The sequence below is a fragment of the Acinetobacter sp. AOR41_HL genome, from assembly GCF_027854645.1.
In the GTDB taxonomy this organism is placed as follows: domain Bacteria; phylum Pseudomonadota; class Gammaproteobacteria; order Pseudomonadales; family Moraxellaceae; genus Acinetobacter; species Acinetobacter nosocomialis.
The window spans coordinates 1-56,024 of the sequence record NZ_JAKTHZ010000011.1 but is presented as its reverse complement, the minus strand read 5'-3'; the positions used below and the strand labels follow the sequence as shown (position 1 = coordinate 56,024).

Annotated in this window: 64 protein-coding genes, 3 tRNA genes and 3 pseudogenes (1 of these 70 running past the window's edge); 53 read left to right on the top strand and 17 right to left on the bottom strand. The window is 40.3% G+C overall.

Going from position 1 to position 56,024, the window contains the following annotated elements; translation table 11 throughout:
• The 8 genes from dxs to MKL35_RS03115 form a co-directional block, all read left to right on the top strand.
• A protein-coding gene (dxs, locus tag MKL35_RS03150) for a 1-deoxy-D-xylulose-5-phosphate synthase (protein ID WP_032011495.1) crosses the window boundary here: on the top strand, nt 1-379 show its 3' portion. It extends 1,526 nt beyond the left edge of the window; the window shows 379 of its 1,905 coding nt (coding positions 1,527-1,905); its start codon lies beyond the left edge, outside the window; it ends in the stop codon at nt 377-379.
• A gap of 121 nt (nt 380-500) precedes the next feature.
• Nucleotides 501-1,331, top strand: coding sequence for an inositol monophosphatase family protein (locus tag MKL35_RS03145; RefSeq protein ID WP_002052337.1), 831 nt, complete (start codon nt 501-503; stop codon nt 1,329-1,331).
• A 410-nt stretch (nt 1,332-1,741) separates the two neighbouring features.
• A complete protein-coding gene (locus MKL35_RS03140; RefSeq protein ID WP_016804170.1) occupies nt 1,742-3,595 on the top strand; it encodes a DEAD/DEAH box helicase in 1,854 nt (617 codons plus the stop codon).
• A 403-nt stretch (nt 3,596-3,998) separates the two neighbouring features.
• On the top strand, nt 3,999-4,817 hold the full coding sequence (locus MKL35_RS03135; RefSeq protein ID WP_004711782.1) for an ABC transporter ATP-binding protein: 819 nt from the start codon (nt 3,999-4,001) through the stop codon (nt 4,815-4,817).
• On the top strand, nt 4,814-5,590 hold the full coding sequence (gene mlaE, locus MKL35_RS03130) for a lipid asymmetry maintenance ABC transporter permease subunit MlaE (protein WP_031955924.1): 777 nt from the start codon (nt 4,814-4,816) through the stop codon (nt 5,588-5,590). The genes MKL35_RS03135 and mlaE overlap by 4 nt, the downstream gene beginning before the upstream one ends.
• On the top strand, nt 5,590-6,273 hold the full coding sequence (mlaD, locus tag MKL35_RS03125) for an outer membrane lipid asymmetry maintenance protein MlaD (protein ID WP_002049738.1): 684 nt from the start codon (nt 5,590-5,592) through the stop codon (nt 6,271-6,273). The genes mlaE and mlaD overlap by 1 nt, the downstream gene beginning before the upstream one ends.
• A 26-nt stretch (nt 6,274-6,299) precedes the next feature.
• The gene (locus tag MKL35_RS03120; RefSeq protein ID WP_002049753.1) at nt 6,300-6,941 is read left to right on the top strand and encodes an MlaC/ttg2D family ABC transporter substrate-binding protein; all 642 of its coding nucleotides are present in this window, start codon (nt 6,300-6,302) and stop codon (nt 6,939-6,941) included.
• 11 nt (nt 6,942-6,952) lie between these two features.
• Entirely contained in the window at nt 6,953-7,240 is a 288-nt protein-coding gene (locus MKL35_RS03115) for an STAS domain-containing protein (protein ID WP_000250997.1), read from the top strand.
• A gap of 74 nt (nt 7,241-7,314) precedes the next feature.
• Here MKL35_RS03115 and MKL35_RS03110 read toward each other — a convergent pair whose 3' ends face one another.
• Nucleotides 7,315-8,328, bottom strand: coding sequence for a CorA family divalent cation transporter (locus MKL35_RS03110; protein WP_032011497.1), 1,014 nt, complete (start codon nt 8,326-8,328; stop codon nt 7,315-7,317).
• A gap of 157 nt (nt 8,329-8,485) precedes the next feature.
• Between MKL35_RS03110 and MKL35_RS03105 the strand changes: the two genes are divergently transcribed.
• Together MKL35_RS03105 and MKL35_RS03100 are read left to right on the top strand one after the other, a co-directional pair.
• Nucleotides 8,486-9,067, top strand: a complete 582-nt coding sequence (locus MKL35_RS03105) for a TIGR00730 family Rossman fold protein (RefSeq protein ID WP_001084310.1) — start codon at nt 8,486-8,488, stop codon at nt 9,065-9,067.
• Nucleotides 9,068-9,081: 14 nt separating this feature from the next.
• Nucleotides 9,082-9,483, top strand: coding sequence for an NUDIX hydrolase (locus tag MKL35_RS03100; RefSeq protein WP_032011498.1), 402 nt, complete (start codon nt 9,082-9,084; stop codon nt 9,481-9,483).
• Between the two features lie 2 nt (nt 9,484-9,485).
• On the opposite strand, the gene MKL35_RS03095 is transcribed toward MKL35_RS03100, so the two are convergent.
• Both MKL35_RS03095 and recG read right to left on the bottom strand, forming a co-directional pair.
• Nucleotides 9,486-10,121: a ComF family protein gene (locus MKL35_RS03095; protein WP_032011499.1), complete on the bottom strand. Its 636-nt coding sequence runs from the start codon at nt 10,119-10,121 to the stop codon at nt 9,486-9,488.
• Nucleotides 10,114-12,159: an ATP-dependent DNA helicase RecG gene (gene recG, locus MKL35_RS03090; protein ID WP_032011501.1), complete on the bottom strand. Its 2,046-nt coding sequence runs from the start codon at nt 12,157-12,159 to the stop codon at nt 10,114-10,116. Before recG ends, MKL35_RS03095 begins: the two co-directional genes overlap by 8 nt.
• Nucleotides 12,160-12,179: 20 nt before the next feature.
• Between recG and MKL35_RS03085 the strand changes: the two genes are divergently transcribed.
• Nucleotides 12,180-12,995: an NAD(P)H-binding protein gene (locus MKL35_RS03085; protein ID WP_032011502.1), complete on the top strand. Its 816-nt coding sequence runs from the start codon at nt 12,180-12,182 to the stop codon at nt 12,993-12,995.
• Between the two features lie 78 nt (nt 12,996-13,073).
• Nucleotides 13,074-14,060, top strand: coding sequence for a putative multidrug efflux protein AdeT2 (adeT2, locus tag MKL35_RS03080; protein ID WP_032011503.1), 987 nt, complete (start codon nt 13,074-13,076; stop codon nt 14,058-14,060).
• Between the two features lie 42 nt (nt 14,061-14,102).
• Here the strand turns inward: adeT2 and plsB are convergent, their stop codons facing one another.
• Nucleotides 14,103-16,676 carry a glycerol-3-phosphate 1-O-acyltransferase PlsB gene (plsB, locus tag MKL35_RS03075; RefSeq protein WP_032011504.1) on the bottom strand — a complete coding sequence of 858 codons (2,574 nt, stop codon included), beginning with the start codon at nt 16,674-16,676 and terminating at the stop codon, nt 14,103-14,105.
• A 275-nt stretch (nt 16,677-16,951) separates the two neighbouring features.
• On the opposite strand from plsB, the gene MKL35_RS03070 reads away from it, so the two are divergent.
• Together MKL35_RS03070 and MKL35_RS03065 are read left to right on the top strand one after the other, a co-directional pair.
• Nucleotides 16,952-17,824 carry an acyl-CoA thioesterase gene (locus MKL35_RS03070; RefSeq protein ID WP_002049736.1) on the top strand — a complete coding sequence of 291 codons (873 nt, stop codon included), beginning with the start codon at nt 16,952-16,954 and terminating at the stop codon, nt 17,822-17,824.
• A gap of 108 nt (nt 17,825-17,932) precedes the next feature.
• Nucleotides 17,933-19,198 carry a dicarboxylate/amino acid:cation symporter gene (locus MKL35_RS03065; RefSeq protein WP_032011506.1) on the top strand — a complete coding sequence of 422 codons (1,266 nt, stop codon included), beginning with the start codon at nt 17,933-17,935 and terminating at the stop codon, nt 19,196-19,198.
• Between the two features lie 43 nt (nt 19,199-19,241).
• On the opposite strand, the gene MKL35_RS03060 is transcribed toward MKL35_RS03065, so the two are convergent.
• From MKL35_RS03060 to MKL35_RS03035, 7 genes and pseudogenes are all read right to left on the bottom strand, one after another.
• Nucleotides 19,242-20,192, bottom strand: a complete 951-nt coding sequence (locus MKL35_RS03060) for a metal-dependent hydrolase (protein ID WP_079378128.1) — start codon at nt 20,190-20,192, stop codon at nt 19,242-19,244.
• A gap of 123 nt (nt 20,193-20,315) precedes the next feature.
• Nucleotides 20,316-21,092, bottom strand: a complete 777-nt coding sequence (gene yihA, locus MKL35_RS03055; RefSeq protein WP_004884586.1) for a ribosome biogenesis GTP-binding protein YihA/YsxC — start codon at nt 21,090-21,092, stop codon at nt 20,316-20,318.
• Nucleotides 21,093-21,200: 108 nt separating this feature from the next.
• Nucleotides 21,201-21,638 carry an RrF2 family transcriptional regulator gene (locus tag MKL35_RS03050; RefSeq protein ID WP_032011507.1) on the bottom strand — a complete coding sequence of 146 codons (438 nt, stop codon included), beginning with the start codon at nt 21,636-21,638 and terminating at the stop codon, nt 21,201-21,203.
• A gap of 84 nt (nt 21,639-21,722) precedes the next feature.
• Nucleotides 21,723-22,487, bottom strand: a complete 765-nt coding sequence (locus MKL35_RS03045; protein WP_004711803.1) for a globin domain-containing protein — start codon at nt 22,485-22,487, stop codon at nt 21,723-21,725.
• Between the two features lie 2 nt (nt 22,488-22,489).
• A pseudogene (locus MKL35_RS19410) lies at nt 22,490-22,611 on the bottom strand (hypothetical protein).
• Between the two features lie 19 nt (nt 22,612-22,630).
• Nucleotides 22,631-24,166 carry a helicase HerA-like domain-containing protein gene (locus MKL35_RS03040; RefSeq protein ID WP_032011508.1) on the bottom strand — a complete coding sequence of 512 codons (1,536 nt, stop codon included), beginning with the start codon at nt 24,164-24,166 and terminating at the stop codon, nt 22,631-22,633.
• A gap of 43 nt (nt 24,167-24,209) precedes the next feature.
• A complete protein-coding gene (locus MKL35_RS03035) occupies nt 24,210-25,400 on the bottom strand; it encodes a PLP-dependent transferase (protein WP_270912802.1) in 1,191 nt (396 codons plus the stop codon).
• A gap of 168 nt (nt 25,401-25,568) precedes the next feature.
• Here MKL35_RS03035 and MKL35_RS03030 point away from each other — a divergent pair, with 168 nt between their 5' ends.
• From MKL35_RS03030 to MKL35_RS02885, 30 genes and pseudogenes are all read left to right on the top strand, one after another.
• Nucleotides 25,569-26,297, top strand: a complete 729-nt coding sequence (locus tag MKL35_RS03030; RefSeq protein ID WP_032011509.1) for a type 1 glutamine amidotransferase — start codon at nt 25,569-25,571, stop codon at nt 26,295-26,297.
• Nucleotides 26,298-26,549: 252 nt separating this feature from the next.
• On the top strand, nt 26,550-26,861 hold the full coding sequence (gene rpsJ / locus MKL35_RS03025; protein WP_000070912.1) for a 30S ribosomal protein S10: 312 nt from the start codon (nt 26,550-26,552) through the stop codon (nt 26,859-26,861).
• 57 nt (nt 26,862-26,918) lie between these two features.
• Nucleotides 26,919-27,557 (top strand): 50S ribosomal protein L3, encoded by a 639-nt coding sequence (gene rplC, locus MKL35_RS03020; protein WP_002049740.1) that lies wholly within the window; start codon nt 26,919-26,921, stop codon nt 27,555-27,557.
• Nucleotides 27,558-27,568: 11 nt separating this feature from the next.
• A complete protein-coding gene (rplD, locus tag MKL35_RS03015) occupies nt 27,569-28,171 on the top strand; it encodes a 50S ribosomal protein L4 (protein ID WP_002049755.1) in 603 nt (200 codons plus the stop codon).
• On the top strand, nt 28,168-28,488 hold the full coding sequence (gene rplW, locus MKL35_RS03010) for a 50S ribosomal protein L23 (protein WP_002049693.1): 321 nt from the start codon (nt 28,168-28,170) through the stop codon (nt 28,486-28,488). The genes rplD and rplW overlap by 4 nt, the downstream gene beginning before the upstream one ends.
• Before the next feature lie 11 nt (nt 28,489-28,499).
• A complete protein-coding gene (gene rplB, locus MKL35_RS03005; protein ID WP_002049686.1) occupies nt 28,500-29,324 on the top strand; it encodes a 50S ribosomal protein L2 in 825 nt (274 codons plus the stop codon).
• A 13-nt stretch (nt 29,325-29,337) separates the two neighbouring features.
• Nucleotides 29,338-29,613, top strand: coding sequence for a 30S ribosomal protein S19 (gene rpsS / locus MKL35_RS03000; protein ID WP_001138119.1), 276 nt, complete (start codon nt 29,338-29,340; stop codon nt 29,611-29,613).
• Between the two features lie 11 nt (nt 29,614-29,624).
• Nucleotides 29,625-29,954, top strand: coding sequence for a 50S ribosomal protein L22 (rplV, locus tag MKL35_RS02995; RefSeq protein WP_001982638.1), 330 nt, complete (start codon nt 29,625-29,627; stop codon nt 29,952-29,954).
• A gap of 1 nt (nt 29,955) precedes the next feature.
• Nucleotides 29,956-30,772, top strand: a pseudogene (gene rpsC / locus MKL35_RS02990) (30S ribosomal protein S3).
• On the top strand, nt 30,712-31,125 hold the full coding sequence (rplP, locus tag MKL35_RS02985; RefSeq protein ID WP_002049688.1) for a 50S ribosomal protein L16: 414 nt from the start codon (nt 30,712-30,714) through the stop codon (nt 31,123-31,125). Before rpsC ends, rplP begins: the two are co-directional and overlap by 61 nt.
• Entirely contained in the window at nt 31,125-31,322 is a 198-nt protein-coding gene (gene rpmC, locus MKL35_RS02980; RefSeq protein WP_000849928.1) for a 50S ribosomal protein L29, read from the top strand. The genes rplP and rpmC overlap by 1 nt, the downstream gene beginning before the upstream one ends.
• Entirely contained in the window at nt 31,319-31,576 is a 258-nt protein-coding gene (gene rpsQ, locus MKL35_RS02975) for a 30S ribosomal protein S17 (protein ID WP_001291845.1), read from the top strand. The genes rpmC and rpsQ overlap by 4 nt, the downstream gene beginning before the upstream one ends.
• Before the next feature lie 92 nt (nt 31,577-31,668).
• Entirely contained in the window at nt 31,669-32,037 is a 369-nt protein-coding gene (rplN, locus tag MKL35_RS02970; protein ID WP_001982634.1) for a 50S ribosomal protein L14, read from the top strand.
• 9 nt (nt 32,038-32,046) lie between these two features.
• Nucleotides 32,047-32,364, top strand: coding sequence for a 50S ribosomal protein L24 (gene rplX, locus MKL35_RS02965; protein ID WP_002049703.1), 318 nt, complete (start codon nt 32,047-32,049; stop codon nt 32,362-32,364).
• Nucleotides 32,365-32,379: 15 nt separating this feature from the next.
• Nucleotides 32,380-32,916, top strand: coding sequence for a 50S ribosomal protein L5 (gene rplE, locus MKL35_RS02960; RefSeq protein WP_002049698.1), 537 nt, complete (start codon nt 32,380-32,382; stop codon nt 32,914-32,916).
• Nucleotides 32,917-32,925: 9 nt separating this feature from the next.
• Nucleotides 32,926-33,231 carry a 30S ribosomal protein S14 gene (gene rpsN / locus MKL35_RS02955; RefSeq protein WP_002049689.1) on the top strand — a complete coding sequence of 102 codons (306 nt, stop codon included), beginning with the start codon at nt 32,926-32,928 and terminating at the stop codon, nt 33,229-33,231.
• Nucleotides 33,232-33,242: 11 nt separating this feature from the next.
• Nucleotides 33,243-33,638: a 30S ribosomal protein S8 gene (gene rpsH / locus MKL35_RS02950; RefSeq protein ID WP_002049732.1), complete on the top strand. Its 396-nt coding sequence runs from the start codon at nt 33,243-33,245 to the stop codon at nt 33,636-33,638.
• A 13-nt stretch (nt 33,639-33,651) separates the two neighbouring features.
• A complete protein-coding gene (gene rplF / locus MKL35_RS02945) occupies nt 33,652-34,185 on the top strand; it encodes a 50S ribosomal protein L6 (protein WP_002049709.1) in 534 nt (177 codons plus the stop codon).
• A gap of 14 nt (nt 34,186-34,199) precedes the next feature.
• Nucleotides 34,200-34,550 (top strand): 50S ribosomal protein L18, encoded by a 351-nt coding sequence (gene rplR, locus MKL35_RS02940; protein ID WP_002049741.1) that lies wholly within the window; start codon nt 34,200-34,202, stop codon nt 34,548-34,550.
• Between the two features lie 2 nt (nt 34,551-34,552).
• Nucleotides 34,553-35,050, top strand: a complete 498-nt coding sequence (gene rpsE, locus MKL35_RS02935; protein ID WP_001141025.1) for a 30S ribosomal protein S5 — start codon at nt 34,553-34,555, stop codon at nt 35,048-35,050.
• 6 nt (nt 35,051-35,056) lie between these two features.
• On the top strand, nt 35,057-35,233 hold the full coding sequence (gene rpmD / locus MKL35_RS02930) for a 50S ribosomal protein L30 (RefSeq protein WP_000849088.1): 177 nt from the start codon (nt 35,057-35,059) through the stop codon (nt 35,231-35,233).
• Nucleotides 35,234-35,236: 3 nt separating this feature from the next.
• Nucleotides 35,237-35,677: a 50S ribosomal protein L15 gene (rplO, locus tag MKL35_RS02925; RefSeq protein WP_119689194.1), complete on the top strand. Its 441-nt coding sequence runs from the start codon at nt 35,237-35,239 to the stop codon at nt 35,675-35,677.
• Between the two features lie 45 nt (nt 35,678-35,722).
• Nucleotides 35,723-37,042, top strand: a complete 1,320-nt coding sequence (secY, locus tag MKL35_RS02920) for a preprotein translocase subunit SecY (RefSeq protein ID WP_170318186.1) — start codon at nt 35,723-35,725, stop codon at nt 37,040-37,042.
• Between the two features lie 20 nt (nt 37,043-37,062).
• On the top strand, nt 37,063-37,179 hold the full coding sequence (rpmJ, locus tag MKL35_RS02915; protein WP_000867907.1) for a 50S ribosomal protein L36: 117 nt from the start codon (nt 37,063-37,065) through the stop codon (nt 37,177-37,179).
• 107 nt (nt 37,180-37,286) lie between these two features.
• Nucleotides 37,287-37,643, top strand: a complete 357-nt coding sequence (gene rpsM, locus MKL35_RS02910) for a 30S ribosomal protein S13 (RefSeq protein ID WP_000090816.1) — start codon at nt 37,287-37,289, stop codon at nt 37,641-37,643.
• A gap of 19 nt (nt 37,644-37,662) precedes the next feature.
• Nucleotides 37,663-38,049, top strand: a complete 387-nt coding sequence (gene rpsK / locus MKL35_RS02905) for a 30S ribosomal protein S11 (RefSeq protein ID WP_001040166.1) — start codon at nt 37,663-37,665, stop codon at nt 38,047-38,049.
• Nucleotides 38,050-38,061: 12 nt separating this feature from the next.
• Nucleotides 38,062-38,688: a 30S ribosomal protein S4 gene (gene rpsD, locus MKL35_RS02900; protein WP_002049716.1), complete on the top strand. Its 627-nt coding sequence runs from the start codon at nt 38,062-38,064 to the stop codon at nt 38,686-38,688.
• Nucleotides 38,689-38,705: 17 nt separating this feature from the next.
• On the top strand, nt 38,706-39,713 hold the full coding sequence (locus MKL35_RS02895; protein ID WP_002049752.1) for a DNA-directed RNA polymerase subunit alpha: 1,008 nt from the start codon (nt 38,706-38,708) through the stop codon (nt 39,711-39,713).
• 18 nt (nt 39,714-39,731) lie between these two features.
• Nucleotides 39,732-40,109 carry a 50S ribosomal protein L17 gene (gene rplQ / locus MKL35_RS02890; RefSeq protein ID WP_002049717.1) on the top strand — a complete coding sequence of 126 codons (378 nt, stop codon included), beginning with the start codon at nt 39,732-39,734 and terminating at the stop codon, nt 40,107-40,109.
• Nucleotides 40,110-40,290: 181 nt separating this feature from the next.
• On the top strand, nt 40,291-41,781 hold the full coding sequence (locus MKL35_RS02885) for a flavin-containing monooxygenase (protein ID WP_065286445.1): 1,491 nt from the start codon (nt 40,291-40,293) through the stop codon (nt 41,779-41,781).
• 48 nt (nt 41,782-41,829) lie between these two features.
• Here MKL35_RS02885 and MKL35_RS02880 read toward each other — a convergent pair whose 3' ends face one another.
• Nucleotides 41,830-43,002 carry an acyl-CoA dehydrogenase family protein gene (locus tag MKL35_RS02880; RefSeq protein ID WP_032011511.1) on the bottom strand — a complete coding sequence of 391 codons (1,173 nt, stop codon included), beginning with the start codon at nt 43,000-43,002 and terminating at the stop codon, nt 41,830-41,832.
• A gap of 189 nt (nt 43,003-43,191) precedes the next feature.
• On the opposite strand from MKL35_RS02880, the gene MKL35_RS02875 reads away from it, so the two are divergent.
• From MKL35_RS02875 to MKL35_RS02855, 5 genes are all read left to right on the top strand, one after another.
• Complete coding sequence (locus MKL35_RS02875; protein WP_002049719.1) at nt 43,192-43,449, top strand: FAD assembly factor SdhE; 258 nt, start codon at nt 43,192-43,194, stop codon at nt 43,447-43,449.
• Nucleotides 43,450-43,455: 6 nt separating this feature from the next.
• On the top strand, nt 43,456-43,845 hold the full coding sequence (locus MKL35_RS02870) for a hypothetical protein (RefSeq protein WP_032011514.1): 390 nt from the start codon (nt 43,456-43,458) through the stop codon (nt 43,843-43,845).
• Nucleotides 43,846-44,612: 767 nt separating this feature from the next.
• Nucleotides 44,613-45,698: a hypothetical protein gene (locus MKL35_RS02865; protein ID WP_002049690.1), complete on the top strand. Its 1,086-nt coding sequence runs from the start codon at nt 44,613-44,615 to the stop codon at nt 45,696-45,698.
• A gap of 83 nt (nt 45,699-45,781) precedes the next feature.
• Nucleotides 45,782-46,348, top strand: coding sequence for a rhombosortase (gene rrtA / locus MKL35_RS02860; protein ID WP_004711824.1), 567 nt, complete (start codon nt 45,782-45,784; stop codon nt 46,346-46,348).
• Between the two features lie 187 nt (nt 46,349-46,535).
• On the top strand, nt 46,536-48,731 hold the full coding sequence (locus MKL35_RS02855) for a TRAP transporter large permease subunit (protein WP_006580689.1): 2,196 nt from the start codon (nt 46,536-46,538) through the stop codon (nt 48,729-48,731).
• Between the two features lie 147 nt (nt 48,732-48,878).
• On the opposite strand, the gene MKL35_RS02850 is transcribed toward MKL35_RS02855, so the two are convergent.
• From MKL35_RS02850 to rnr, 4 genes are all read right to left on the bottom strand, one after another.
• Entirely contained in the window at nt 48,879-49,310 is a 432-nt protein-coding gene (locus MKL35_RS02850; RefSeq protein WP_022575950.1) for a hypothetical protein, read from the bottom strand.
• 11 nt (nt 49,311-49,321) lie between these two features.
• A complete protein-coding gene (locus tag MKL35_RS02845; RefSeq protein ID WP_002049754.1) occupies nt 49,322-49,531 on the bottom strand; it encodes a YheV family putative zinc ribbon protein in 210 nt (69 codons plus the stop codon).
• A gap of 40 nt (nt 49,532-49,571) precedes the next feature.
• Complete coding sequence (locus MKL35_RS02840) at nt 49,572-51,626, bottom strand: M3 family metallopeptidase (RefSeq protein ID WP_032011515.1); 2,055 nt, start codon at nt 51,624-51,626, stop codon at nt 49,572-49,574.
• A gap of 133 nt (nt 51,627-51,759) precedes the next feature.
• On the bottom strand, nt 51,760-54,180 hold the full coding sequence (rnr, locus tag MKL35_RS02835) for a ribonuclease R (RefSeq protein WP_004711833.1): 2,421 nt from the start codon (nt 54,178-54,180) through the stop codon (nt 51,760-51,762).
• A 261-nt stretch (nt 54,181-54,441) separates the two neighbouring features.
• Here rnr and MKL35_RS02830 point away from each other — a divergent pair.
• The 4 genes from MKL35_RS02830 (at nt 54,442) to MKL35_RS02815 (ending at nt 55,435) form a co-directional block, all read left to right on the top strand.
• A tRNA-Ser gene (locus tag MKL35_RS02830) sits at nt 54,442-54,532 on the top strand.
• Nucleotides 54,533-54,542: 10 nt separating this feature from the next.
• A tRNA-Arg gene (locus MKL35_RS02825) sits at nt 54,543-54,619 on the top strand.
• Between the two features lie 39 nt (nt 54,620-54,658).
• Nucleotides 54,659-54,735 (top strand) — tRNA-Arg (locus tag MKL35_RS02820).
• A 106-nt stretch (nt 54,736-54,841) separates the two neighbouring features.
• Entirely contained in the window at nt 54,842-55,435 is a 594-nt protein-coding gene (locus MKL35_RS02815; protein ID WP_017392652.1) for an HAD family hydrolase, read from the top strand.
• Nucleotides 55,436-55,504: 69 nt separating this feature from the next.
• Here MKL35_RS02815 and MKL35_RS02810 read toward each other — a convergent pair.
• Nucleotides 55,505-56,024, bottom strand: a pseudogene (locus MKL35_RS02810) (hypothetical protein); the annotation flags it as partial.

The following is a 56,024-nucleotide window of genomic DNA, read 5'->3' as shown; positions in this document are numbered from 1 at the left end:
AGTTCTAGCATTTGGTAGCCGTGTCATGGTTGCTATAGAAGCTGCCGAGCAACTTGCACAAAAACACGATGTTGGTGTGCGTGTTGTAAATATGCGCTTTGTAAAACCGCTTGATGAGCAAATGATTCGAGACTTGGCTGAACATACTCATTTATTCGTGACAGTTGAAGAACATGCGATTATGGGTGGAGCGGGTAGTGCAGTAAATGAGTTTATGGCACAAGAGCAAATTGTTAAACCTATCATTAACTTAGGTTTGCCAGACTCATTCTTGCATCAGGCTTCACATAATCAAATGCTGCAAGATTGTGGTTTAGATGCGAAAGGTATCTTGAACTCAATTGAGAGAGCTTGGCTTAAGCAAAATCAGGTCGTTTAATCCGTTAATAAAATTTTTGAAACATTTTTTCCCATAAAGCGCATTCATTTGCTAAAATGTATGCGCTTTTATGCATTATTCTTTGTCAAAATCTTCAAATTTGTATTGTAGTGGGTGTTCAATGGAACCTATGGTGGTGATGGCTGCGCGTGCGGCTCAAACAGTTGGTCAAGAGCTTTTAAAAGCGCATCAAAATCGTCATAAACTCGATTTGCAAGTTGAAGAAAAAGGCATTGATGGTCCTGTAACACGTGTAGATCGTTATTTAGAACAATTAACGATTGATACATTACGTAAAAGTTATAAAAACCATAGCTTCTTAGGTGAAGAGTTCGGTTTGCAAGAAGGCAAAGGCCACGATGCAGACTGGTGCTGGGTAATTGACCCACTTGATGGCACGCAAAACTTCATTAATGGTTTCCCTCATTTCTGTATTTCTATTGCAGTTCAACACAAAGGCGTTACTCAGCACGGCGTAATTTATGACCCTGTACGTGACGAATTGTTCTCTGCAAGTCGCGGTCGTGGTGCGGTGATGAACCAACGCCGTATTCGTGTAAATGTAAAAGATAGCTTAGAAAATACGTTCTTGGCAGTAGGCCATCCTTATCGTGCTAAACGTGCTGGTGAAATCGTATCTTATGCAGAGCAGCACTTTGCTTCATTATTAGCTGTTACTCAAGCGGGTGCTCAAATCCGTCGTGGTGGTTCAGCTGCTCTAGATTTAGCTTATGTTGCTGCTGGTCGTTTCGATGGTTTCTTTGAACTTGGTTTAAAACCATGGGATATCGCTGCTGGTGAACTTATTATTAAAGAAGCAGGCGGTGTAGTGGTTGATGCTCGTGGTGGAAATGATTCACTTGAAAATGGTCAAGTGCTTGCTTGTTCACTTAAAATGCTAAAACCATTAATGCAAACAGTAGTTCCTGCTTGGGATAAAGCTGCAAAATAATTGAGAAACGCTTTGTGAGTTAAAACCCTCTTTTTATAGAGGGTTTTAATTTTTTAATGATCGGTAAAATAGAAATAATAATAGAAATAACGATAAAGTTGATTAAAACACATGACTTTTAAATTCTTTCTGCTATAATCCGCCCACGCACTTAAATTTCCGTTCATTACCTGAACATTCTGTTCTATTCATTGTAAGCGCACGCTGTCCATAGAGAGGACCATTTCTTGCGCCCCGATCGCTCAGCGATTCTTCAGGTTCGGCCGTAATCAAGCGTGCGTTTAATCCACATCGTCGTTACTCGGATTGCCGCTGAATAATAAGGTTCAGCTAATTTTGCTTTGCCGCTTTGTGCCGATGTCTATTTTGTACTTATTAAAAATGGAGCACCCATTAGGGTGAAACTCTCTATGAGCAAAACTTTTGCCGAATTTTCTTTGCATGAAACCTTACAACAAGCGCTTGAAGGTTTAGGTTTTACTACCCCGACTCCTGTGCAAGAACAATCTATTCCTGCAGCTTTAGAAGGTAAAGACCTTTTAGTTTCTAGCCAGACTGGTTCTGGTAAAACTGCTGCATTCTTGTTGCCGACATTAAATAACTTGGCAGGTCAAGAAACTTTCGTTCCGTTCAAAGAACGCATGAAAGCTGTAACTCAACCAAATATTTTGGTAATTTCTCCTACTCGTGAATTAGCACAACAAGTAAGCCAAGATGCAATCGCATTTGTACGTCATATGAAAGGTGTTCGTATTGCTGCCATTATGGGTGGTATGCCGTTTGCTAAACAAATTCAACAGTTAAAAGGCGCGCAAGTTGTTGTTGCAACTCCAGGTCGTTTACTTGACTTGGTAAACCGTCGTCAAATTAAATTAGACCAAGTAGATGCTTTAATCGTTGATGAAGCGGACCGTATGCTTGATCTAGGTTTCTCTGAAGACTTAGAGGCAATCAGCGAATTAGCGGCTAACCGTAAACAAACATTAATGTTCTCTGCAACATTTGCTGATCGTATTATTCGTCTTGCAGCATGCATGATGAAAGATCCAATGCGTATTGCAATTGAAACAGGTCATTCAACCAATACAGATATTACTCAAACATTGCATTGGACTGATGGTTTTGAGCATAAGAAAAAATTACTTACACATTGGTTAAGTGATGAAAACTTAGATCAAGCTGTAGTTTTTGCAAGCACTCAAGAAGACACTGATATGTTGGCTGAAGAGCTTGCTGAAGCAGGTCATTCAGTTGTTGCACTTCACGGTGCAATGCCACAAACAGTTCGTAACCGTCGTTTACGTAGTATCCGTGAAGGTCGTGCAAAAATCTTAGTTGCAACTGACGTTGCTGCTCGTGGTCTTGACGTTCCAACAATTTCACACGTAATTAACTTCGGCTTACCGATGAAGCATGAAGACTACGTACACCGTATTGGTCGTACAGGCCGTGCGGGTCGTACAGGTCAGGCAATTACTTTAGCGACTTATCGTGAGCGCGGTAAGATTCGTGCACTTGAAGAATATTTAGAAGCACGTTTAAGTGTTTCTGAAATTGAAGGTTTAGAGCCATCTCCACCTCCTGCTCGTTCAGGTCGTGATGGCGGTGGTCGCGGTCGTGGCGGCAACGGTGGTCGTGATGGTCGTCGTGGTGGCGGTTTCGGCGGTGGTCGTCGTTTTGAAGGCGAAAGTAACTTCAAACGCCGTGAAGGTGGTCGTGATGACCGTCCGCGTCGTAGCTTTGATGATAAACCACGTGGTGATCGCCCATTCGGTGGTGAAGATCGTCCGCGTCGCGAGTTCAACTCTGACCGTCCACGTCGTGAAGGTGGTTTTGAAGATCGTCCAAAACGTAGCTTCGGTGGTGAAGATCGTCCGCGTCGTGAGTTCAACTCTGACCGTCCACGTCGTGAAGGTGGTTTTGAAGATCGTCCAAAACGTAGCTTTGGTGGTGAAGATCGTCCACGTCGTGAGTTCAACTCTGATCGCCCTCGTCGTGAAGGTGGTTTTAACGATAAGCCTCGTTTTGATTCAAATGATGACAACCGTGGTAATCGCGTAGATTATAAACCTCGTCGTGAAAACGGTTTTGGTGACCGTCCACAACGTAGTTTTGGTGGCGAAGATCGTCCACGTCGTGAAGGTGGTTTCGGTGATCGTCCAAAACGTAGTTTTGGTGGTGAAGACCGTCCACGTCGCGCAGTTCGTGAAGAACATTTTAATCAAGAATCTCGTGGTGAACGTCGTCGTAAATTCGACCGTTAATCTTAAAAAGATTTAAAAAAAGGCCAGTTAACATACTGGCCTTTTTTATTTTTCAGTTTTGTTATAAAATAACAAAATGTGAAATAGTTCAACATTTATTGTAATAATGCGTAAAAGTAAGCGAAAAGAGACTCCTTTGGCATGGTTGAGTAAATTATTACTTCAACATGGTTTGCCATACCTTTTTATTGCACTCGCTTTGTGTAATGGAATCTATTTTGCCTATGCTTTATTAACTGGCCATTTCGTAGATCAGTTTCAAGTTCTCAATCAGTAAAAATCTTTTCAAAATCTAGCTCATATTGATGAATGAGCTTGTTTCGCTTTTGTCAAAATTACAACAAGATTCTCAAAATTCAGTGTTATAGTATGCGGGCATAAAAGTGCAGGAATGATTGCCATTATGAATAATAAAACTCCTCTCTCGACTCAGTCACTCATTGAAGTGAAAAATTTGAGTTTTAATCGAGGGGAACGCGTCATTTATGACAATATTAGTTTAAATATACGTCGAGGCCAGATTACGGCCATCATGGGACCATCTGGTACAGGTAAAACGACTTTATTACGTCTGATTGGTGGGCAGCTTGTTCCCGATCATGGTGAAGTTTTGCTTGATGGTAAAGATATTGCTCAAATGTCACGTCAGGAATTGTTTGCAGCGCGTGCACGTATGGGAATGCTATTCCAAAGTGGTGCTTTATTTACCGATATGTCGGTGTATGAAAATGTCGCTTTTCCAATTCGTGCGCATACTAAGCTTTCTGAAAATCTGATTGCTGAACTGGTCGCTTTAAAGCTTGAGTCTGTTGGCCTGCGTGGAACAGAACAGCTTATGCCTACTGAGCTATCGGGTGGTATGAATCGACGAGTTGCTTTAGCTCGTGCAATTGCGCTTGATCCAGATTTAATTATGTATGACGAACCTTTTGCAGGGCAGGACCCGATTGTAAAAGGTGTTTTAACACGTCTCATACGCTCATTGCGAGAAGCTTTGGATTTAACCACCATTATTGTTTCGCATGATGTTCCTGAAACCCTATCTATTGCCGATTACATTTATGTTGTGGCAGAAGGAAAAATCCAAGGGGAAGGAACACCAGAAGAATTGCAAAAATATGCTTCTCCATTTGTAAAACAGTTCTTAACCGGTTCTGCAGAAGGTCCGGTTGAGTACCAGTTTAGCCACCAAGCTTATTTAGATAACGAGGTTCGTCCATGAATACGATTGCCTGGTTAGGTAGACTCGTTATTGAGCGGATTCGAGGGATTGGTGTTGCGGCACTGATGCTCTTACAAATTATTTTTTCATTACCTTCAGCAGGCGGTTTTGGACGTTTCGTCTATCAAATGCATCGTGTAGGGGTAATGTCTTTACTTATTATCACGGTATCAGGTTTATTTATTGGTCTGGTACTCGGATTGCAAGGCTACTCAATATTGGTCAATGTTGGTAGTGAATCAATGCTAGGCACTATGGTGTCTTTAACTTTACTGCGTGAGCTTGCACCAGTTGTTGCTGCTTTACTATTTGCTGGACGAGCAGGTTCTGCATTAACTGCTGAAATTGGTTCAATGAAACAAAGTGAACAGCTTGCCAGTATGGAAATGATTGGTGTTGATCCTTTAAAGCAAATCGTATCACCACGTCTTTGGGCTGGCATGGTCAGTTTGCCAATGTTAACTGTTATCTTTGCTGCGATTGGTATCGTTGGCGGTAAATTGGTTGGTGTTGACTTTCTTGGCGTTGATGAAGGCTCCTTCTGGAGTGGTATGCAAAATAATGTTCAATTTGGCCATGACGTTGTAAATGGCATCATTAAGAGCATTGTATTTGCTTTACTTTGTACATGGATTGCTGTTTTCCAAGGGTATGCATGTGATCCAACACCTGAAGGCATTGCAACGGCAATGACCCGGACGGTTGTATATTCTTCATTATGTGTTTTAGGTTTTGATTTCGTGTTGACTGCGGTCATGTTCGGAGGGATTTAATGAAATCACGTACTAGTGAGCTGGCCGTAGGTATCTTTGTCATTATCTTCGGTATTGCTTTATTCTTTTTAGCGATGAAAGTAAGTGGTTTGGTGGGTACAAACTTGAGCGAAGGTTACACCATGAAAGCTCAGTTTGATAATGTTAACGGACTTAAACCACGTGCTAAAGTAACGATGAGCGGTGTAACAATTGGTCGTGTTGATTCAATCACGCTTGATCCGGTTACACGTTTAGCTACAGTAACTTTTGACCTTGATGGAAAACTGACAAGTTTTAATGCTGAACAGTTAAAAGAAGTTCAAAAAAATGCTTTAGACGAATTACGTTATAGTTCTGATTATACGCAAGCGACTCCAGCGCAACAAAAAACAATGGAACAGCAACTGATCAGTAACATGTCATCCATCACCAGTATTGATGAAGATGCTTATATAATGGTTGCAACCAATGGTTTATTGGGTGAGAAATATTTAAAAATCGTACCGGGTGGTGGTCTTAACTACCTTAAACGTGGCGATACAATTTCTAATACCCAAGGAACGATGGATTTAGAAGATTTAATTAGTAAATTTATTACTGGTGGTGGCGCAGGTAAAGTTGCCGCTGGTTCATCATCCTCAGCAGAAGAAAAAGCTCCTGCAAGTACTGACAGCAGCGCACAGCCGTCATTTGTTGAGTAAGAGATTATTTGAAGGAGTGGTTCCAGGTGAATAAGTTGTTTAAACAAACCCTGACAGCAAGTGTTTTGTCTACTATGATTGCTGGTACAGCTTTTGCTGCACCTTCAGAAGCACCACCTGATTTTATTAAGCGTGTTGCTGATGGTTTGATTGCTCGTTTAAAAACAGATCATGCCAAGTTGCAAAACAACCCTGCTTTAGTTAAATCAATCATACGTCAAAATTTAGATCCGTATGTTGACTCACAAGCGTTCACTCGTATTGTGATGGGTACTTATGCGACAAATCAGTATAGTACGGCTGCACAGCGTGCTCAGTTTGAAACAAACTTCCGTAATACATTAATTGAGAATTACGGTAGTGCATTTGCTAAGTATACAAACCAGACTTACACCATGCGTCCTTATAAAGCGACAGCAGGCAAAAACCCTGTTGTAACTTTAGACTTCAACCACAATGGCGATAAAATTCCTGTGTCGTTCCAGTTGGCTGACAAAGGTTCGCAGTGGAAAATCCGTAACATCAATGTTTCTGGTATTGATTTAGGATTACAGTTCCGCAACCAGTTTGCTGCAACTGTTAAGCGTAATGGTGGCGATTTAAATAAAGCAATTGCTACGTTCCAACCTGATGCAGATGCTGCTGTTAATCAGAACAAACAAAAATAAGTAGGTGAAGAGTGGTTCAGTATCTTAACCAAGAGTTAGTTGTTTCAGGCAAAATCGATTTTGAAAATGCTGAACAACAATATCAAGCTGGATTGGCAATTATTAAAAAGCAGACTAGCTTTCCTCTAATTGTTGATTTAAAACAGCTTGAGCATGGTAATACGTTAGCATTGGCGGTGTTAGTTCAATGGTTACGTCAGACGCCACAGAAGTCTGGATTACATTTTAAAAATGTTCCAGAGAAGATGCTGAAAATCATTCAAGCTTGCCATTTGCAAGAAGATCTACATTTGGTCTGATTATGCAAAGATAAAAAAAGCACCTAAATTTAGGTGCTTTTTTTATCTAAAGGATTAGTGAATATGGACAGGCTTTAAATCCACTTTTTCCAGCGGAAATAAATGATAGGGCCAATAAAAAAGCCAATAATGATTAATAAGACTGCGATAAAACTACTTTTACCATGAGCAAAAGGCAATACTTCAGTGTTCATACCATAGATACTCGCGATCAGCATTGGTGGCGCTAACATACTTGGTAAAATCGAGAATCGACGAATCGTATCGTTTTGCTCAGTGTTAATGAACCCAGACGTTGTATCAAGCAAGAATCGTACTTTTTGGAATAAGAAAGCATCATGTTCTACAAGTGAACGAACGTCTTCACTGAGCTCTCGGATATCTGCATCGTAGATATGACTGCCTAAGGCACGTGGACGAGATAAAAACGTTAAGACTCTTCGTAAATCAATTAAACACAGTTGAGCTTTTCCAAGCATATCTTCTTGTTGAGCCAAGCGGGTAATCATGTCATCAAGGTCTAAAATCTTCTCACGTTGATGGTTGTTGAGCACCTCAGTAGAGTATTTTTCTAGATCCTTGTGGATATCTTCTAAGATATCCGCAAGCTCATCCAGTTTTGCTTCAAGCAAGCCCAATAAAATCCAAGTTGGATCTTTGTAATCCATTTCATAGTCATTACGACGAGCTCGCGCACGAAATGCACGAAATGCAACTAGCTTCTCACCACGCAAAGTAAATAAGCGATCTTTATGTAAAATGAATGCTACGGTTTGCACCATGGCAAGCATATGGGATGAATCTTCCGCATCTCCATCAACCTGATAATTTTTATTTTTCGTTAAAAAATAGGTGCTGATATGCAAAATGCCGTCATCATCACGGTAGAATCGAGCAGAAGATGAAATGTCTTCTAACGACTTTAGTGTAGGTAAGTTCTGATTGTAAGCATCTAAGACCCATTGTTGTTCTTCTTGAGAGGGTGCAATAAGATCAAGCCATACTAATTCGGGATGTAGATCAAATCCACCATTGATGGTGGCATCTTCCAGACTTCCGCGTTCTGTGGCATAAAAGGCTTCAAGCATGTGTCTTTTTTCCTTACGCAGTCTGATGGAAATTGATGGGTGTATTTTAGACAAGGATTTGCCGAAAAACACTTGCCAATACGCTATTTTGCAAAAAAAAACTCTGTCGATAGTCTAGTTTGTCAGCATGACAGTTCAATAAAACGGTTTTTATACTATGAATTCAATTTGTATTTTCTGTGGTTCATCTCTTGGTTCAAACCCAATCTTTCAACAAATTGCTCAATTAACCGGTGAAGCTATTGCTAAACAAGGTAAAACACTCGTTTATGGCGGTGGCCGTTCTGGTTTAATGGGTGTTGTTGCTGATAGTGCTTTGCAAGCCGGCGGGCAGGTCATTGGGGTAATTCCTCGTGCTTTAGTTGATCGCGAGTTAGCTCATCCTGGACTGACAAAATTATATGTCGTCGAAAATATGCATGAGCGTAAAACCAAAATGGCAGATCTGTCGGACGGTTTTATTGCTTTACCAGGTGGGGCAGGTACATTGGAAGAAATCTTTGAACAATGGACATGGGCACAATTAGGTATTCATCAAAAGCCGTGTGCTTTTCTAAATGTAGCTGGCTTTTATGAAGATTTGCTTAAAATGATTCAAGGCACTGTAGATAATGGATTTAGCCAAGCACGGTTTGTTGATAAATTGATTGCCTCAGACAAAATTGAAGATATTCTTCAACAATTTGAGCAATATCAGGCTCCTGCTCCGAAATGGACAAATGCCGACGTTCAACCATAAATGAGGTTAAATAGGTGAAAACTATTACGGTCGCCGCTGCGGTGATCTTAAATGAACAAAATGAATTATTGCTTGTTAGAAAGCGTAATACACAAGCTTTTATGCAGGTAGGCGGTAAACTGGAGCCGAATGAGGCTCCGGAAACTGCTATACAGCGTGAAATCTTGGAAGAAATAAGCAGCCCGTGTGTAATAGAGCAGTTTATAGGGCGTTTTGAGACAGCAGCTGCCAATGAACCGGATCATACGCTTATTAGCCATTTATATTTGGTTCGATTAAAACAATCTCCACAAATTGCAGCTGAAATTGCTGAAATGAAGTGGGTGAAATTTAATGATTCCGAGACAAAACTCGCACCATTAACCAAAGAAATTGTAATTCCGTGGTGTGAGCAGAACTTATCTATAACTCTATAATTTTAATATGATGTAGATGAAGCAGCAGCTAGGCAACTGGCATGAATAGATGTACACCCTAGCTGTTTTAGCGCCTGACTTAAAGCGTGAATTGAACTTCCTGTTGTGATTACATCATCAATAATCAGTACACGACGATAACGCCGTTTTTCTTGAGTGAGCGCAACAAATTGCTGTTCAATATTTTCAAATCTTTCGAGTCGAGATAATCCCTTTTGAGAATGCTCATTTAAGCGTTGTACAGGCTGCCAAACTGGTATTTTTAATTGCTTACTCAAAAGATTGGCGAGTAATAAGGATTGATTAAAACCACGTTCAGTTAAACGTTGTTTAGAAATAGGCATGGGTACAACCGCTTGTACCTTAGGAAATTTTAATTGCTGTAAAACTTCAGCGAGTAAGGTTTGGTAATGTAATTTTTGTTCATATTTAAACTGCTGAATAATCCGGTTAATTGGATAGGCGTAGTGACAGGCCACAAGAACAGACTGATCATTGCGCTGAATGGTTTGCTTAAGCCACGGTAGCTGTTCCCAGCATTCTTTACAAAGAGAATATTTTTCTCGTGTTCCTATTTCGCAAAGTAGGCAAGGGGACAGCAACTGAAAAAGATACTGTGGGTTTAAAAACTTAAACATATGCGTATCGAGGAGCTTCGGGAAGCCAGCGCTTCAATAAGGCATCAGCTTGCTCAGGGTAATCTTTTAGAACTTGTTGTGCAACGTAGTGTGCTTGACTCAATAAATGATCATCTCGCTCTAAACGTGCGACACGGAAACCCATATCACCTGTTTGTTTTGTTCCTAATAACTCACCCGGGCCTCTTAGCTCAAGATCTTTTTCAGCAATAACAAAGCCATCATTACTTTCTCTTAAAATTGAAAGCCTTTCTTGCCCATTTTGTGAAAGTGGTGGTTTATAGAGAAGAACACAAAAACTGGCTTTTGCACCTCGTCCTACACGCCCTCGTAATTGGTGTAGCTGTGAAAGCCCTAATCGTTCAGCATTCTCAATGACCATAATTGACGCATTGGGAACATCTACTCCAACCTCAATAACAGTTGTGGCAATTAGCAGTTGTAGTTCATTGTTTTTAAATGCTTGCATGACAGCCTGTTTTTCATCGGCTTTCATTTTGCCATGAACCAAACCAATATTAAGTTCAGGAAAGCGCTCTTTCATTTCTTGATAGGTGGCTTCGGCGGCTTGAGCATCTAAAGTTTCGGACTGTTCAACCAGAGTACATACCCAGTAGGCCTGTTTGCCTTCTCGGCAGTTTGAAGCAATTCGATGCAGTACTTCTTCACGACGATCTAGCGGAATCGTGACGGTCTGAATTGGAGTTCGGCCTGGGGGTAATTCATCAATAATCGATGTATCTAAATCGCCATAAGCACTCATTGCCAGTGTTCTAGGAATTGGCGTTGCAGTCATAACCAGTTGATGTGGGGTGAGCTGTTCGGCGCCTTTATTGCGTAAGGCTAATCGCTGATCGACCCCGAATCGGTGCTGTTCATCAATAATCACGAGTCCTAGTTTTGCAAACTCAACGTTATCTTGAAATAAGGCATGGGTGCCCACGATCAGTTCAGCATGGCCTTCTTTAATTTGTTGCTCAGCGTGTGCCCGCGCTTTCCCTTTTTGTTTACCCGACAACCAAGCTACCGTAATACCTAAAGGTTCAAACCAGCGTTTAAAATTTAAATAATGCTGCTCTGCTAAAATTTCGGTAGGTGCCATTAAAGCAACTTGCCAATCTGCTTCCAATGCGTGACATGCTGCAACCGCTGCAACTAAAGTTTTTCCAGCCCCTACATCACCTTGTACCAAACGTAGCATAGGTTGATTTTGTTTTAAGTCGTTTAAAATTTCTTTTGATACACGTTTTTGTGCGTTGGTCATTTGAAAAGGTAAAGCTTCTAGCAGTTTTTTTGCAAGTACTTTACTACTCGGAAAAGCAGGTGAAGCAATTTGGCGAATATAAGCACGTCGAGTGAGAAGACTAATTTGATGTGCGACCAGCTCTTCAAAAATAAGACGTTGCTGCGCAGGATGAGAGCCTTGAGCCAATTGGATCATATTGGCATCAACTGGTGGCTCATGAATGTAATGTAAAGCTTCTTTGAGTGCGTATCCATTTGTATATTGTTTAGGAAGCAGCTCAGGTAGAGCATCACTATGATGCTTCAACGCTTGTTTAACATATTCACGTAACTTAGGTTGCGTTAAACCATCAGTACTTGGGTAAATTGCCGTGAGCTGCGTTTTGGGTAGAGGCGTATGCTCATTAATGAGCTGAATTTCTGGATGATAAAGCTCAAGTCCTCGTGCACCTACGCGAACTTCACCAAAAATACGTAAACGGTTACCAAGTTTTATTTTGTCGGTTAAATTTTTATAAATATGATAAAAGCGTAAAGTCACCTTACCAAATTCATCTTGTATTAATGCGGCCATAGATTTACGTTTACCTGGAGGGAAATCAACAGATTTGACTTCACCCTCGAGTAAATAACTACGACCAACCACCAATTGATTCATAGGAATAATGGTACTGCGATCTTCATAATCACGGGGCAGATGAAACAGTAAATCATCTGTGGTAAAAATATTTAGTTTTTCGAGTAGGGCTGCTGAAGCCGATCCAACGCCTTGTAACTGATGGACTGAAGTCATGTCCCCTCAACGAGTTCTCTATGCATATATTATTTATCGGTTATGGTAAAACATCTCAGCGTGTTGCTAAACAACTATTTGAGACAGGACATCAAATTACCACAATCAGCCGTAGCGAAAAAACAGATCCTTACGGGAAACACCTCGTACAGGATATTTTTACACTTGATTTAAGTGAAATTGCGCCTGTAGATGTAGTGTATATTTTACTTTCTCCAGACGATAGTACAGTTCAAGGTTATCAACATACTTACGTGGATAGTATTGAACCTATTCGTCAAGCGTTAAAATCACATCCGGTCAAAAGACTCATTGTTGTGTCATCTACACGTGTATATGGTGAAAACTCTGGTGAAACTATTAATGATGATAGTGAGATTCACCCGAATGATGCTCAAGGACATATCCTGCATAATATGGAATTGCTTTGGCAGAAATACTTTCCAGCTCAGTGCGTGATTGTACGTCCTACAGGGATTTATGGTACTTCGATTGACCGATTAAAACGCATGGCTGAAAACACACAGTCCTATCCAAATATTCACTATAGTAATCGTATTCATATCGATGATTTAGCAAGATTTTTAGCATTTTTAGCCGATTTTGAAAAACCGCATAAGAGTTATCTTGTTGCAAATAATGCCCCTGTACCTTTACATGAGGTTTTACTGTGGTTCCAAAGTCAGTTGGATTTACCACTTCTTACTTTAGATTCAGCTCATGTTTCAGGTAAAAAAATATATGCGAAACATTTATTTGAAACAGGTTTTCAGCTTGAACACCCAATTTGCTTTAATGACTATTTATTATATTTAAATGCTCATGGTACAAATTAAAATTTAGACTAAACTTTAAATAACAATAGAAATACCAGAAGAGGCAATCAAATTGCCGATAAAGAAAAAAGGTTGCAAGTGAAGAAATTTTGTTTAGCTCTTATTTTGAGCGTAATGTCAGTTGCGAGTTGGGCTCAAGATCAGGTGTGGTGTACATATGATCCTATGGGTACTCAAGGGGATATAACGCGTCGTTTAAACGACATTCGATTATATGCTCAGCAATATCAAGTCAAGTTCAAGGTCGTCAGTTATCAAAAAGAGCAGCAAGCTATACAAGCTTTTGATGAAGGGAAATGTTCGGGTCTAGCAGCCAGTAACTTTAATACTTATCAGTACAATCATTTTATGGGGAGTAGTTCGGGTATTGGTCTTATACCTAATAACCGAACCGCTCGAAATTTATTGCAGCTTTTAAATCACCCTACAATTGAGAAAAAACTCATTAATCAAGACTATGAAGTGGTCGGTATGATTCCAGTAGGAACAGCTTACATGGTCATGAAAAACAAAAAAATATCAAAAGTTGCACAGCTTAGAGGCCAGCGAGTCGGAGTCTTGGCTAATAATCCGCCACAGCAGGCTTTGGTGAGAAGTGTAGGGGCGCAGCCAGTCTATGTTGATTTATCCAATGCAATTGCCCAGTTCCAGCAAAATAAAATCGATATTATGCCTGCACCGATTTATGGTCTTTTACCTTATAACTTACAGAAAGATTTCGGGCCAGACACTCAAGTGATTAATTTTCCATTGGCTTATTTCGGGGTAAATCTAATTATTAAACCTCAAGCTTATCCTGCCAATTTTGGACGAAAAATTCGGGCTTGGTTTGTGCGAAATAGTCAATTACTAACGAATAGAGCAATGCAGTGGGAAAATCATTTACCTGCCTATTATTGGGTAGATGTTTCTTTTTACGAAAAGCAGAGCTATGACATTATGGTGGCCAAAATACGGAATCAATATGTTCGCTCTGGATATTATGATGCATACTTTGTTGAGCTAATGAAACGCTTACGTTGTATCGATGATCCACGTTACTTTGAATGTTCTATGCGTCGATAAAATAAAAGGCAACCTGAGTTGCCTTTTATTTTGACTAAAAATTTAAGATTTCTTACGTTTTAAACGGCGTTTAGCTTGTTGAGAAGCCATTGCTTCAAGGGCTTCTTTTAACTCTTCATCAGTAAAGGTGGTGATGTGTTGCAACATCTGTAACGTTACTTCATCAAGTACTAACTGTGCGCCTGCTGCCATTTGACGGAAATTATCATCAAACTCGATTTGGCCTTGGTCATTCGTTCGAATGTAATTTTGTTGAGTTAAGACTTTGATAAAGCTTTGGAACAATGCTTTGTCAAAGAACTCTGGAGAATTAAACTCGTAAAGTACAGACAAACGTTGGCCTAACAAATGACTTAGCTCTTCAACTTGTTTTGTTGAAATATTGCCTGAACCACGCTGTGTGATTAAAGCTAACGTCATGTAATAACGCTCAAGACTTTGTTTAACAGGTGTTGCCAATACAACAAGCTGATTGTGCTCTTCAGTATTTGGTGCAGAGCTAATCAAGTTACCTTCATCATCTTGCTCAATAAGTTTTGATTGAACCAATGCATCTGCATATTGTTCAATCTGTTCTTTAAGTTCACTACTTTTCCATTTAAGGAATAGTTCAGCTTTTAAGAACGGGTAAAGTGTATAGATGACATTACTTAAATCAGTACGACTGATTTTTCCGTTATGCTCAACAAGAGATGCAACCAATGAAGGTAAAACGAAAGCATGCAAAATGTTATTACGGAAATAAGTGAGGAGAACGGCTTGGTTATCTTCAATCGCAATAATGTCACCAAGAGCATGCTGTACACGCTTAATGAGTTTAAGTTTTAAGCCGTAAGCAATAATTTCCTTACCAGATAAAGGCGTTACTTCTGTACGTGCATCATAAGGGAAATTTGATGCCAAATTGCGATAAGCTTCAAGCTGTTTAATACAGATTTCTTCATCAAGCGTATGCTTTGGTGTTGCAAGTAAAATAATTGAAAGTAAAGAAACCGGGTTAATCACTACCGCACGGTTAATATTCTCTAAAATTGCATTTGCAGAGCTATTCACTGCTTCTGAAACAGCGGGTGGTACTGGGTCGTCATTCTTTTCAATGTAGACATTTTCTGCATTGTGCTGTTTAAGCAAGTCGTCTAGAAAAACAGGTTCACCAAAGTTAACGTGTACCTTACCGAAAATGCGTTCAATTTTTCGAAGTGTTTTTAAAATACCAAAAATAGACTCAGCTTCTTTTGGCTTACCTTGCATTTCGCCTACATAGGTCGAACCTTCCATAAGACGTTCATAACCAATATAAGTTGGTACAAATACAATTGGCTTGGCACGGCCACGTAAATGGCTATGAACGGTCATTGCAAGCATGCCAGTTTTCGGTGGTAATAAACGACCTGTACGTGAACGTCCACCTTCAATAAAGTATTCAAGTGGTGTGTTGCGAGAAAGAATACTATATAAATATTCTTTAAATACCGAAGTATAAAGGCCATTACCACGGAAAGAGCGGCGAATAAAGAAGGCACCGCCACCACGTAAAAGCTGACCAACGAAAGGTAAGTTTAAGTTGTCACCCGCAGCAATATACGGAACCATCAAACCACGTTTATAGATCACATAAGACAGTAATAAGTAGTCAATATGGCTACGGTGACATGGTGTGTAAACAATTTCATAGTCTTTTGCGAGTTCACGAACAGTGCTGAAGTTATGAACTTCTACCCCGTCATAAAGCTGAGTCCATAAGCGTGTTAATGCTAAATCTGCAAAACGAACTGCTGAGTGAGAATAGTCAGATACGATTTCGTTGACATAACCAATCGCACGGCGCTCTGCTTCAAGCATGCTGATTTTGCCACGAATACTTTCGCGTCGAATAGCTTCTTGAACATCACGAGACTTTAATACCGACTGCATGACATTGCGGCGATCTGATAAGTCAGGGCCTAAAACAACTTCACGTTGGCGGTCAAGGTAGTCATTTAAAGTACTCACAATATAAGTCGCTGGTGAAAGGTTCGGATAATGCTGTTGAGCATATTCAACGAGGTCACGCAAAGACTGTGGTTCATGGAACTCTAAATAAGATTGACGACCATGTAAACCAATATTCACAAGCTGTTTAACGGTACTTGGTGTTGCCCATGTATCTGAGAATAACAACTTAAACCAAGAGTCTTCTTTATCTGGAGAGCGGCCCCATAAAACGGTTACTGGAACCAGTTCTATATCGAGCTCAGGATTTGCTTGTAAAACTTCAATCAGTTTAATTAAACGAGGTGGAAAAGCATGAGGAGGGGGATTTAATAGGTTATTTTCATCATTATGTTGTAAAAATAAAACTGATGCTTTTTCCTGATGAGAACCTATGACTAACGGATCTAATGCAGGTTTTAAATTTAAACGGCGAGTTTCCCCATCCACCACTAACGCATTACTGCGAGAATGATTTTGCAAGACGTAGCATACTACCTTTTGGTGCTCAGTCTTTGCTTCAGTTTCCGATGTTTCTGATACTGGTTCAGTAGGAACTTCCCCAAGAACATGTGGTGTTACCACGAGGTCAAGTAGCTTACTTGAAAGCCGACGATACATTTGACCAAACCCACTCTTGGACATAAGAACTCCTACTTCTTAAAGACAAATCCCAGCACCAAATGCAGAGGGTAATTATTTTGAGGCATTTATTAAAAAAAACAATATGCTACTTTCTTATAAATTATAATGCTTTTGGCATTTTTTATCGTTAAAAATCGTATTTTTAGCTGCTTTAAGGGCAATGTTCGTCAGAAGTTGACTGATTGTTCCATGTACAAATAGTTTTTTATGGCACAATAGATTCTACACATCTGTCCTTTAATACCAATTTTGCCTGCAATATGAAGGTATCTCTCATGAATGCGTTAACCCAAGAACTGGTTGAGCTGCTCACTTTAGAAAAGCTTGAAGAAAATATTTACCGTGGAATTAGCCGTAATTTGGTCGGTAAACGTGTTTTTGGAGGTCAGGTTTTAGGGCAGGCTTTACGTGCAGCTTCTTATACAACTGACCGTCCCGCGCATTCTATGCACGCTTACTTTTTATATGGTGGTGATATTAATGCTCCAATCATTTATGAAGTAGATCGTTTGCGTGATGGAAAAAGCTTTGTCAGTCGTCAGGTTCGGGCAGTCCAACATGGACGAGTGATTTTCTCTGCAATGGTATCTTTCGCCAATCCTGAAGAAGGCTTGAACTACCAACACTCAGAACCAGAATATCCAGCTCCTGAGACCTTAAAGTCGGAAAATGAACTGAAAGAAGGTATTCTTAATTTTGTACCGGAAAATGTTCGTGCAAGTTTCATGCGTGAACGTCATGTTGAAATACGTCCGATTGATCCAGTCAATCCATTTCAACCACAACCGGAAGCGCCATATAATGCGCACTATATCCGTACCCATGACCGTATTCCAAAACAACTCGATGATATCGCTTTACATCAAGCAATTGTGGCGTTTTATTCGGACTTTACTTTGATGACTACGGCTTTAAGACCACATGGTCTAAGCTATATTTCTCCAAGTTTGCAGTGTGCCAGTATTGATCATGCCATTTATTTCCATCGCCCACTTCGCGCTGATGAATGGATGCTCTATGACATGGAAGCAACAGTTAGTGCAGCTTCTCGTGGTTTGAATTTTGGTCGTATGTGGCAAAATGGCCAACTTGTATGTAGTACGGTACAAGAGGGTTTAATTCGTTTGCGGGAAATTGAAACGCAATAAACTTATTTATAAAGCCATCTCATAAGATGGCTTTTTTATTTTAATTGAAAGGATGTGACAAAAAATTGCTCGAATGAAAAGCAAGCTCATGTCATATTTGCAAAAGGATTGCCTACTGAAAAAAATAATGCTGATATGAACTTAAATACACAAATTCTGATTGCTGCCATTTTAGGTTTAGCCTTTGGCTTCGTGCTTACCATGTATCCTGATACTGCCTTTGTAAAGCATAGCTTATACGGGTTAGGCATATTAAGTAGTGTCTTTATTGGGCTGCTTAAAATGTTGTTGGTGCCGTTAATTTTCAGCTCTATTGTTGTGGGAGTTTCAAATTTACAGGCAGGAGGGCACCTAGGTCCTGTTTGGAAAATTACGTTTTTATGTTTTATCACCACCACCACATTGGCCTTAATCTTGGGTATTGGCTGTGCTCATTTATTTGAGGTGGGGCGAGGCGTAGATATTTCAATTTTTCAGGCATCAATGCAAAACTATCAAGCACCAGATAGTTTAAACCCAGCAACTTTCTTTACTAACTTTATTCAAAATACGTTAATTAACCCCTTTAAAGCATTTAGTGATGGAAATGTTTTAGCTGTTGTGGTGTTTGCACTATTTGTGGGTTTTGCGTTGGTTCAAGGTGGTGAACGCTTTAAGAGTATCCGCTTATTGAGTCATCAGTTTTTTGAAATGATGATGATGCTAGTGGGATGGGTTATGAAGTTGGCGCCATTAGGAATTTTTGCATTACTTGCTAAATTAATGGCTACAGAAGATATTTCAGTATTAAGCCGCTTGGCAGAGTTCGCTGTTGTTGTAACTGGAACCACTATTTTCCATGGTGCTGTTGTTTTGCCATTACTGCTCTGGATTGTTGGTCGTATGAGTCCTTGGACTTTTTTCAAAGGTACACGTACAGCCTTAATTACTGCGTTTGCCACAAGTTCGAGCTCTGCAACAATGCCGCTGAGTATGAAATGCACACAGGAAAACTTAGGTGTTCGTCCTCAAACGGCAGGTTTTGTGATTCCATTAGGTTCTCAACTTAACATGGATGGTACAGCTTTATATGAGGCTGCCGCTGCGCTCTTTGTTGCAAATTTAGTGGGACTAGACTTAAATCTGACCCAGCAAATTGTTGTGTGCTTAACAGCGATGATTGCATCACTTGGTGCACCAGGAATTCCAAGTGCGGGTATGGTCACCATGATTATGGTATTGCAATCTGTGGGGTTACCAGCTGAAGCAATTGCTATTTTACTTCCAATCGACCGTTTACTCGATACGGTAAGAACGGTGGTAAATGTACAGGGCGATATGATGATTAGTGTAGTTGTAGATCGATATACTAAAGAGAAAGATATCAGTTTCTAAGCGCTAAATAAAAAGCAGGATTTTAAATCCTGCTTTTTTATTTTTAAGCGGCTTGTAGCTCGGCTCTTTTTGCTGCTGGAGATTGAGATAAATAACTTACCGCATCTTCAGTGCTACCTTCTTTAACTGGATCGTACCAAGGCATGAGATAGTCAATTTGCTGAGCAATAAGCCAAAATGGATTTGGTAATACCTGATTATCTTTACGGCTAATCTTGTACCACTCTACAGCAACCCAAACTGGAAAAAATTTAGATTTGGCCGCATCGGCAAATCGAGGATCTTGCTTCATAATATGCGCAGCGCCGTCTACCCATAATCCAAGGACAAGGGTAATAACAGCAAGGCTTAAATAGTAACGTGGGATGTAACCACCACCAAGATGACGATATAAGTCAAAGGCTACGGTGCGATGTTCAATTTCTTCAGAACCATGCCATTTAACCAGATCTACCATTTCTGGATCTGCGCCTAATTCTTCCCAACGGTTGTTATAAAGCGCATATTTACCGAGTACACAGGTCATATGCTCAACAGTTGCGATAACACCTAAACGAAATAAATCCCATTGTTCCTGCAAGAACTGAGGAACTTCTTTATCAAAAGGTTTATCTGCCAAAGCAGTGGTAAATAGATAATTCATAATGTCCAGATTTCTCTGGATATCAATATTACGTGCGCTTAAATATTCTTTATTGGCAGAAGTGTGTGCATTTGCATGCATTGCTTCTTGGCGAATAAATGCTTGGACATCCTGTTTAAGTTTTTCATCGGTAATACGAGGTAAAACCTTATTATAGAGTCGACAGAACCAGAACTCTCCAGCAGGCAAGATATTATTAATTTCATTAATAAAATAACTTGCAAACGGTTGGTTTGGAATCCAGTCTACAGGGGTATCTTTCCAGTCAAATTTTACCTTGCGTGGAAGAATTTTATAATCAATAGAAGAACCTAAAGCCTTATTCTTCAAAAAAGATAGCAATTTCATCATTTAGTCCTGATTTTTAACTCGATGAAGTTATAACGAGTATAAAAAAAGCCCCTACATTTGTGTTTAGCAATAGGGGCCAATTGAATATAAATTTAATAAAGAAATTGTATCTGTTTTGACGATTTACTCTTCAGCATCCTCATCGCTTGCTTCAGGGATCGCATCGACGTCAAATTCAGGCTGTTGCTCAAGCGTAAAGTGTAGACGTCCAGCCATTACACTTGCGAGTTCTTCTAAGCCTAGTTTATTTAATGAAGAGAAAAGCTGAATTGAGAAATCAAGCTTCATTTTTTTCAATTGTTGTTTAACTTCAAGCAAAACTTTGTTTGCTGGACCACGGTTAAGTTTATCTGCTTTGGTTAAAAGAATATGAACAAATAAATGGCGGGAATAAGCCCACTCTAGCATCATCATGTCAAAGTGCTGTAAAGGATGGCGAATATCCATGAGTAAAACTAATCCTTGTAAACTTTTACGATGGATTAAATAGTTCTCCAATTCTTTTTGCCAAACACGTTTCATATCCTCTGGTACAGCCGCATAACCATAGCCTGGAAGGTCAACTAAACGTTGATCGGGATTACCTAAACTAAAGAAGTTAATCATTTGCGTACGGCCAGGTTTTTTTGAGGCACGCGCGAGTTGTTTTTTGTTGGTTAAAGCATTAATAGCGCTAGACTTACCAGCATTTGAGCGTCCTGCAAAAGCAATCTCGTAGCCACTATCTTCAACACAAAGTGCCAATTTGGGTGCACTCATTAAAAACTCAGCTTGGCGTAACCAGTTCAAAGATTGTACGGCATATTCCGTAATCGCCGGGTCTGGTTTTTTTTCATAACTGATCTTTTGCTTGGGTGCTAGTCTGGCTTTGGTGTCTTTCGATTTTTCACTACGACGCATAAAAAATAACTTTTTAAATGAGAGGGCTCGCGCTTAGTATAAAGGAGCTTGGTTATTCTTGCTAATTTTCAGTAAGCTTGGTTGTAAAGATAAATAGAATTACAAACATTAGATTTGCAAAAAGGAAATAGGGGATGTGCCGGATGCAGATTTAGGCTGTTGTAAAACTTCACCTAATGTATGCTGATCTAAACTTTGATAGAAACTTTCTAAAGCCTGATCAAGAATTCCTTTTAAACCACAATGCGAGCGTAAAACACAAGGAGGAGTATTGCATTCAACAATTTGATGATCACCTTGTAAAATTCGTACAATTGCGCCGAGCTTTAAATCTAAAGCTTTTGGATTTAAACGAATTCCACCGCCTTTCCCTCGAATAGTAATAATCCACTCTTGTTTACCCATAAAATGGACAACCTTCACGAGATGATTTTGTGAAACATATAAATCTTGAGCGATTTCTGCAATTGTATACGGTGCATCACTTGGACGAGCGACATACATTAATATTCTTAAAGCATAATCGGTAAATTTATTAAGTTGCATGATCACCAAAACAAAAGGATAAGAGGTTGATCATCTTAGCCTGAAAGTCTAAAGAATAAAACTTTCAGGCTAAAGCTTTTTCAATTACAGCGTTAAAGGAGCTGAAACTTGTACTTGATCACCAACTCTATAGTGTTCAAGCAAAATGTTCGAAACTGAGAACTCTGTATGGTTTTCTTCAGGCTGAACATCAAAATGATAAGTATTATTTTCTTGAGCCTCTGTGAACTTAAATGCTTTAGGTTGTTCAAGCTGTTGGTCGGGAACTTGAACTTTTACAGAAATAAAGGCATTTGCTGGGCCAGTTAATACATCTTCATGGTCAGTTGCTTTTAAAGTGAAACGTTTGCCAGACTCAAGTGGATCAATTTGTGTGATTTCAAATGAACGCCAACCAGCCCATCCACCTTTTAAGCTCTCAAGTTGCGCATATTTTTGTTTTTCAACACCAATTAATATATCTGCTAACTGTAAATAAGCTTGTTTCCACGCTTCAATGAGTTCTGATTCAAAAGGGACATTTAAAACTTCACTAATTGAATGAAGCAAGTTATCGCCCACAATTGCATATTGATCTGGTTGAATGTCTAAACTCACGTGCTTCGTGGTAATGCGTTCAACTGCTTTGGCAAGTACTGTAGGATTCTCAATATTTTCAGCATATGCGAGTACTGCTGCTGCAAGAGCACGAGGTTGGCGTAGGCTGGTTTGATCATCAAGATTAAAAACATTTTTTAATTCTGGGTTGTTATTCAACATACGTTTATAAAAGTATGTAGTCAGAGTAACACCATGTTCACGCAATACAGGTACAGTAGATTTAACGAGTTCAATTTGTTGTGGAGTCATGGCTAGACCTTAATTATCTGGCTATATAAGATGTATTTAAAATACATTTTTAAGAAAATTGTGGCAATAGCTTTTTTACAAAAACCTTAAAAAAATTAAGGGATATTACATCCCTTAATTTAATTGATTGATTTGATTATTTTTTATTTTCCAAATAATGAACCGAGTAATCCTCGTACTAATTTTTGTCCAGTACTACCCCCTAAACTTCGAGCGGCACTTTTTGCAAAAGTTCCAACAATATCTTGAGTCAATTTTGCTCGTTCTCTTGCCGCACGTTCTTCTTCTTTCTGCTGTTCACGTGCTAGACGTTCTTGTTCTTTAGCTTGCTGTTTCTCTAAAGCTTCTTGCTCTTTGGCAAGCTCCGCATCTTGTTTTTGTTGTTCACGCTCAGCGACTTTATTTTGGAGCATTTCATATGCACTCTCACGGTCTACGACTTGTTCATAGACGCCAGCAATAATACTTTGCTCAATTAAAGTTTTTCGTTCTTCAGGTGTGATAGGGCTAAAAGAAGAGTAAGGAGGCATAACCCAGCCACGTTCAACAATTTGTGGAGTACCTTGCTCATCTAGACAACTAATAAGCGCCTCACCCACGGCTAGCTGTGTAATTGCCTCATCCACTTTAAAATCAGGATTTGAACGGAATGTATCTGCAGCAGTTTTTACTGCTTTTTGATCTTTGGGGGTAAAGGCGCGTAGGGCATGTTGCACACGGTTACCAAGCTGACCCAAAACACTCTCTGGTAAATCAAGTGGGTTTTGAGTGATAAAGTAAATACCGACGCCTTTAGAGCGAATTAAACGTACAACTTGTTCAATTTTTTGTTGTAAAGCTTGACTGGCGTTGTCGAATAACAAGTGAGCTTCATCAAAGAAAAACACGAGTTTTGGTTTATCCATATCACCAACTTCAGGAAGTTGTTCAAATAATTCAGAAAGCATCCATAACAAGAAAGTGGCGTATAGCTTAGGTGTATTCATGAGCTTGTCTGCAGCAAGAATATTGATATAGCCGCGACCATTAGCATCAGTTTGTATAAAGTCTAGAATATTTAAAGCTGGCTCTCCAAAGAACTGGTCTCCACCTTGGTCGGCAAGAGCGAGCAAATTACGCTGAATTGCTCCTAAACTAGCTGGAGATAGATTGCCGTACTCGGCTTTAAATTCTGCCGCATGTTCACTCACAAAGGTGATCATAGCTTTCAGATCTTTAAAGTCGACTAACAGTAATCCTTGATCATCTGCAATGCGGAATACAGCAGATAAAACACCTTCTTGAGTATCATTTAGGTTAAGTATGCGTGCTAATAAAATTGGTCCAATCTCAGAAATAGTAGTCCGAATAGGATGGCCTTGTTGCCCAAATAGATCCCAAAAAATAACGGGATTAGCCGCAAATGGAACACTATCAATTTGTAGAAGCTTTAAGCGTTCATTAAATTTATCCGAGGCCTCGCCAGCTTTTGCAAGACTTGAAACATCACCCTTTGCGTCAGCAAGAAAGACGGGAACACCGATTCGAGAAAAACTTTCTGCAAGAACCTTTAGGGTGACTGTTTTACCTGTACCCGTAGCACCTGCAATCAGGCCATGTCGGTTGGCAAATTGAGAAAGCAAAACAATTTCTTTTGATGTGTCATTAATGTTTTTTGCAATAACAATCGGTGTACCCATATATTTTTATCCCTTGGAGCGAGCCACTATTGATGTTGTCGTTTTACAAATGTTTTAGTGCATTTTCGATATCTTGAATTAAATCTTGAGGATCTTCTAGCCCTATACACAAACGAACCAATAAACCTTGTTGTAAATGTGTATTCTCAAGTTTCCTCATCATTTTTAAATCATAAAGCATAACCAGGCTAACCGGTCCGCCCCAGCTAAAGCCAAGTTTAAATAACTTAAGAGCGTCACAAAAACGGCGTACTGCTGAAATATCATAGTCAGGTTTAAATATGACACTGACTAATCCTGCACTCTTACCTGTAGTGCAAATCTCTTGCCAATATTGATGACCTGGAGAGGCTTTATCGCTTGGATGTAGAACTTGTGCAAATTGAGGTTGTTGCTTCAACCATTCCAATAAGGTTTTTGCATTATCTGATTGCTGTTTATATCGTAGTGACATATGTGCGAGGCTGCGCTGAACTTGTGCTGCATCATCTCCTGAGATAGCAATACCTAGAATGGCATGTGTACGGAACAGGCGGTGATACAGTTTTTCATCACGTGTTACAACACTTCCCATTAAAATATCACCACCACCACTTGGATATTTTGTTAGCGCATGTACGGTTAGATCTACCGACAAGTGCTCATCAGAGAAATCAAAAGCATTAAATGCAAGTCCAGCGCCCCAAGTATTATCTAAAGCAGTTACAACTCCATGTGACTTGGCTTTTTTAACAAGTTCTTTAAGATCGGGAAATTCAAGAGTCACTGAACCTGCTGCTTCTATCCATAAGAGCTTGGTTTTTTCAGTCGGCTTAAAACTTGATACATCAATTGAATTATAAATTTTGACACTAATACCATATTGATCTTTTAAGTGGTTTAGATGCTCTAGATTTGGGCCATATATATTGTCCGGGACCCAAACTTCATCGCCTGTTGCTAAAAAAGCAGAGTTAACTAAGTTAATTGCAGATAAACCGCTGGGTGCAAGTAAACAGTACAAGCCACCTTCAATTTGAGCAATATTGTCGCCTAAGGTAAATGTGGTTGGTGTACCGTGCGTTCCATAACTGTAATCATAAGTGTCGGTCCAGTGACGGTCAAAAAGGTGCGTAGTCGATTTAAAAATAATAGTCGATGCACGAAATAAGGGAGGTTGCACAGTTTCAATAAATTGTGGTGCTTTTCGTGGTGCATGAATGAGTCGGGTTTGGAAATTGTTATGCTTTTTCATGGGGCGCTATGCTTTAAATAATAAGATTAGATTAAGAGAAAACTGATTTATTCGCCAGATTTTTGGTTAATTCTAAGATGTTTCGTTACTACTGTAACATTCACTAAAAACTTGGCTTTATTTTTGCAAAGATCAAACCAACATTCTAACAACAATAGGTTTAAGCGCATGAAGTCGCATTTACGTGTTCACTATTTTCAACATATTGCTGGCGAAGGTTTTGGAAGTTGCTATTCTTTTTTAAAAGCACATCACGCCACTATTAGCTCTACAGAATTCTTTGCACTTCCCGTAGATCGGTCACTTGAAATAGAAGCTTTACCTCGCATTGAAGAAGTTGACTTACTACTAATTATGGGTGGAACCATGAGTGTAAATGACGAGGCAAACTATCCATGGCTTAAAATAGAAAAAAGATGGTTGCGTCGATATTTGGCAGCAGGGAAACCAGCAATAGGTCTTTGCTTGGGTGGGCAGCTAATTGCGAATGCATTGGGTGCAGCAGTAAGCCGTAATCGTTATCAAGAACTAGGATGGTCGACAGTTCAAAGAGTTGCAAACTTACCACAAGAAAGTTTTCCGCTACCTGAAGAAATCAATGTGATGCAGTGGCATAGTGAAACATTTGAAATACCTAAAGGAGCTATACGTTTGGCTGAGAGCATTGCTTGCCGTAATCAAATGTATCAGATTGGGAAAAATGTATTAGGTTTTCAATTTCATCCGGAAATGACACCAGCAGCTTTACAGCTTTTACTGGAAAATGAAGAAGAGCTATCTATTTTTGACGGAGAATATGTTCAATCTGCACATGAACTGCAATCTTCAGAAGCACTGAAATTTGAACAAGGTAATCAACTCTTAAATAAAGCAATTGAGTTTGTAATAAATGCATAGAATGAATTATTAATACGTAGCTAAAGTGGAATTTGAGCAAAAAATAGAAAAAGAGAATTGCATAAGACTTAAACAATCGTTATAATGAGCGACCCTCAAGAAGAGGGCATTTACTGCGAAGAAAGTAGTAAATGTGCATTACAGTCGTGGCATCGATCACGACCTTGGTGATTATCACTGCCTTTGACACTTACCAATAGGTGAGATGCGTCAAAGGTGATTCTTTATATATTTGGCTTGGAGTTTACTGGTATGTCTAACCAGAGAATTCGTATCCGTCTTAAGTCTTTTGATCATCGTCTGATTGATCAATCTGCTCAAGAGATCGTAGAAACCGCTAAGCGTACCGGCGCACAAGTTTGTGGTCCAATTCCGATGCCTACTCGCATCGAACGCTTCAACGTTCTTACTTCACCGCACGTTAACAAAGATGCGCGTGACCAGTACGAAATCCGCACCTACAAACGTTTGATCGACATCGTTCAACCTACAGATAAAACTGTTGATGCATTGATGAAGTTAGATCTTGCAGCTGGTGTTGATGTTCAGATCGCTTTGGGTTAAGGCTTTCGGTTAATTAACGATTAGTTAATTAGGCCGCTTTTTTAGAGGTTTATGCACATGGCTATTGGTTTAGTCGGTCGCAAATGTGGTATGACTCGCATCTTTACAGATGCTGGTGTTTCTGTACCTGTTACAGTCATCGAAGTCGATCCAAACCGCATTACGCAAATCAAAACACTTGAAACTGATGGTTATCAAGCTGTTCAAGTAACTACTGGTGAACGTCGCGAATCTCGCGTAACTAACGCTCAGAAAGGTCACTTCGCGAAAGCTGGTGTTGCTGCTGGTCGCTTGGTTAAAGAATTCCGTGTTACTGAAGCTGAGCTTGAAGGTCGTGAAGTTGGCGGTACTATTGGCGTTGATTTGTTCACAGTTGGTCAAATTGTTGACGTAACTGGTCAATCAAAAGGTAAAGGTTTCCAAGGTGGTGTTAAACGTTGGAACTTCCGTACCCAAGACGCTACTCACGGTAACTCAGTTTCTCACCGTGTATTAGGTTCTACAGGTCAAAACCAAACTCCTGGACGCGTGTTCAAAGGCAAAAAAATGGCTGGTCACTTAGGTGATGAACGCGTAACAGTACAAGGTCTTGAAATCGTATCTATTGACGCTGAACGTTCTGTTTTAGTTGTTAAAGGTGCAATTCCTGGTGCAACTGGCGGTGACGTAATTGTACGTCCTACCATCAAGGCCTGAGGGGAAATACCGTGAATTTGAAAACTGTTTCCGGCTCTGCTGTTGAATTGTCTGAAGTTGCTTTCGGACGTGAATTTAACGAGGCTCTTGTACACCAAGTTGTTACTGCTTATTTAGCAGGTGGTCGTCAAGGTACTCGTGCTCAAAAATCGCGTGCAGACGTTTCTGGCGGTGGTAAAAAACCATTCCGTCAAAAAGGTACTGGTCGTGCTCGTGCGGGTTCTATTCGTAGCCCTATCTGGGTTGGTGGTGGTAAAACTTTTGCTGCTCGTCCACAAGATTGGTCTCAAAAAGTAAACCGTAAGATGTACCGCGGTGCAATGCAATGTATCTTAGCTGAACTTGTTCGCCAAGATCGCCTTGTATTAGTTGAAGAGTTTGCTGTTGCAGCTCCAAAAACTAAAGAATTGCTTGCAAAACTTAACGACTTAAATGCTGCTCGTGCATTAATCGTTACTGACGCTGTAGATGAGAACTTATATCTTGCAGCACGTAACCTTCCACATGTAGATGTGGTAGATGCAACTGCAATCGATCCTGTAAGCTTGATCGCGTTTGATAAAGTTGTGATGTCTGTAGCTGCTGCTAAGAAAATTGAGGTAGAACTCGGATGAACAACGAACGTATCTATCAAGTCCTTAAAGGACCAGTCTTCTCAGAAAAGGCACAAGTTTTAGGTGATACTGTTGGTGTTCAAGTATTTAAAGTAGACATCAATGCTACTAAACTTGAAATCAAAAAAGCAGTTGAAAAACTTTTTGGTGTAGAAGTTGTTAAAGTTAACACAACTATTACTAAAGGTAAGACTAAGCGCTTTGGTCGTACATTAGGACGTCGTTCTGATGTTAAAAAAGCATACGTCACCCTGAAAGCCGGCCAAGATGTTGAAATGGCTGACTTGGGCGATACCGCTGAAAGCGCAGCGGAATAAGGACGAAAATTATGCCGATTCAAAAATGTAAGCCAACGTCTCCAGGACGTCGCTTTGTAGAGAAAGTGGTTCATGACCATCTTCACAAAGGCGCTCCTTACGCACCGTTGGTTGAAGCTAAAAAACGTACTGGTGGTCGTAATAACAACGGTCACATTACTACTCGTCACGTTGGTGGTGGTCATAAACAACACTACCGTATCGTTGACTTCAAGCGTAACAAAGACAGCATCCCAGCTGTTGTAGAGCGTATTGAATACGATCCAAACCGTACAGCACATATTGCTTTATTGAAATATGCTGACGGTGAGCGTCGTTATATCATTGCACCTAAAGGTTTACGTGCTGGCGATAAAGTACAATCTGGTAACGATGCTCCAATTCGTCCAGGCAACTGCTTGCCACTTCGTAATATGCCGATCGGTTCTACACTTCATAACGTTGAACTTAAAATTGGTAAGGGTGCACAATTAGCGCGTTCTGCTGGTGCTTCTGTTCAGTTGTTGGGTCGTGATGGTTCTTACGCGATTATTCGTCTTCGTTCAGGCGAAATGCGTAAAGTGCATGTTGAATGCCGCGCTGTAATTGGTGAAGTTTCTAACCAAGAAAACAACCTTCGTTCATTGGGTAAAGCTGGTGCTTCACGCTGGCGTGGTGTTCGTCCTACCGTACGTGGTATGGCGATGAACCCGATTGACCACCCACACGGTGGTGGTGAAGGGCGTAACAAAGGTATTCAACCTGTAAGCCCATGGGGTCAAAAAGCTAAAGGGTACAAGACACGTACCAATAAGCGTACGACTAAGATGATTATTCGCGACCGTCGCGTCAAGTAAAGGAATCTGACTAATGCCTCGTTCTCTGAAAAAAGGCCCATTCGTCGATGCGCACTTGTTCGCTAAGGTTGAAGCGGCTGTTGCTAGTAACTCTCGCAAGCCGATCAAAACTTGGTCTCGTCGTTCGATGATCCTTCCAGATTTTGTTGGTTTAACAATCTCTGTTCATAATGGTCGTAATCACGTTCCAGTAATTGTTACTGAGCATATGGTTGGTCATAAACTCGGTGAATTCGCGCCAACTCGTACCTATCGTGGTCACGGTGTTGACAAGAAATCTAAACGTTAATAGGTGTCATGATGGAAGTAACTGCTAAATTACGCGGTGCCGCTATCTCGGCACAAAAAGCACGTTTGGTTGCAGATCTTATTCGCGGCAAATCTGTTGCGCATGCTTTAAACATCTTAAACTTCAGCAATAAAAAAGCTGCTGTTTTAGTAAAAAAAGCATTGGAATCTGCGATTGCAAACGCTGAACACAATAACAGTTTAGATGTTGACGATCTTAAAGTTTCTACGATTTACGTTGATGAAGGCATGAGCCTTAAACGTATTATGCCACGTGCTAAAGGCCGTGCAGATCGTATTACTAAGCGTACTTGTCACATCACCGTTAAGGTAGGGGTTTGATATGGGTCAGAAGGTTCATCCAATCGGTATCCGCCTAGGTGTTGTGAAACGTCATAACGCTAACTGGTATGCGAATCCGAAACAATACGCTGAATACTTGCTTAAAGATCTTCAAGTTCGTGAGTTTTTAACTAAAAAACTTAAGAATGCGATGGTAAGCAATATTCTTATCGAACGTCCATCAGGCGCTGCTAAAGTAACTATTAGCACAGCTCGTCCTGGTATCGTAATCGGTAAAAAAGGCGAAGATATTGAGAAATTACAGCGCGAACTTACCAGCATTATGGGTGTTCCAGCGCAAGTAAGTATCAACGAAATTGATCGCCCAGACTTAGATGCGCGTTTAGTTGCTGAAGCAATTGCTTCTCAATTAGAAAAGCGTGTTATGTTCCGTCGTGCTATGAAGCGTGCGGTTCAAAACACTATGCGTGCTGGTGCTAAAGGTATCAAAGTTGAAGTGTCTGGCCGTTTAGGTGGTGCAGAGATTGCTCGTACAGAATGGTATCGTGAAGGTCGTGTACCTTTGCATACATTACGTGCAGACATTGACTATGCAACTATGCGTGCAGAAACAACTTACGGTACGATTGGTGTTAAAGTTTGGATTTTCCGTGGCGAGATCTTAGGTGGCATGAAACAAGTCATGAACCCTGCTCCTGCTGAAGATCGTCCAGCTAAACGTGGTCGTGGTCGTGGTGAAGGTCAAGAGCGTCGTGGTCGTCGCGGTGACCGTGCTGCTGACAAGGGAGAATAATCCATGTTGCAACCTAAACGTACCAAATTCCGTAAAGTGCACAAAGGCCGTAACACTGGTCTAGCGCATCGTGGTAGTACAGTATCATTTGGTTCGATTGCAATTAAAGCAACTGAACGTGGTCGTATGACTGCGCGTCAGATTGAAGCTGCACGTCGTACTATTAGCCGCCGTATTAAGCGTGGTGGTAAAATCTTTATTCGCGTATTCCCGGATAAACCAATTACTCAAAAGCCTCTTGAAGTGCGTATGGGTAAAGGTAAGGGTAGCGTGGAATACTGGGTTTGCCAGATCCAACCAGGTAAGATCCTGTACGAAATTGAAGGTGTGAACGAAGAATTAGCGCGTGAAGCATTTGCTTTAGCTGCTGCTAAACTTCCGTTTAAAACCACTATCGTGACTCGGACGGTAATGTAATGAAAACTAAAGATCTACGTGAAAAATCGGTAGAAGAGTTGAAAGCTTTGCTTGATGAGCAGCAGCTTAACCAATTCCGTCTTCGTATGGCGAAAGCAACTGGTCAGTTGGGTAAATCGCACGAAGTGCAAGTTGCTCGTAAGACAATTGCTCGTATTAAGACACTCCTTACCGAAAAACAGGGGAACGGACAATGAGTGAAAAAACAGTCCGCACGTTAACCGGCAAAGTCGTAAGTGACAAAATGGATAAATCTATTGTTGTTCTTATTGAACGCCGCGTTCAACACCCGTTGTATGGCAAGTCAATTCGCCGTTCAACTAAGTTACACGCTCATGATGAGAACAACGTTGCTAAAATTGGTGATGTTGTAACCATTAAAGAAAGCCGCCCAATTTCTAAAACTAAAGCTTGGACTTTAGTGGAAGTAGTTGAAGCAGCTGCTGAGTAATTCGACGTTCTTGTTGCATCATCGGTCAATTTCGAGTACTCTTTGAGCCTTTCGAAATTGTGACCGGTGATGCTCGGTTTTGGAGTAGGGCAATGATTCAAACCGAAACTATGCTCGACGTAGCAGACAACAGTGGTGCTCGCCGCGTACAATGTATTAAAGTACTTGGTGGTTCACATCGTCGTTATGCTTCTGTTGGCGACATTATTAAAGTTACTGTAAAAGAAGCAATCCCACGCGCACGTGTTAAAAAAGGTGACGTGATGAATGCGGTTGTAGTTCGTACTAAATTCGGCATTCGTCGTCCAGATGGTTCTGTGATCCGTTTTGATGATAATGCTGCAGTTATTTTGAACAACAACAAAGCTCCGATTGCTACTCGTATCTTCGGACCAGTGACTCGTGAACTTCGTACTGAACAGTTCATGAAAATCATTTCATTGGCTCCTGAAGTTCTATAAGAGGCAATCATGGCTAAGATTAAAAAAGGCGATCAAGTTATCGTGATCGCAGGTAAAGAAAAAGGCAAACAGGGTACTGTGTTGTCTGTTTCTGAAGACCGCGTTAAGGTTGAAGGCCTTAACTTAGTGAAGAAGCATCAAAAGCCTAACCGTGTAACTGGCGCTGAAGGCGGTGTAGTTACTCAAGAAGCTTCGCTTCATATTTCAAACGTGGCAATTTTAAATGCTACAACCCAGAAGGCTGACCGTGTTGGTTACCAAGTGATTGATGGCGTGAAAACTCGCGTTTATAAATCAAATGGTGAATCAGTGGCGGTAGCGAAGTAATAGGTTGAAAAGGCAATGGCCAGACTTAAAGCACGTTACAATGATGAACTTAAAGCAAAGTTAAAAGAAGAACTTGGCATTAAGAACGTGATGGAAATTCCACGCATCACAAAAATTACCCTAAACATGGGTGTAGGCGCAGCTGCAACTGATAAGAAATTATTAGATGGCGCTGTAGTCGACATGCAATTAATTGCTGGTCAAAAACCAGTAATTACACTTGCTCGTAAATCTATCGCAGGTTTCAAAATCCGTGATGGTTGGCCAATTGGTTGTAAAGTTACTTTACGTGGCGACCAAATGTACGAATTCTTGGACCGTTTGATCTCTATCGCAATCCCTCGTATCCGTGACTTCCGTGGTTTCTCTTCGAAATCATTTGATGGTCGTGGTAACTACTCAATGGGTTTGAAAGAGCAAATCGTTTTCCCTGAAATCGATTTCGATAAGATTGATCGTATTCGTGGTATGGATATTACCATTACTACGACTGCTCGCACCGATGACGAAGGCCGTGCGCTTATGCGTGCATTCGGCTTCCCGTTCAAATAAGAGGTCGATATGGCTAAGAAAGGTATGATTAATCGCGAATTGAAACGCGAAAAAACAGTTGCTAAATACGCTGCAAAACGTGCTGAATTAAAAGCTACAATTGCAAACGTAAACGCAAGTGAAGAAGAGCGTTTCGAAGCGATGTTAAAGTTACAAGCATTGCCACGTAATGCATCTCCGGTACGTCTTCGTAACCGTTGTGGTTTAACTGGTCGTCCTCATGGTTACTTCCGTAAGTTCGGTTTAAGCCGTAACAAATTACGTGACACAGTAATGCAGGGTGATGTACCAGGCGTTGTTAAGGCAAGCTGGTAAGGAGCGACTAAATGAGTATGCAAGATACCGTTGCCGACATGCTAACACGTGTTCGTAACGCACAAATGGCTAAGAAACAAACTGTTTCTATGCCTTCTTCTAAGTTGAAAGTTGCAATTGCAAACGTACTTCAACAAGAAGGTTATATTTCAAATGTAGAAGTTGCTCAAGAAGAGACAAAATCTACTTTGACAATTACTTTAAAATATTTCGAAGGCAAACCAGTTATCGAAATGGTTAAGCGCGTAAGCCGTCCAGGTCTTCGCCAATACCGTGGTAAAGATAAACTTCCAAGCGTTAAGCAAGGTTTAGGTATTGCAATTGTTTCTACAAGCAAAGGCATCATGACTGATCGCGCTGCACGTGCTGCAGGCGTTGGTGGTGAAGTTATTGCTTTTGTTTCTTAATAGGTGATTCCTCATGTCTCGTGTGGCTAAAGCCCCAGTAACTGTACCTAATGGTGTAGCAGTTACTCAGAACGGCCGGCAGGTCGAAGTGAAAGGCAGCAAAGGTACATTGTCTTTCAACCTGCATGCGCTGGTCGAGCTAAAACAGGAAGAAGGTAAACTTCAACTTGCTCCAGTTAAAGAATCGAAAGATGCTTGGATGCAAGCTGGTACTGCTCGCGCTGTATTGAACAACCTTGTAAAAGGTGTTAGCGAAGGCTTCGAACGTAAGTTACAGCTAGTTGGTGTTGGTTATAAAGCTGCGGTTAAAGGTACTGTTGTAAACCTTAACCTTGGTTATTCACACCCAATTGACTACGCTTTACCAGAAGGTGTAACAGCGGAAACTCCAACTGCAACTGAAATCATTTTGAAATCAGCAAACAAGCAGTTGTTAGGTCAAGTAGCGGCAGAAATCCGTGCGTACCGTGCTCCTGAACCATATAAAGGTAAAGGTGTTCGTTATTCGGATGAAGTCATTCTTCGTAAAGAAGCTAAGAAGAAATAAGGCGCGAGGTTCTTATGAACGAAAAGAAACAATCCCGTTTGCGTCGTGCGAAAAGCACACGCTTGCACATTCGTGCATTGGGTGCGACTCGTTTGTGTGTAAACCGCACTCCGCGTCACATCTATGCTCAAGTTATTTCAGCAGATGGTGGCAAAGTTTTAGCGCAAGCTTCAACTTTGGATGCATCTTTACGTAGCGGTACTACAGGTAATGTAGATGCAGCTACTAAAGTAGGTGCTTTAATCGCAGAACGCGCGAAAGCAGCTGGTGTAACTAAAGTTGCATTTGACCGTTCTGGTTTTAAATATCATGGTCGTATCAAAGCCTTGGCTGATGCTGCTCGTGAAAACGGCTTGGAGTTCTAATCATGGCTAAAGTTGAACAAAACGAAGGTCTTGTTGAAAAGCTGGTTGCCGTTGATCGTGTAGCCAAAGTTGTTAAGGGCGGTCGTATCTTCTCTTTCACAGCATTAACTGTTGTGGGTGATGGTAATGGTCGTGTTGGTTTTGGTCGTGGTAAAGCACGTGAAGTTCCTGCTGCTATTTCTAAAGCACTTGAAGCTGCTCGTCGCAACATGATCACTGTAGACCTTGCTGGTACTACTTTACAACACCCTGTGAATGCTCGTCATGGTGCAAGCCGTGTATACATGCAACCTGCTTCAGAAGGTACTGGCGTAATCGCTGGTGGTGCAATGCGTGCCGTTCTTGAAGCTGCAGGTGTACATAACGTACTTGCTAAATGTTATGGTTCTACAAATGCTGCTAACGTAGTAAACGCAACTTTTAAAGGTTTGCGTGATATGACTTCTCCTGAGAAAGTCGCTGCGAAACGTGGTAAATCAGTAGAAGAAATTCAAGGGTAATCAATCATGAAAACGATTAAAGTTACCCAGACTAAATCTTCTTCACATCGCTTGAAAAATCACAAGCTTTGCTTACAAGGTTTAGGTCTGCGTCGTATTGGTCATACTGTAGAAGTGCAAGATACGCCTTCTAACCGTGGTATGATCAACAAAGTCTACTATATGGTTAGTGTAGAGGAATAAGCCATGACTCTGCGTTTAAATGAGCTTGCACCTGCAGAAGGTGCAAAACGTGAACACCGTCGTTTAGGCCGTGGTATCGGTTCTGGCGTTGGTAAGACTGGTGGCCGTGGTGTCAAAGGTCAAAAATCACGTAAAAGTGGTGGCGTTCGTCCAGGTTTCGAAGGCGGTCAAACAGCGATTTATCGTCGTTTACCTAAATTCGGTTTCACTAGCCAAATCGCTTTAAAAACTGCTGAAGTACGTTTGTCTGAGTTAACTAAAGTGGAAGGCGACATTGTTAGCCTTGAAACTTTAAAAGGTGCGAATGTTGTTCGTCGCGATCAAATTCGTGCTCGTATCGTGCTTTCTGGTGAAATCACTCGTGCATTCACTGTTCAAGGTGTTGCATTGACTAAAGGCGCTAAAGCTGCAATTGAAGCAGCTGGCGGTAAAGTCGAGGAGTAATCTCGAGTGTCTATGTCTCCTAGTTCTTCAGGTCATGTCAACATGATGAAAGGTCAGCCATTTCATGTGAAATACCGTGAAATTATTCGCCGGATGAGTTTTCTAATCGGTGCATTGCTGGTCTTTCGACTAGGAGCGCATATTCCAGTACCAGGCATTAATAATGCTGCGTTAGAAAATTTATTTCATGCAAACCAAGGAACTATTCTTGGGCTATTCAATATGTTTTCTGGCGGTGCTTTAGAGCGAATGTCGATTCTTGCTTTAGGGATCATGCCTTATATTTCTGCATCTATTATTGTGCAGTTAATGTCAACAGTGATTCCTTCTCTTGAAGCCTTGAAAAAGGAAGGGGAGCAAGGTAAGCGAAAAATTAATCAATATACGCGTCAAGGTACATTACTACTTGCAGTGGTTCAGGCAGTAGGTATGTGTGCAGGCCTTATTGGTCAGGGTATTACTCTGTCTACAGGACTTGCATTCTATATACCTGCAGTTACATCACTTATCGCTGGAACTATGTTCTTAATGTGGTTAGGTGAACAAATCACTGAAAGAGGTATCGGTAATGGTATCTCAATGATTATTTTTGCAGGTATTGTAGCTGGTTTGCCTAAGTTAATTATGCAATCAGTGTCATCTGTAGATAATGGTCAAACAAGTTTAATTGGTCTTGTTATCTTTGGTCTTTTGTCTCTTGGTGTATTGGCTGCGATTGTGTTTATTGAAAAAGCACAGCGTCGTATTCCAGTAAACTATGCGCAGAAGCAGCAAGGGCGTCGTATATTTACAGCTCAGCAAACACATCTACCATTAAAAATTAATATGGCTGGTGTGATTCCTGCGATTTTTGCAAGTTCTTTACTATTGTTCCCAGCAAGTCTTGGACAATGGGTGGGTAGTGCAGATCCGAATGCTGGTTTAATTAAACGTAGCTTACAAGATTTAGCTTTGGTATTGTCGCCTGGACAGCCTTTGTATTTGGTGCTCTTTGGTGCGTTAATTATCTTTTTCTGTTACTTTTATACGGCTTTAGTATTTAGCCCTAAGGAAGTATCAGAAAATCTAAAACGCAGCGGAGCTTATGTGCCTGGTATTCGCCCAGGTGAGCAAACTGCTCGTTACTTAGATCATATTCTTAATCGTTTGACGTTTATTGGTGCGATTTATATTACAGTCATTTGTTTGATGCCAATGATTCTACAAAGTTCTTTTGGTATTCCATTCTATTTGGGTGGTACCTCATTACTGATCGTAGTCGTTGTTGTTATGGACTTTATGGCTCAGCTACAAGCGCATTTAACATCTCATCAATATGACAATCAAACATTAATGAGAAAAACGACTGCTCATCCTAAGGGATAAGCGCACTTAGAGGTTTCATCATGAAAGTACAAGCTTCTGTAAAGAAAATTTGTGGTAGCTGTAAAGTTATCCGTCGTAATGGGGTTATTCGCGTGATTTGTAGCGCAGAACCTCGTCATAAGCAGCGTCAAGGTTAATCTAATCAAGACCTGTTGATTTCAGTAGGCGAATTGGGTTAATATCCGCCCCTCAAGATTTTTGTGGGGCGGTTGATTATCTCTACTGCCTTTTTGGAGAAAAGTGAATGGCTCGTATTGCCGGTGTAAACATTCCGGATAACAAGCATGCTGTTATCTCCCTCACTTACATCTTTGGTATCGGTCGCCACACTGCTAAGAATATCTTAGCTACAGTTGGTATTACTGAGACTACTAAGATCCGTGAGTTGGACGATGCTCAGCTTGATGCGATTCGTGCAGAAGTTGCTAAGGTTCCTACCGAAGGTGACTTACGTCGCGAAATTTCCATGAACATTAAACGTTTAATGGATTTAGGTTGCTATCGTGGCCTTCGTCATCGTCGCAGCTTGCCTGTCCGTGGTCAACGCACCAAAACTAACGCACGTACCCGTAAAGGTCCGCGCAAACCGATTAAAAAGTAAGATTTCTGGAAGCTAAAAGATGGCTAAAGATACTCGCACACGCAAGAAGGTCACTCGTACCGTCTCTGAAGGTGTTGCACACATTCACGCGTCTTTTAATAACACCATTGTTACGATTACCGATCGTCAAGGTAATGCATTGGCTTGGGCCACCTCAGGTGGACAAGGCTTCCGTGGTTCACGTAAATCAACTCCGTTTGCTGCTCAGGTAGCTGCTGAAGTTGCTGGTAAAGCAGCTTTAGATTACGGTTTGAAAAACCTTGACGTCCTTGTAAAAGGTCCTGGTCCAGGTCGTGAGTCTGCGGTTCGTGCATTAGGCGCAGTGGGTTATAAGATTAACAGCATTACCGATGTGACTCCAATTCCTCACAACGGTTGCCGTCCACCTAAAAAACGTCGCGTGTAAGGAGAAACATTCATGGCTCGTTATATTGGTCCAAAATGCAAACTCTCTCGCCGCGAAGGGACAGACCTGCAACTTAAATCTGGCGTTAAACCATTTGACGTCAAAACAAAAAAAGCTAACAAAGCACCTGGTCAACACGGTCAGGCTCGCGGTGGTAAGCAATCTGAGTATTCACTACAATTACGTGAAAAACAAAAAGTCCGTCGTATTTACGGTGTGTTAGAGCGTCAATTTAGTAACTACTATAAAGAAGCAGCTCGTGTAAAAGGCGCAACTGGTGAGAACTTGTTGAAATTGCTTGAAAGCCGTCTTGATAACGTTGTTTATCGCATGGGTTTTGGTTCTACACGTGCAGAAGCTCGTCAGTTAGTAAGTCACCGTAGCATTACTTTGAATGGTCGTCGTGTAAACATCGCATCTATTCAAGTTAAAGCGGGTGATGTAATTGCGGTTCACGAAGGTGCTAAACAACAATTGCGTATCAAAAACGCGATTGAATTAGCTGCTCAACGTGGTATTCCAGCTTGGATTGATGTTGATCATTCTAAACTTGAAGGTACGTTTAAAGCTGCACCAGATCGTTCTGATTTACCTGCTGAAATCAACGAAAGCTTGATTGTAGAATTGTATTCTAAATAATCCTTGAGGTAGCAATAATGACGCGTACTGCAAACGAGTTTCTCACTCCGCAAGCGATCAAGGTCGAAGCGGTAAGCGGGACCTCGGCAAAAGTGATTCTAGAACCTTTAGAGCGTGGTTTTGGCCATACTCTAGGTAATGCTTTACGTCGCATTCTATTGTCTTCTTTACCTGGCGCTGCTGTGGTTGAAGTAGAGATAGAAGGTGTCGAGCACGAGTACAGTACTTTAGAAGGCTTGCAGCAGGACATCGTCGAGCTCTTGCTGAACCTAAAAGGATTGTCTATTAAGCTGTTCGATCAAAATGAAGCTTATTTAACATTAGAAAAACAAGGTCCTGGCGATATTACTGCTGCCGACCTTCGTTTACCTCATAATGTTGAAGTGGTTAACCCAGATCATTTAATCGGTACTTTGAGTGCTTCAGGTTCATTAAAAATGCGCTTGAAAGTTGCTCAAGGTCGTGGTTATGAAACTTCTGATTCTCGTTTCCCTGAAGGTGAAACACGTCCTGTAGGTCGTTTGCAATTAGATGCTTCTTATAGCCCAATTAAACGTGTTTCTTACACCGTTGAAAATGCGCGTGTTGAACAACGTACCGATTTAGATAAGCTGGTAATCGACCTTGAAACAAATGGAACGGTTGATCCTGAAGAAGCAATCCGCAAAGCGGCAACAATCTTGCAACAACAAATTGCAATTTTTGTTGATCTTCAGAAAGACCAAACTCCAGTTGCTCAAGAGCCTCGTGAAGAAGTTGACCCAATCTTGCTTCGCCCAGTAGATGATCTAGAGCTTACTGTTCGTTCTGCTAACTGTTTGAAAGCAGAAAATATTTACTACATTGGTGATCTCGTTCAACGTACTGAAGTTGAGTTGTTAAAAACTCCTAACCTTGGTAAAAAATCGTTAACAGAGATCAAAGATGTTTTGGCATCGAAAGGCTTACAACTCGGTATGCGTCTTGAAAACTGGCCACCAGCTAGTCTTCGTATGGACGACCGTTTTGCCTATCGTAGCCGTTAATTAAGTAGGACTATCACCATGCGTCATCGTAATAGTGGTGTGAAATTAGGCCGTACAAGCAGCCATCGTAAAGCGATGTTCCAAAACTTGGCTAATTCTTTATTTGAACACGAGTTGATCAAAACAACTGTTCCTAAAGCTAAAGAATTACGTCGTGTTGCTGAGCCTTTAATCACTCTAGCAAAAAACGATACTGTAGCAAATCGTCGTTTAGCATTTGCTCGTACTCGTAATGCTGCAACTGTTGGTAAATTATTTACCGTACTCGGCCCTCGTTACAAAGAACGTAACGGCGGTTATCTACGTGTTCTTAAAGCGGGCTTCCGTGCTGGTGATGCAGCACCGATGGCTTACGTTGAGCTTGTAGATCGTGAAGTGAACACTTCAGCTGAATAATTGATATTATTCGAAAAAGGCCGGCTTTATGCCGGTCTTTTTTATGTTTTGAAAAATGGAAAATTTAAAAATTGTCCTCAAGTGACATAAAAAAACGGATAAACGGTCAAACTTGACATTGTGTATTGTCAAAATTGTGCTTTAATAAAGTCATATTCTCAACAATGGGTATAAAAATAAAATGGAAAAGCAAGTTGATATTCTAATCATTGGTGCCGGCATTTCAGGAATCGGAGTGGCTGCCCATTTATCTAAAAATTCTCCACAACGTCAGTTTGAAATTTTAGAGCGTCGTGAATCTTTTGGGGGGACTTGGGACCTCTTTCGTTATCCTGGTATTCGTTCAGACTCAGATATGTCAACTTTTGGTTTTAACTTTAAACCATGGCGTAAAGCAAATGTATTGGCTGATGGAGCTTCTATTAAAGGATATTTAGGCGAAGTTATTGATGAATTTAAATTAAAAGAAAAAATTCATTTTGGTCATCGTGTACTTTCTGCAAATTATGATTCTTCATCTAAGAAGTGGAATGTTGTTGTCGAAGACAGTAATAAAAAACAGCAGACCTGGATAGCCAACTTTGTTGTAGGTTGTACAGGTTATTATAATTATGATCAAGGCTATGCGCCGACATTCCCAAATCAAGATGCTTTCAAAGGTCAACTTATTCATCCGCAGCATTGGCCAGAGAATTTAGACTATACGGGTAAGAAAGTAGTAATTATTGGTAGTGGAGCTACTGCAATTACTTTAGTACCAGCTATGTCAAAAGGTGGCGCTGGTCATGTGACGATGCTACAACGTTCACCGACTTATATTGCTTCTGTTCCGTCTATTGATTTCATCTATGAAAAAACACGTAGATTTATGTCTGAAGAGGCGGCTTATAAATTTACACGAGCACGTAATATTAGTATGCAACGGGCAATTTATGCATTGTCTCAAAAGCATCCGAAGACAGTTCGTCGTTTACTCTTAAAAGCAATTGAAATGCAGCTTAAGGGTAAAGTAGATATGAAACATTTTACACCTTCATATAACCCTTGGGATCAGCGTTTGTGTGTGGTACCTGATGGTGATTTATTTAAAATTCTTCGTGAAGGTAAGGCGAGTGTTGAAACTGATCAAATTGAAAAATTTACTGAGACCGGTATTCAATTAAAATCAGGTAAACATCTTGATGCAGATATCATTGTTTCTGCAACTGGTTTACAGGTTCAAATCATGGGTGGTGTGCAGGCAACTATTGATGGAGAGCCAGTTAAATCATCTGAACACATGCTTTATAACGGCGTGATGCTCAGCGATGTACCAAATATGGCGATGATTATTGGCTATGTAAATGCTTCGTGGACATTAAAAGTTGATATTGCAGCAGATTATATCTGTCGTTTATTAAACTATATGGATAAGAATAATTATGATGAAGTCATCCCATTTGGTGATAAGACTGTGATGGAAGAGGACACAGTCATGGGTAGCTTATCATCTGGTTATATTAGTCGTGCTGCTGACGTGATTCCTAAACAAGGTAAACAAGCACCATGGCAGGTAACCAATAATTATCTTGAAGACCGAAAATCATTAAAAAATGCAAAATTTGATGATGGTGTTCTACGCTTTCATAAGCATTCAGAAGTTACTACACGTAAACCAAAATTAGTATCTTGATATTCAAAAATAAAAAGGAGGCTATAAGCCTCCTTTTTATTGTGAACATTAAAGAGTTCTAGAGATTAGTTCTTTCATAATTTCATTGGTACCTGCATAGATACGGTTTGCTCGGTGATCGATGTAAGCGCGAGCAATTGGATATTCCAGCATATAGCCATAACCACCATGTAATTGAAGACATTCATCTACAACTTTTGAGAACATATCTGAAATTTTATATTTTGCAGCAGCAGCTGCTTCAACACTCAATTTTTCATCGAGTTGTAATTCCATACAACGATCTAAATAGGTACGGCAGAAATCAATTTCTGTACGTAATTCTGCGAGTTTGAAACGTGTATTCTGGAAAGCACTAATTGGCTTGCCAAATGCTTTACGATCTTTTGTATATTGAACAGTATGAGCAAACGCTGCTTCTGCACCAGCTTGGCAGATAATTGCCACCAACATACGCTCCCATGCTAATTCTTTCATGAGCATAATAAAGCCCATACCTTCCATGCCTAAAAGATTTTCTTTAGGAACACGGACGTTGTCGAAGAAAAGTTCACATGTATCTTGGCCTTTCATGCCAATTTTGTTGAGTGGCTTACCTTTAGTAAAACCTGCACGATCAGCTGCCACAATAATAAGTGATAAATTGGCAGAGCCTTTATCACTGTTGCCTGTTTTACAAACAACGATAGCCATATCGCACAAATAACCATTGGTAATAAATATTTTTGAACCATTAATGACATATTCATCGCCATCAAGAACAGCAGTCGTTCTCACAGCCTGTAAATCGGATCCTGTTCCTGGCTCGGTCATGGCAATCGCGGTTACTGTTTCGCCAGTCGCCATTTTAGGGAGCCATTTTTGCTTTTGTTCTTCGTTTCCAAAGTTATTGATATAGTTCGCGACAATATCGGAATGCAGTGAAAAACCTGTACTTGAGTCCATTGCATAGGCTTGTTCTTCAATAAGAATCATACTGTATAGGCGGTCAACACCTGAGCCACCGTATTGTTCAGGCATGGTTGTGCACAGTAAGCCTAAGGCACCCGCTTTATTCCAAAGATCTCGGTCAACATGTTGTTGTTTTTCATATTTTTCAGTATTTGGTACAACTTCTTTTTCATAAAACTTGCGTACAGTTTCTCGGAAAGCTTCATGTTCTTCATTTAATAGACGGCGAGGTAACATATTTGGAATGGGACGAATAGCACCAGATTGCATTGTATTTCTTCCTTGGTTTGGGCTTGATGTTATAAGTCTAAACATACGGGAAGCTTACTAGGTCTAACAATGTGATGAATGCTCATTTATAGCTATGAAGTGATAAGTTTGGTCAATTTGAGATTTTTAGCGAACTTTCTTATGTGATCAGGTAAACTAGGCGCACTATCAACGCAGATGGGGAAATAAATGTCTGAAGAAATGACCTTGGAAGAACGTAAAGTAGTTTATCGCGCACGCCGCGGTTTAAAGGAAATTGATGTCTATTTTGACCCGTATGTGAAAAATTATTATTTAAAGGCAGATCCAGCAGAAAAAGCATTATTTGCTGAATTGGTAGAGCAGGAAGATCCTGATTTACTTGACTGGTTTATGGAAGTATCTGAACCGCCGCGTACAGAATTACGTGATTTTATTCATAAATTAAAGCACTATGTTCATGGCTGATTAGTTTTGGACAGCCATTTGAATTTCAAACTGAAATATAGCCGTTTTGCGATTATATTTCAGTTTTTTATTGGCTTAAATTTGGTAGTTCTATTTTATCAACTCCTACCAATATTATGGTGGTTGGTTACGGTCAGTTTACTATTCATAAGTTTTATTTTCTTTTTAAAGCGGCCACAGCTCGCTCAAATTGCTCATTTAGATCAAAAATTATGGTCACTTAGCTTTCATTCAGAACAAACAATTTCTCGGGTAGAGATTTTAAAAATAATTGATTATCAGATTTTCATAGTGGTCTATTTTGAAGGGCATAAGACATTAACTTCTGTTATTTGGTTTGATCAAATGCCTCTATCTCAGTGGAAACAACTTAAAACCTTAGAAAAATTTTATTAATTGTTAGACAATTCTACATTTGTATATTTATTTAAAAGCATTAAAAATCAAATAATTAATATTTATTTCTTTTCAGGAAATTTAAATTGTCTAGTTAAAATACAGAAAAAAGAGCAAGAAATTTAATTGTCGGACAATTTCTCAATATGGTTATTATTCTATCGGTTAAAGTACAAACACCAACGTAAAGTGTGTCGGAGGTCTCAAATGGAGATGCCAACATGGTCGTTCTTGGTCATTGCCATCATTCTGGCAGTGGTGATAGGAAGAGCAGGAACTTTACTCAGGGAACATCTTAATAAAGCTAATTATAGCAAAGTTAAGAGACAGAGGATGCAAAGGTCGTCGGTCAGTCAATAGTTTAATTGGTTAATCGATTAATTTCATCAAGTGTCCAGTTTTACTGGGTGCGAATGTAGTAAGGAGGTCTCTCATGGAGATTTCAATGTGGATGTTTCTGTTAATTGCAGTTGTTATGGCTGTAGTAGTAGGAAGAGCAGGAACTTTACTCAAGGATTATATAGAACAACAATAATATAAGCCGTTAAAAGCTTATCCCAGTTAATAAGTAGCATGTGCTGAACCGTCGCAATGCTACTTTTTTTTGCCTAAAATTTTTGTTTCCCTGAAAAACTGTCAATTTTATCTGCTGTGAAGTGTGTCAAAGTATAAGCGCTACAATTAGAGTAATTACTCTTTTATTCAAGATATGCATCTGCTAATGTACATCTGAAAAGGAAAAAACAAATTACATCGAGGACAGGAAGATGTCTAAAGTCCAAAAAATAAGCCAAGGTTTGGCGATGAGTTTTCTTGCAGCTTCAGTTTTATCAGGTTGTTCATACGTCGTGAAAAGTGGAGCAAATGTTGCTTTAGGTTTTACGGAAAAGCATGTTGTTCCACCTATTTTAGCAATGCAAGATGCTGAAATGGTTTGTAATACTGGTAGTGCCTTAACTCCTGCAATCATGTCGACTAAGGGTATGGGTGCAGATCCTACTCGTGTCGCTGTCTTAATGTATGCTGCCTCAGGTGTATGCGCGGAAAACCAAGCATTAGAACAGGAGTTACGTTACTTGCGTGCTTCAAAAGCAGGACAGGTTACAGAAGCTCAAGATGCACGTATTGCGCAGAAGCGTTGGGCTGCTATTGCTGCTGAACGCCAATATACCGGCTATAAATTATTCGCTGATCGTTGGGAATCTAAATATAAGTACCATTTAGGTGACTCATGTCCAACTATGCGTAGTGATACTGATCAGACTGTATATCTACTGGGGATGATCAGCGGTCTTCAAGCGGTGACGAATGATATTAACTCAGGTGGTTCTGTCAATGTTCCGAAAGATATCGCTGCTATTGTAGAGCGTGGTATGGTCTGCCTTGATAACCAAAAGTTCTGGGGTGCACCAAATGCAACACGTGCGGTGATCTGGACTTTATTACCAGGGGCTAACGAAGGTAAGCCTGATCCGTATGAGACTTTAAAACAGTCAGTCCAAATTGGTGAACAAAAAGGTGTTCGTTTGTCTCACGCACTCTATGCTGTAGCTGCTCAGGCGAGTGGTGACGATGCAAAAATCCGTGATGCATTAAAAACATATGCAGCATCTCAAGCAGATGATAAACCAGTTAATCCGAACTTTAAGTTAATCGATAGTATGGCTGGTTTAATCGTTCGTGGCATTTCTGACCGTTACTGGACTGAGCATACCGGTGTTCGTACAGGCGATGGTGGTATGTCTCATTTCTGGGATGAGAAAAACGAAGGTTCAGCAGAACTGGATGAGTTATTTGATGGTGGGGCTGCATCAGAAGTTCCAGCTGACTCAACAACTGCACCTGCACAGTAAAAAGATCTGAAGAAACTCACTCCTTGCGTTACTACTGATTTTCGTATTAATCGTAAGGAGTTCAGTTTTAAAAGGAGTGTGCTATGAAAGATCATGTACTCAATAAAAAAGTGCTTTTGGTCGCAGGGTGCATTTCTGTTTCTGCATGTCTACAGGTATTTCCAGACTATTTTATTTATTGGCGCGAAAGCTTACTTGGTGAATTTTGGCGTTTGTGGACAGCACATTGGGTACATGTCGGCTGGATTCATTTTTTATTAAATATGATGGCATTTGCATGTTTGCCCTTCATATTTCCACATACCAAAGTGTGGCATATTTTAAGTCTTCTTTTTCTTCTGCCGCCTTTTATTAGTTTGGTTTTCTATTTTTATTTGCCTTATATCGATGCATATGCCGGTCTATCTGGAGTGCTCCATGGGCTGTATACGGCTGTTGCTTTAGTTTATTTGCAATACCGTAAAGAACGGAATTTTGCATTACTGGTTTTAGGTTTAATTATCGCCAAGCTAATTTGGGAAAATACATTTGGTCAAACAGGCACAGCACAGCTGATAGGAAGTCCTGTTTTAACCGAAGCTCATTTGTATGGGGCGATAGGCGGTGCAATCTTTGGAGGATGCTATTGGCTAATACAAAGATTCAAATAGAAAGATTGACAATACAAACTGTTAAAAAAGAGATTTTAGTCATTCTTTATTGATAAAGTTTGATGCAAATTTGATCGTTGAATAAAGGGATTGGTAGAAGGGGAATGGACGATACCCCTGACCAAGGAAATTGCATGACTCAAAGCCTTTGTTATGAGGGATTTGAGAGAACAAAATTGGAATATTTATGCAAGAATATCAAGAAAAAAGATCTGGATTAGGTCTGCTGGGTTATGTATGGAACGAATGGATCTCAACATTCGTGATCCTCATTTTGTTATTAATGACGCTCATAATTGGTACCGGGGAAATGATCCACGGACAATTATTACGTATCGGGGAACGCCTTTATGGTGACCCTGCTTCAGGCATGCAATATTCGTTTTTGCGTGCTGAGCCTGAAAAGCCATCTTGTGATCGACACCCAAATATTGATGCTCAAGTAAAAGAGCAAATGAAAGCGAATGCATCTGATGATTTCGCAAGCTTCTTTGGTGCAGCTTCAGAAAGTGATGTCCGTGCATCCTTACTAGCAGCACAGCAGCAATGTGAAGATAAATATTTGGCTTACGATAAAACCATTAAATATATTGAAGCACATCCAGGGGTACGTACATACCGTACGATTGAAACGGGTTTCTTTGGTATATTTAAATTTGGTACAGAAAATCGCGCAATTTTGCTGGTCTTTATGGTTTTGATTTCAGCGATTACTGCATCGTTAAAGTTTCACCATATTGGTTTACGTAACCCTGCAACAAAGCTGGACTACAAAGTGTATGCCTTCTTTATGTTGCTTGGTAATGCATTGCTCAGTTCGTCAGTAATTAGCCAGTACCGTTCTGTGATTAATTCAGGGGTTTCTCCAACTCATGAAACAATCATTATTTATTGGTTATGGATGATCTTGTTTGTCATTCTGACCTTAATTAGCCTTTATCAGCTATTTGTTTCCCCTGCGCCAAAACGTGAGGGTGGCAATATTGGCCTAGCTTTATTATGTGTACCTTTGTATGCGTATATGGCTGTGATTACAGGTGTAGCTTTTACGTTCTTTATGGATTATCCAATGGGCCAAGGGATTTACCTAGGTCAGTTGGTAGAATTCTCGGGCATTTTCTTAAACCTTGCCTTATTTATTTGGGCGGGTATGTTACTCACACAAACACGTGTTATGGATTTATTCCTAAACGTACTTCGTCCATGGAACTTGGCCCCAGAAACTTTAACTTGGTTAATTTTAATCGCTGCTGCTGTGCCGACTGCTTATACGGGTGCTTCTGGAATTTTCGTAATCGCAGCCGGTGCGATTATTTATAAAGAAGTTTGGAATGCTGGTGCTCGCCGCCAATATGCACTCGCTGTATCTGCAATGTCTGGTTCACTAGGTGTAGTGGTGCGTCCTTGTCTTTTGGTGGTTTTAATTGCCATGTTGGACAGCCGTCATGTTACATCTGATGAGTTATTTGGTCATGGTATTTATGTCTTCTGGTTAACTGCATTTATTTTCTTAGGTGTATCTCTTTTCTTGGCAGAAGAGAAGTTCCGCGTGAACTCGCCGAAAGTAGCACTTCCAGGCATGGCACGAGCTTTCGTACCCGTTATTCCATATATCTTAATTACAGTAGTTGTTCTTGCATTTTATAAATATGCATTAGATACCGGAATGAACGAATTTACTGCACCAGTAATTCTGCCACTCGTGCTGATTGCAATGATCTTGTACGATAAAATGGTTATGCCTAAAGAGGCACCAGCGTTAAATATTCATGAAGCAATTGTTCGTGAACATGAGAAAAAATCTCCATTTTTACAGTCACACGATCCGCATAGTTCACAGTTCCGTCTAGGTTTTGGTGGAGCATTACGTTTTGCAACATCAGAAACAGTTGGACATATTGGTGCGCTTATTATTTTGATGGCATTGTCAGCAAGTGTGGGTGGTTTAATCGAGCGTACCGAAATTGTTGAAATGTTGCCGACTCATTTGGGTAATATTTATATTTCGCTCGCATTTATTGCATTACTACTTGCCATTATTGGTATGTGTACCGATCCATTTGGTGCGGTAATTTTAGTAGCAGCAACGATTGCACCTGTAGCCTACGAAAATGGTATTCATCCAATTCACTTCTGGATGATTGTATTGGTTGCATTCGAGTTTGGTTATGTAACCCCACCAGTTGCCTTGAACCATCTATTGACGCGGTTATCGGTTGGTGATGATGAGGTAAATGCTGCCGATGCAGAAGCGAAAGAGAAGTACACAAGTTTCTATTACCGTTATGAACGTTGGTTATTACCAATTATTGTTTTGTTCTCATCATTGGTATTAGTTACTTATGCTCCATTAGTACTCAAACTATTTGGTTGGTACCAATAATCTAAATATGTAAGCTCAATAAAAACACTCTCTTTAAGGAGGGTGTTTTTTTATGTGGTAGTTATTTTGATATAAAAATTCTTAATAAATAAAAAGCTAGTTCAGAGTGAACTAGCTTTTTGCATCATAATGAGATTTAAATAAATACTATTGCTGTTTAACCTGAGCTTCAAGGAGTTTTACTTGCTCTTCTTTTAACTTAATGAGTTGGTCTGCATCGGCATGCTGGGCTTTTAGTGTTGCTTCCTGATCTTGCAGCTGCTGATGAATGTCATTAAGTTTAGAAACTTCTTCTTTTGCTAAAGACTCTTGCGCAGGGACAGGCTGTTTGAGCACATCTTCATTTACAAGTTGCTGCGAATTAGCAGTGTGTGTTTGAGCTACAGGCTCCGAACTTGCAGATGGTTGTGTCGTTTTTTGAGGTACAGGTGTCGAGGCTGGTTGAGGATCAACCATTGGCGCTGACGATTCAGTTTTTTTGAAAAACCATTGTGCTGCGAAAAAAAGCACTACGAGAATGCTTAAGCCCCCAATTAAAATCCACAATAATTTTGAGTTTTGTTTTCTTTGTAGTGGCATGTCTAAGACCTTTAGTCAGAACGACGAGGCTTGAACTGTATTACTCCAACTTCATCAGGTATAGCAGGCGTTTCGGGCTCATCAACATGAGTCGGTCGATTTTCGCTATATCCGCATTCGATACATTCAATCCATTCGTCTTCAGCGGTGGTTAGCATGACAATCCGATCTATGGCTTCACATTTTGGACATTTAGCTCCAGCAATGAAACGTTTTTTCATCTTTATCACCCTAACCACACGATCAATTTAGGCCCATAGTTTAAGCGGTTTTATTGTCATTCGTCCAACCTTGATGACGTAACAATGCATCAATTTTTGGCTCACGACCGCGGAAATTCACAAATGCTTCAAGAGCAGTGTCTTTTCCACCTACAGCTAAAATTGCTTGGCGGAATTCTTTACCTGTTTGAGTATTGAAAATACCTTCATTTTCGAAACGGTCAAATGCGTCACTTGCTAAAACTTCCGCCCATTTGTAAGAGTAGTAACCCGCTGCGTAGCCGCCTGCAAAAATATGACTAAAGCTATGTTGGAAACGATTGTATTCAACAGTTGGTACCACTGCATATTGTTTGCGAATATCATCTAAAGTCTGTTGAATTTGCTCACTATTTAATGCTGGTGTTTTGGTATGAATGGTTAAATCAAACAATGCAAATTCAAGCTGACGTAAAGTTTGCATACCAGACTGGAAGAAACGTGCATTTAATAAAGCATCAAGTAACTCTTGAGGTAAGGTCTGCTTGCTCTCAATATGCTCACTTAAAACATCCAGACTTTCTTTATCCCATGACCAAAACTCCATAAACTGACTTGGTAACTCGACTGCATCCCAAGCAACGCCGTGAGTACCTGCAACCGAAATATTATCTACTTCAGTGAGCATATGGTGTAAGCCATGGCCAAATTCGTGGAATAAGGTGATGACTTCATCATGAGTTAATAAGGCAGGCTGGTTACCTACAGGTGGTGTGAAGTTACACACCATATAGCAAATTGGTTTTTGTAAACCATGAACAGTTTGCATACGTGAGCGGAAGCCACTCATCCATGCACCGCCGCGTTTACCTGTACGTGCATATAAATCAAAGTAGAACCCACCAATCACTTGGCCTTGGTCTTCTAACTCAAAATAACGTGCATCTGGATGCCAAACTGGAGCTTCACGTTCAACAATATTAATACCGTATAGGCGCTGCACAATCTGGAATAAACCCTGAATGACTTTCGGAGCAGGGAAATAAGGCTTTAATGCTTCTTGTGACAAATTAAACTGTTGTTGTTTAAGCTTTTCAGAATAGTAAGTGGTATCCCAAGGTTTGAGTTCATCAATCCCATCTTGTTTGGCAATGGCTTGTAGCTCAGCAACTTCTTGGAGAGCAGGGGTACGTGCATGCTCAGCTAAGTCGGCTAAAAAGTCATGAACAGTTTTAACATCTGGAGCCATTTTACTAGCAAGAGAATATTCAGCGTAGTTATTGAAACCAAGTAGTTTTGCCATCTCTTGGCGAAGGCTCAAGATTTCTTCCATAATCTTGCTGTTATCAAATTCTGTTTGTTCAGATTGATCTGATGCACGAGTGACATAAGCTTTATAAAGCTCTTCTCGCAAAGTACGGTCATCGGCATAGGTCATAATGGCAAAATAAGCTGGGAAATCTAAAGTTGCTACTGCTTGATCAAGCTCACGCTGTTTGCCGTACTGTTTTAATAACTCAACATTACTTTCTGGAAGACCTTTTAATTGATCTTCTGTCAGTGGTTTAAAATAAGCCTGTGTCGCATCAAGTACATGGTTTGAGAAGTCCGAAGAAAGCTGTGAAAGACGTGCAGAAATTTCTGCGTAGCGTTTTTTCTCTTCACCTTCTAAAGCAACGCCAGAAAGTTTAAAGTCACGTAATGCAAGGCGGATCGCACTTTGTTTTGCGGGGCTTAACGTTGAATAACTCTGACCATCATGAATGTGTTGATAAGTCTGGTACAGCGCCGTATGTTGGCCAAGCTGAGTGTAATATTCACTTAAAGCAGGTAAGAGCGACTGGTAGACCTCTCTAGTTTCAGCATTACTCATCACAGCATTTAAATGTGACAACACTCCCCATGATTCACTGAGGTTATTTTCAAGTGCATCAATTTGTTCAAGCACGGCAAGTTGCTGATTTGTCTCGGATGGTGCAGCCGTAAGGGTATTTAAGAACTCTTGTCCCGCTTGAATCGCTTGTTGAATATCTTGTTTTAAATTATCTAAAGTAATTTGGTCAAAGCGGGGAGTAGGTAGAGTCGCTTGCTGTAAAGTCATTGCTAATAGCCACATTATTTTTTAAACATAGTATTAGATGTAGGTATTGTTAGGCAGGAAATCAAGCTTAATTTGAAAATAAACGTTTTAAAAGTATTAAGCCCCCATGCTTGGGAGCTTAATAAAAGGGAATAGAAACACTTATGAATTAGTCAGCCTTAGACTTGGCATTCGACTTTTTCTTTTTGGGTTTCGCTTTTTTCTTTACTTTTTCTGGCTTGGCTTCTGCTTTCGTAGAGGTTTTTTTGCCAGACTTTTTACTATATGAACTAGGTTTACCTTTTTCCTTCTTTTTACGGACAGGTTTTTCACCATCATTCGAAGGAGTAGATGGTTTGCCAAAAACTTCTTCAGTTGCTTGTGCCGCTGTTCTGGTTGTGCGTGGGGCACGACTGCGAACTACTCGTCCAGCATGTGTCACTTGCTGAATAAGTTGGAAATCGATCTTACGTTCTTCTAGATTTACACCAGCAACCTGAATTTTAACTTCATCGCCTAAACCGAAAACCTGACCACGATTTTGTCCAATAAGGTTTTGACTCGCTTGATCATAAATAAAGAAATCATCGCCGAGTTGGCTAATATGAATCATGCCATCAACATAGAGATCTTTAAGAGTAACGAATAGACCAAATTCAGTGACAGCACTTACAATACCAATGAACTCATCACCTAAGTGCTGTTGCATATAGTGGCACTTTAACCAAGTCGTTACACTACGAGATGCTTCATCAGCACGACGCTCGGTTTGAGAGAAATGTTCACCAGCATCATCTAAAGCCGCACCAGAAAGCGGATAAGGCTTTTGTTTAAGATGCGCTTTAATGGCACGATGTAACAATAAATCTGGGTAGCGGCGAATTGGTGAAGTGAAGTGTGTATAAGCTTCATAAGCTAAACCATAGTGACCGGCATTTTTTGCACCATAGTAAGCTTGCATCATTGAGCGTAATAACACTGCATGAATGCTTGGCGCATCAATGCGGTCTTTAGTTGCCTCAATAACTTTTTGATAATCTGCTTGAGTTGGTTGGTCGGGGAACGGTAAGCCAAGAAGTTTTACAAAGTCTTTTACTTTCTGAATACGTGAGAACTCAGGCGCTTCGTGTACGCGATATAACATTGGAATATCATGTTCTAATGCATATTCAGCCGCAGCAACGTTAGCAAGCAACATACATTCTTCAATCAGCTTATGTGCTTCATTACGTGTACGTGGCAAAATTTCTTTAATTCCGCCCAGCTCATCAAAAGTCATGTACGTTTCAATGGTTTCAAACTCCATTGCATGACGATCAGCACGTAAATTTTTCAAAATCTGATAAAGCTGGAAAAGCGTATTTAACGATTTGTGAATATCACGATCTTTTGGAATTGCGTCAGTTGCACCGTCAAAGTATTGCGCTACCTGTGTATAGGTCAAACGTGCTTTTGAATGCATTACTGATGGATAAAACTCATAACCAGTTACGCGGCCCGTACGTGAGAGCTTCAAGTCACAGACCATACATAAACGATCTACGTGTGGGTTAAGTGAGCACAATCCATTTGATAATGCTTCTGGTAGCATTGGTAAAACAAAATGAGGGAAGTAAACTGAAGTACCACGTTCTTCTGCTTCTTCATTTAGTGCTGAGCCTAGGCGTACATAGTGGCTTACATCAGCAATTGCTACAACAACGCGATAACCGCCACCAGGACGTTTTTCTGCATACACAGCATCATCGAAATCTCGAGCATCTTCACCATCGATTGTGACGAGTGCTAAATCTCTTAAATCAACTCGACCTTCACGGTCTTGTGCAGAAGGTTCCTTAAAACTTTCTGCTTCTTTTATAACTTCATCTGGGAATTCATAAGGCAAGCCAAACTCAAGAATGGTTTGTGGGATAATAATTTCTGTATCCGCTTTATCGGCCATAGATTGAATAATATGCGCCGTAGCAAACTCTTCGCGGGTTGGATAGGTATCGATAGCAACACGAAGCATATCGCCAACATTTGCTTTGGCATGTGCAACTAATTCTTTTTCTAATGGGATAGGTTGATGCTGATTTGGATTATTGGGTTGAATAAAGTATTCACCCTCGTGTATCGACAATTTACCAATTAACTGTTTTACACGGTGTTGGAGAACCTCGGTAATGAAACCCCACGGTTTACCTTTTCGGTCTACTGAGGTCTGCCGAACTCGGACGCGATCGCCGTTAAAGACTAAACGTAACTCGCGCTCAGGAAGCAAAAGATCATCTTGGCCATCAATATGTGCAGTGCCTAAACCTTTACTATTAATATAGACAGTGGCTTCATAGGTTGGTTGGTCTGCCACTAACTGAAACTTGAACCCTTCTTTCATGATTTGGCCATCACGAACCATTGCACTTAAGCGATGGCTTAAAGCTTCGATACTTTTTTGGTCTTGAATATGAAAATGGTCAACAAGTTCTGCATGAGATTGCGGCGTTTGCAATTGTTCCAACGTATCTAATATTAGAGTACGGCTTGGAATAGGATTGTCATAACGTTCAGCTTCAGCTTTCGCTTCGGGATCAGCCCAGTTTTTTGTCATGTCTTTTGGTTTCACGCTTGGCAGATAAGTTTAGCATAAGTCATGCAGACCAGAACTGCACGTTTAGGTTTGCAATAATGTGTTATGCGCTACTGTATTTTAATGAAGAAATAATATCTATCTTAACAAGCGTTTGATCGAAAAAGACGAAAATAATAAGGAAATTGCTTAAAAAATAATTCATTGAACGAAAAAATAAGAAAATTTCAGTATGATGACTTGAACAATAAGGTTTTAGTTTGTATTATGGCGGCTCGTTCCGGTGAGGTGGATGAGTGGCTGAAATCACTTCCCTGCTAAGGAAGCATACCTATTACTGGTATCGAGGGTTCGAATCCCTCTCTCACCGCCATTTACTTAATGCGCTCATAGCTCAGCTGGATAGAGCACTTGGCTACGAACTAAGGGGTCGGGAGTTCGAATCTCTCTGAGCGCACCAAGTAAAACAGAACGAATCGCTGAAAAGCACACAAGTTACGCGCTCATAGCTCAGCTGGATAGAGCACTTGGCTACGAACTAAGGGGTCGGGAGTTCGAATCTCTCTGAGCGCACCAACTTGAAGAATTAACCGCTTTTATAGCGGTTTTTTTGTGCCTGTTATTTAGTAAAATTTTAAAAATCTAAATTTATAACTTTTAATTATATTAGAGATAATGATAAATGAATCTGGCTTTATTTGACTTTGATGGCACGATCACTCATAACGATACTTTTAGTTTATTTCTTAAATTCTCTTTGAGTAGAAAAACTCAAATATTAGGTGGTCTTCGGCTTGCGCCTTATATTGCAGGATATAAGTTCGGATGGGTAACGGATAAAACCATACGAATTAAGCTCTGTCAGGTGGGATATATAGGCTATGATGCAAACTCTCTAAAATATATGGGACAAGAGTTTGCTAAAACGGTAATTCCTACCTGTATTCGTGAAAATGCTTTAGAACGTATTCACTGGCATAAACAGCAAGGAGATCAGGTTGTTGTGGTATCCGCTTCATTGGGTGTTTATTTAGAAAGTTGGTGTCAGTCTTTAGATTTGGACGTTATCTGTAATCAACTTGAAATAGATAATGGTATTTTAACGGGTAATTTTATTAATGGTGATTGTGGTTATTTAGAAAAAGTAAATAGAATAAAAAATAAATATGACCTAACCCAATATTCTACAATTTATGCTTATGGAGATACTCCTAATGATTATGCAATGTTAGAGCTAGCACATAAGAAATATTATAGATGGCAAGAGATGAATTAATTATTAATTAATATTTAAAAATATATTTAAAAAAGAAAGCCACTTTATCAGTGGCTTTCTTGAAGATTATTAAACAGTATGTACAGAGATATTTAAGAAGTGGTCAGTAAGTAGTGACTGAGGTACTAAAGTATGAACCGTGTCTGTTACGTTAGATACTGTAGAAGATACTCCGCCTAAGTTACCAGTTACTCCACCTAATAAGTTAGAAATAACATCTGTGCCACCTGTACCAGTTACGCCACCAGTTAAGCTACCTACGATATCTGTTACGACACCGATAGGGTTGCTGCCAGCTGTACCCCCAGTCACACCACCAATAATATCGGTAACTGTGCCAAGTGGGTTACTTCCAGTAGTACCACCAGTTAAACCACCAATAATGTCAGTTACAGTGCCAAGTGGACTATCACCGCCTACACCACCAGTAACACCGCCAATAGCACCAGTCGCACCACCAAGAATGTCGGTTAAAATGCCAGCCGCAGTTGTGGCATTTGAAACGAGAGTGTTGACAATACCAGTCGCATGATCAGTTGCACCTTGGATATTGCCGCCCACTAAATCAGATACAACTTCAAGCGCACCA

Bases quoted from the DNA above. Each gene is read 5' to 3' on its own strand.
- MKL35_RS03145 (WP_002052337.1), top strand. From the start codon at position 501: ATGGAACCTATGGTGGTGATGGCTGCGCGTGCGGCTCAAACAGTTGGT.
- MKL35_RS03140 (WP_016804170.1), top strand. From the start codon at position 1,742: ATGAGCAAAACTTTTGCCGAATTTTCTTTGCATGAAACCTTACAACAA.
- MKL35_RS03135 (WP_004711782.1), top strand. From the start codon at position 3,999: ATGAATAATAAAACTCCTCTCTCGACTCAGTCACTCATTGAAGTGAAA.
- mlaE (WP_031955924.1), top strand. From the start codon at position 4,814: ATGAATACGATTGCCTGGTTAGGTAGACTCGTTATTGAGCGGATTCGA.
- mlaD (WP_002049738.1), top strand. From the start codon at position 5,590: ATGAAATCACGTACTAGTGAGCTGGCCGTAGGTATCTTTGTCATTATC.
- MKL35_RS03110 (WP_032011497.1), bottom strand. From the start codon at position 8,328: ATGCTTGAAGCCTTTTATGCCACAGAACGCGGAAGTCTGGAAGATGCC.
- MKL35_RS03105 (WP_001084310.1), top strand. From the start codon at position 8,486: ATGAATTCAATTTGTATTTTCTGTGGTTCATCTCTTGGTTCAAACCCA.
- MKL35_RS03095 (WP_032011499.1), bottom strand. From the start codon at position 10,121: ATGTTTAAGTTTTTAAACCCACAGTATCTTTTTCAGTTGCTGTCCCCT.
- recG (WP_032011501.1), bottom strand. From the start codon at position 12,159: ATGACTTCAGTCCATCAGTTACAAGGCGTTGGATCGGCTTCAGCAGCC.
- MKL35_RS03085 (WP_032011502.1), top strand. From the start codon at position 12,180: ATGCATATATTATTTATCGGTTATGGTAAAACATCTCAGCGTGTTGCT.
- plsB (WP_032011504.1), bottom strand. From the start codon at position 16,676: ATGTCCAAGAGTGGGTTTGGTCAAATGTATCGTCGGCTTTCAAGTAAG.
- MKL35_RS03070 (WP_002049736.1), top strand. From the start codon at position 16,952: ATGAATGCGTTAACCCAAGAACTGGTTGAGCTGCTCACTTTAGAAAAG.
- MKL35_RS03060 (WP_079378128.1), bottom strand. From the start codon at position 20,192: ATGATGAAATTGCTATCTTTTTTGAAGAATAAGGCTTTAGGTTCTTCT.
- yihA (WP_004884586.1), bottom strand. From the start codon at position 21,092: ATGCGTCGTAGTGAAAAATCGAAAGACACCAAAGCCAGACTAGCACCC.
- MKL35_RS03050 (WP_032011507.1), bottom strand. From the start codon at position 21,638: ATGCAACTTAATAAATTTACCGATTATGCTTTAAGAATATTAATGTAT.
- MKL35_RS03045 (WP_004711803.1), bottom strand. From the start codon at position 22,487: ATGACTCCACAACAAATTGAACTCGTTAAATCTACTGTACCTGTATTG.
- MKL35_RS03040 (WP_032011508.1), bottom strand. From the start codon at position 24,166: ATGGGTACACCGATTGTTATTGCAAAAAACATTAATGACACATCAAAA.
- MKL35_RS03035 (WP_270912802.1), bottom strand. From the start codon at position 25,400: ATGAAAAAGCATAACAATTTCCAAACCCGACTCATTCATGCACCACGA.
- MKL35_RS03030 (WP_032011509.1), top strand. From the start codon at position 25,569: ATGAAGTCGCATTTACGTGTTCACTATTTTCAACATATTGCTGGCGAA.
- rpsJ (WP_000070912.1), top strand. From the start codon at position 26,550: ATGTCTAACCAGAGAATTCGTATCCGTCTTAAGTCTTTTGATCATCGT.
- rplC (WP_002049740.1), top strand. From the start codon at position 26,919: ATGGCTATTGGTTTAGTCGGTCGCAAATGTGGTATGACTCGCATCTTT.
- rplW (WP_002049693.1), top strand. From the start codon at position 28,168: ATGAACAACGAACGTATCTATCAAGTCCTTAAAGGACCAGTCTTCTCA.
- rplB (WP_002049686.1), top strand. From the start codon at position 28,500: ATGCCGATTCAAAAATGTAAGCCAACGTCTCCAGGACGTCGCTTTGTA.
- rpsS (WP_001138119.1), top strand. From the start codon at position 29,338: ATGCCTCGTTCTCTGAAAAAAGGCCCATTCGTCGATGCGCACTTGTTC.
- rplV (WP_001982638.1), top strand. From the start codon at position 29,625: ATGGAAGTAACTGCTAAATTACGCGGTGCCGCTATCTCGGCACAAAAA.
- rplP (WP_002049688.1), top strand. From the start codon at position 30,712: ATGTTGCAACCTAAACGTACCAAATTCCGTAAAGTGCACAAAGGCCGT.
- rpmC (WP_000849928.1), top strand. From the start codon at position 31,125: ATGAAAACTAAAGATCTACGTGAAAAATCGGTAGAAGAGTTGAAAGCT.
- rpsQ (WP_001291845.1), top strand. From the start codon at position 31,319: ATGAGTGAAAAAACAGTCCGCACGTTAACCGGCAAAGTCGTAAGTGAC.
- rplN (WP_001982634.1), top strand. From the start codon at position 31,669: ATGATTCAAACCGAAACTATGCTCGACGTAGCAGACAACAGTGGTGCT.
- rplX (WP_002049703.1), top strand. From the start codon at position 32,047: ATGGCTAAGATTAAAAAAGGCGATCAAGTTATCGTGATCGCAGGTAAA.
- rplE (WP_002049698.1), top strand. From the start codon at position 32,380: ATGGCCAGACTTAAAGCACGTTACAATGATGAACTTAAAGCAAAGTTA.
- rpsN (WP_002049689.1), top strand. From the start codon at position 32,926: ATGGCTAAGAAAGGTATGATTAATCGCGAATTGAAACGCGAAAAAACA.
- rpsH (WP_002049732.1), top strand. From the start codon at position 33,243: ATGAGTATGCAAGATACCGTTGCCGACATGCTAACACGTGTTCGTAAC.
- rplF (WP_002049709.1), top strand. From the start codon at position 33,652: ATGTCTCGTGTGGCTAAAGCCCCAGTAACTGTACCTAATGGTGTAGCA.
- rplR (WP_002049741.1), top strand. From the start codon at position 34,200: ATGAACGAAAAGAAACAATCCCGTTTGCGTCGTGCGAAAAGCACACGC.
- rpsE (WP_001141025.1), top strand. From the start codon at position 34,553: ATGGCTAAAGTTGAACAAAACGAAGGTCTTGTTGAAAAGCTGGTTGCC.
- rpmD (WP_000849088.1), top strand. From the start codon at position 35,057: ATGAAAACGATTAAAGTTACCCAGACTAAATCTTCTTCACATCGCTTG.
- rplO (WP_119689194.1), top strand. From the start codon at position 35,237: ATGACTCTGCGTTTAAATGAGCTTGCACCTGCAGAAGGTGCAAAACGT.
- secY (WP_170318186.1), top strand. From the start codon at position 35,723: ATGAAAGGTCAGCCATTTCATGTGAAATACCGTGAAATTATTCGCCGG.
- rpmJ (WP_000867907.1), top strand. From the start codon at position 37,063: ATGAAAGTACAAGCTTCTGTAAAGAAAATTTGTGGTAGCTGTAAAGTT.
- rpsM (WP_000090816.1), top strand. From the start codon at position 37,287: ATGGCTCGTATTGCCGGTGTAAACATTCCGGATAACAAGCATGCTGTT.
- rpsK (WP_001040166.1), top strand. From the start codon at position 37,663: ATGGCTAAAGATACTCGCACACGCAAGAAGGTCACTCGTACCGTCTCT.
- rpsD (WP_002049716.1), top strand. From the start codon at position 38,062: ATGGCTCGTTATATTGGTCCAAAATGCAAACTCTCTCGCCGCGAAGGG.
- MKL35_RS02895 (WP_002049752.1), top strand. From the start codon at position 38,706: ATGACGCGTACTGCAAACGAGTTTCTCACTCCGCAAGCGATCAAGGTC.
- rplQ (WP_002049717.1), top strand. From the start codon at position 39,732: ATGCGTCATCGTAATAGTGGTGTGAAATTAGGCCGTACAAGCAGCCAT.
- MKL35_RS02885 (WP_065286445.1), top strand. From the start codon at position 40,291: ATGGAAAAGCAAGTTGATATTCTAATCATTGGTGCCGGCATTTCAGGA.
- MKL35_RS02880 (WP_032011511.1), bottom strand. From the start codon at position 43,002: ATGCAATCTGGTGCTATTCGTCCCATTCCAAATATGTTACCTCGCCGT.
- MKL35_RS02875 (WP_002049719.1), top strand. From the start codon at position 43,192: ATGTCTGAAGAAATGACCTTGGAAGAACGTAAAGTAGTTTATCGCGCA.
- MKL35_RS02865 (WP_002049690.1), top strand. From the start codon at position 44,613: ATGTCTAAAGTCCAAAAAATAAGCCAAGGTTTGGCGATGAGTTTTCTT.
- rrtA (WP_004711824.1), top strand. From the start codon at position 45,782: ATGAAAGATCATGTACTCAATAAAAAAGTGCTTTTGGTCGCAGGGTGC.
- MKL35_RS02855 (WP_006580689.1), top strand. From the start codon at position 46,536: ATGCAAGAATATCAAGAAAAAAGATCTGGATTAGGTCTGCTGGGTTAT.
- MKL35_RS02850 (WP_022575950.1), bottom strand. From the start codon at position 49,310: ATGCCACTACAAAGAAAACAAAACTCAAAATTATTGTGGATTTTAATT.
- MKL35_RS02845 (WP_002049754.1), bottom strand. From the start codon at position 49,531: ATGAAAAAACGTTTCATTGCTGGAGCTAAATGTCCAAAATGTGAAGCC.
- MKL35_RS02840 (WP_032011515.1), bottom strand. From the start codon at position 51,626: ATGTGGCTATTAGCAATGACTTTACAGCAAGCGACTCTACCTACTCCC.
- rnr (WP_004711833.1), bottom strand. From the start codon at position 54,180: ATGACAAAAAACTGGGCTGATCCCGAAGCGAAAGCTGAAGCTGAACGT.
- MKL35_RS02815 (WP_017392652.1), top strand. From the start codon at position 54,842: ATGAATCTGGCTTTATTTGACTTTGATGGCACGATCACTCATAACGAT.